Genomic DNA, 57671 nt, shown 5'->3' with positions numbered 1-57671 from the left:
GTGTTATTTTTGGGCAGTCCATCGAGGTCATCAAACCATTAGGTGATTTGTTTTTACGCCTCATTAAGTTCATTATCGCGCCACTTATTTTAGCTTCGTTAGTTGTGGGAGTTGCGAGTACAGGAGACCCGAAACAGTTAGGCCGGATTGGCGTTAAGACAATTTCTTATTACTTGGTGACGAGTGCGATTGCGGTTATGATCGGTTTAGCCTTTGCATATGTGATCTCGCCAGGTAAAGGCGTGAATGTGAGTGTGCCCGAGGTTGCGGCTGAGGTGAATGAAACGGGAGGGGTAATTGCTACTCTACTGAACATCATCCCAGATAACCCGTTTACAGCGTTAGCCTCAGGAAATATCTTGCAGATTATCTTCTTCGCGATATTCATCGGCCTAGCGATCACGTTGGTAGGCGAAAAAGCACAACCAGTTTACAAATTCTTTGAGGGCTTTGCAGAAATCATGTACAAAATAACAGGAATCGTTATGTGGGTTGCACCGATCGGAATTTTAGGTCTTGTTGCACCAGTCGTTGGGGAATATGGGATAGCCGTATTAATGCCACTTTTAAAAGTGATTTTAGCGGTCGCGATAGCCTGCATCGTCCATGTGATTTTCGTGTACTCGATGGCAGTTAAAAAGTTTGCGAAGATGAGTCCGATGAAGTTCTTTAAAGGAATGGCTCCAGCGGCTGTCGTCGCTTTCAGTACGTGCAGCAGCGCGGGAACATTGCCCGTCACGTTGAAAAACACGCAAGAGAATTTAGGTGTCTCGAAGAAGATAAGCAGCTTCGTGCTCCCACTTGGCGCGACTATAAATATGGATGGTACGGCGATCTATCAAGGGGTAGCTGTTGTATTCATTGCACAATTTTACGGGTTGGAGTTAACGTTTCTACAATTATTGACCGTAGTACTTACAGCCGTGTTAGCATCGATAGGTGCAGCTGGAGTTCCAGGCGCAGGTGTAATTATGCTGGCGATGGTGTTAACTTCCGTGAACATGCCGTTGGAAGGAATTGCATTGATTGCTGGAATCGATCGGATTCTAGACATGTTCCGCACAACTGTAAACATCCTAGGTGATGCTTCAGCTGCTGTTGTAGTTGCATCAACGGAAGATGAACTATGGGTAGATGAATCGAAAGAAGTACAGCAAAGCTGACCGGATGATTTCCATCAAGTTTTGTAAATAAATATTTTTTCAAATGCCCGCAAAGAGGAATTGTCAATTCCCCTTTGCGGGTGAATTGATCTCTGATATGGTAATGATGAAGTACACGACGAGTGAAGGGAAGATTGTATGAGAAAGACGAATGAAAGTTCTGAAGCAGATAACGCCAATCCAATTCGTAGTTTAGTTGTACGAGTCTTACCAGGGATAATGTTCTGTCTAATTGTTACCCTTGTAGGGATTTACGCAGCGGGTCTGATTGGCAAGTTGATTGTTGCACTGAATTTATTGCCAGAAGGAAGCGCAAGTCCGGTGTCTGGAATATTTGTCGCCATTATAATCGGGATCATTATCCGGAATACAGTAGGATTACATACGATTTTCATGGAGGGAGTAGCGTATTCCGTCAAATACGCATTGCGGGCTGGGATCATTTTACTCGGACTACGTTTAAGTCTGACGGAAGCGTTGAAGCTTGGTGCATGGGGGCTTCCACTAATTATTGCATGTATCACTTCGGGGTTGTTCGTCACCCTTTATTTCACGAAAAAAATGAATCAATCGAATCGTCTAGGGACGTTAATTGCTTGCGGGACAGGGATTTGCGGGGTCACTGCAATCATGGCTGTTTCTCCAGTGGTCAAAGCAAAAGATGATGAAATCTCCTACGCTGTCGCAAACATCACAATTTTTGGGTTGGTCGGCATGCTGTTGTATCCCTACTTGGCCAATCTCTTTTTTGCAGGAGACCCCATCAAAATAGGGTTATTTCTAGGGACAGCAATTCACGATACTGCACAGGTAACCGGTTCAGCACTTATTTATAGCCAAATGTTTGATATGCAAAAAGTAGTAGACGTCGCTACAGTTACGAAGCTTACACGGAATTTATTTATCATAGCTGTCATTCCACTCATCTCATACTTCTTCTTTAAGGGAGCGGGAAAAAATGAGGACGGTACGGAATACAGTATTCCAAAGTGGTATAAGTTAATCCCTGTATTCGTAATTGGGTTTTTGGCACTGGCATTGGTCAGAACGATTGGGGATTGGACGGCAGCGAATAGTGGATCAGCATTTGGCTTCCTGACTCTATCGATATGGGAAGGATTCTACAATTCCTGGAGTTCATTCGGATCGAAGTACATGCTAGGATTGGCGATGGCTGGCGTCGGATTATCTACGAATTTCAAAGTCTTTAAAGGATTGGGGATCAAACCGTTCTATATCGGATTAATTGCTGCTGTGTCAGTAGGTGCAGTTAGCTTGCTTCTGATTTCGTTCTTCGGTCATTTAATTGTTATCTGATAAATAGTAAATCAGGCATTTAGTTGATTGGTAGATAAGTACTTGGCATAAGAAAGAGCTGTCAGAGGACATTGAAGTAACAGATAAAGCCTAGGAATGTTGTAAACAATTCATTCTTGATCCCTAAAAATCCCCCTTCTATTAGGCAGAAGGGGGATTGATTTTATTCCAACGTCAATACTAACTTTCCGCGTGCATGGCGGGTTTGAGTTTTCTGAAGAGCTACGATTCCTTGTTCGAATGGGTAAGTTTGTTCAATGACGAGCTTGTATGTACCCGCAGCAATTTCTTGAATGAGCTGTTTGACTTCATTCTGAACATCTGCCTTATGAGGGACGAATGCAGCGGTGATGCCGCGTTCTGGCTCGATGCGATCGCCAGAAATTGTGATGACGGTGCCACCGTCTCTTACGACGTGCATACTCTCCGTTCCCGTTCCGGGCTGGATCGCTATGGCCGCATCGACGCCGTTAGGCATCCACTCGCGGATTTGATTTGCCCAATTCGGATCATTATAGTCTACGGTTTTATCAGCACCGAGCGATTTCATGTAGTCGTGGTTTTGAGGGGAAGCGGATCCTGCCACTTTCCTGCCACGCGTCTTGGCAAACTGGATTGCGAATGTACCGATTGCACCTGAAGCGCCGGCGATGAATACGGAATCGCCTTCTTTCAAATGGAGTGCAGTAAGCGCACGCAAAACGGTGTTGCCTGCGACTGGTACTGCAGCGGCTTCTGCAAAATCCATATTTGCAGGGATGGGTAAGATGAGAGAGTCTTGCTGAACCACTGCGTATTCAGCCCACGTGCCCCCTTTAGGTTGCATCATACTAACGAAAGCGATGCGATCACCTTTTTGATAGTCCGTTACTAGACTCCCGGTTTCTTCAACAACACCAGCGGCTTCGATTCCAATTGGATAGGGATAGTCAATTTCCTGAGGGAGAAAATAGGAGTCATTGATTCCGACGCCGACAGCTTTTACACGGACGAGCAATTCATCATCACTGAGGGTTGGAATCTCCACTTCTTCTAACGCGATATCATCTGGTGCGGCACTCCTTTTAACAAGTGCCTTCATAATAGGATGCAACTCCTTTTGAGATTTTAGTAAATTCAGTATATCATAACGTTATTGCTGAAGTAGTAATAGGGGATTGCAAGGTTATTTCCAATGAATCACTAAATCTCCCTGTTCTAAAAAAGGAGGAGTCGCAATGTACACGTATAAAGTCGTGACAATCAAGAGTAGCTGGAAGGGAACGCCTAAAGAGAACGAGGAGCAAGTTATGAATGAGAATGCTGCGAAAGGATGGCGGTTGCATTCAATCATACCGTTCTCCACAACTACAGGTGGTACAACGGATTTAAAACTTGTATTTGAAAGAGATTCCAAAATGTAATAGACATATGAATTTTGAGGAGCTTATCTGCTGGTTGGTAGATAAGCTTTTTATGTCTTTTTGAATAACATTTTTTGTTAACGCTTTACTAGGCTAAAATATCTCTTCCCTTTAACTGAATTATCTTGTATACTGCATAACATAGATTTTTGTAGATGTTCACAGAGAATTTATGGAGTGCGTTATGAGAGGTAAATTGATGGCGTTTTTGAAATCAGTTTAATCTGAAATTATAGGTGGATAATGAATCAGCGAGGTAGTGATTCAACTTCCAATAGGTGAAGGGGGAAGAACTAACATGCAGGATGGGAATGCGGCAATGGGATTATGGAAAGATTGGCGTTTACACGCAATTGTTTTAGCGATAGTAATCGTTACGGAATTGATCGGAACGTTTAGAATTAAAGTCGGCCCTGGGGTCGTGTTATTGCTTCCGATGTTGTACGCGCTCGGAATAGGAATTATTTTGTACTTTACACCGGCTGTGAAAGAACGTCAGTCGGTCAATGCGGAGCCAATTATTGTGCTAGGAGTTTCGTTGTTACTAGCGAAAATCGGAGTCATTATCGGTCCGTCGTTGCCAGAAGTAATTGCAGCAGGACCTGCACTTTTGCTTCAAGAACTCGGTCACCTTGTTACAATTTTAATTGCACTGCCTGTTGCGATTTGGCTTGGGATGAAACGCGAAGCAATCGGGATGACACACTCGATTGGACGTGAGCCGAACGTGGGCTTGATAATGGATAAATACGGAATGGGTTCGCCGGAAGGTCGCGGAGTCATGGCAATGTATATTTTCGGGACAGTTTTCGGTGCAGTGTTCTTAGGTTTGTTGTCAGGACTACTCGCGACAATTACACCACTCAGCCCACTATCGTTTGCTTTGGCTTCAGGAGTAGGAAGCGGAAGTATGATGGCTGCGGCAAGTGGGTCGCTAATCGCAGCTTTTCCGGATCTAGAGACACAAATCGTTGCGCTTTCAGGAGCGAGTAACTTACTCTCCTTATCAAGCGGTCTTTGGGTCAGTATCTTTATCGCACTGCCACTCACTGAAAAATTATATGGCTGGATGACTCGGAAGAAGGAGGGGTATTGATGCTGAAAAATATTCAAGAATGGGTATTGTTATTAGTTATAGTAGGCGTCAGTGGATTAATCGGAAACTGGATCGGTTACGATATCTTCCCACTTTCTGCACTTCCGGGTATGGCAATTCTAATTGGTATCTGCTTGGCAGGGTTCATCTTAAAAGAGATTATCCCTTTGAATTTCCCGAGTATCGCCTACATTTCCATCATTGGAGTGGTCGTGTCGATGCCATGGTTCCCAGGTTCTGATAAAGTTGTAGAATGGACAACCCAAGTTCAGTTGTTGGCGTTGACGACACCAATTCTAGCGTATGCTGGGATTGCCATCGGACGTTCATGGTCTGATTTCGTCAAGCTCGGCTGGCGTACGCTGATCGTCGCAAGCTTGGTCATGATCGGAACGTTCCTCGGTTCGGCAGTCATTGCGGAGATTATATTACGATTCCAAGGCATTATTTAAATGGAGGATAGAGATGACCCAGTCGCATTTGAGCGGCTGGGTCTTTTTTTTGCGTGCGGATGACGTTTTGATCACTTATAAGGTTTTCTCCATCACAACTCTAGGTTTCTCCGACACATAGTGAAGTTTCTCGATAACGAGAAACAATTCAATTGGTTATAAGGGATTAATTGATAGCGCTTTGATTGTTCAAGGATGGGCAATTCAACTACGCATAGTCAATTTCGTGTTCTCCTACACATGACGTTGAATGTCCGAAGTGGTAAGTGATTTCTCCATCAGGCGGGAGTGTTTCTCCATCACAACTCCAGGTTTCTCCGACACATAGTGAAGTTTCTCGATAACGAGAAACAATTCAATTGGTTATAAGGGATTAATTGGTGGCTCTTTGCTTTTTCAAGGATAGGCTATGCAGACTATCGTATGTATATGGGCTTTGGGGATTGGAGTATTAAAAATGGCCTTTCGTTTTATGATTAAAAAACGAATAAAAGTTGTTATTTTCTCTGGTAAATTAAAAATAAGTCAAATTCACATTTCGTTCAAAATGAAATACTTTTAGCCTATTGAAAAAACTTTTTAAACTATTTTTTCAGTAATTTAGATCTCTTGTAACCGTTATCATCACTAGGTTAAACGAATATTCCCTTTTATATCCATTGGTGGAAAACACAGAAATCGGTTTGTAATGAAAATTTAGGTGTGATACGGTTAATGATGTACTGGTAATTTGTTTTATGAAAATATCAAGGAGGAGAATAATGAAGAAATCGTTGGTTGGGTTTTTGGCAATCATGATGCTAGTCGTTTTAGCAGCATGTGGGAAAGAAGAAAGTGGAAGTAAGTTAGAAGATTTGAAGGAGAAAGGCGTTGTCAAAGTCGGCTTTGCCAATGAGAAACCGTATGCATATGAAGAAGATGGAGAATTGCAAGGAGCTGCGGTTGCTATTGCCAAAGCGGTCTTTGAAAACCTGGGGATAGACGAAGTCGACGGGAAGTTGTCGGAGTTCGGGAACTTGATTCCAGGATTGGGCGCAGGTAAGTTTGACGTCATTACAGCGGGAATGGCGATTACTCCGGACCGTTGTAAAAACGTAGCGTTTGGTGAACCGGAAATTAAATATGGTGAAGGATTGATCGTTGAAACGGGAAATCCGATGAACTTGAAAAGTTATAAAGATATTGCTGCGAACCCTGATGTAAAAGTTGCAGTGATGAGTGGTGCGACAGAGAAGGAATTCATGATTAAGGAAGGCGTCGCTGAAAGCCAAATCATGATGGTTCCGGACATTCCAGCATCATTTTCAGCTGTTGAATCAGGTCGTGCGGCTGTGACAACTGGAACAGAAATGACGATTAAAATGGCACTTGAATCTGCTAACATCGACAAGCTTGAGTTTGTAAATGAATTCGAACAGCCGGAAATCGAAGGTGTTCCTAGTTATGGAGCTGCAGCGTTCTTGAACGAAGACGATGAGCTACGTGAAGCATACAATGCGGAACTTAAAAAGATGAAGGAGAACGGCGAAATTGCAGCATTGATCGAACCGTTTGGCTTTACTGAAGAAATGAACACGGTCGATAACGACATTACGACTGAAAGTGTTTGTAGCGGTGAGAATTACTAAGAAAACGATCGGGTCACGCCGTGTTCGGCATGACCCTTTTCTTGGTTCTTCAACTTGTAAACTAGTAAAGATTATTAAATCGTACACAATGGAGTGGTGTTTGTGGGTTCTTTACCCGATATATTTTCTACCCTCGTGCAGGGCTTAAAAGTGACACTGCTGGTGCTCGTACTCTCGATTATCTGTAGTACGATCATTGCGCTTGTTGCAGGGCTGTCGCGCGTGTCAACGAATCGGTTAGTTACAGGGGTGACCGGTTTCTATGTTGAAATTTTTAGAGGAACGTCTTTGATAGTCCAATTGTTTTGGTTCTCCTATGCACTTCCGGGTCTATTTAATATCCATCTGGGAAGTGACATTTGGGTCGCGGTGCTCGCGATTTCATTAAACTACGGAGCATATATGTCTGAAATTGTCAGAGGGTCGATTCAAGCAGTTCCTGCGGGTCAGACGGAAGCTTCGATTGCACTGAACTTATCGAAGTTCCAACGCATGCGTCACATTATTATCCCTCAAGCAATTCGGATGATGCTCCCGGAATATGGCAACTACTTAATCCAAATATTAAAGGCGACCTCACTCGTTTCTTTGATTGGATTAACGGATTTGCTGTACTACGGAAATATTTACCGAAGCACACATTTATCGGATTCCCCAACAGTCTATTTGCTTCTCCTCGTGATGTACTTCGTGATTGCGTTGCCTCTCATTGCATTCACTAAAAAAATGGAGAGTATGTCGAAGAAAGGGGTGGCTCTCGGATGAATTGGAGTTGGACCGTATTTTTTGAGACCATTCCGCTTATTGCAAAAGGGCTTTGGATTACAGTGGGCTTAACGTTAGCGTGTTATTTGTTTGCAGCGGTATGTGGATTCTTTTGGGTGTTCATGAGCCGTATTCCATCGAAAATTGTGCGAAGTATTTTTGGATGGATTGCGGAGTTCATTCGCTCGACGCCGCCGCTTGTTCAATTGTTTTTCATATTTTACGCCTGGCCAGTAATTCCGGTAGTCGGCGTTTCGCTTAATCCGTTCGTTGCAGCGATTTTAGGTCTCGGAATTCATTTCAGCACGTACATGTCTGAAGTGTACCGATCCGGAATTGAATCTGTGGATAAAGGGCAATGGGAAGCTTCGACTGCGCTGAATTTATCCACAAGACAAAAGTGGACGAAAATTATTCTTCCTCAAGCAATTCCCCCAACGATTCCGATGCTTGGGAATTATTTAATTATCATGTTTAAAGAAGTTCCACTAGCGTCAACGATCGGTGTTGTAGCGATGCTTCATATTGCGAATGACTATGGCTCACAATACTACAAGTTCGTGGAGCCACTAACGGTTGTAGCGTTGTTCTTCCTGTTGTTGAGCTATCCATCAGCGATATTGATCAGCAAATTAGAGAAGAAATATAACCGTAAGTTTGATAAAAAGGCAGTGACTTCTTAAGCGATTGAGAGCCAATATGTTGTTGAAAAAGGAGATTTCGAATGGATGAACCAATAGTGAAATATACAGATGTCCATAAATCATTTGGGGATATCGAAGTGCTAAAAGGAATAGATTTGGACATTCAGCCTGCGGAAAAAGTGGCGTTGATTGGACCAAGTGGTTCCGGAAAAACGACGATTATCCGAATGCTTATGACGCTCGAAGAACCAACGATGGGCGTGATTGATGTAGGTGGAAGAAACCTTTGGCAAATGGAGAAAAAAGGTGAATGGGTGAGAGCGGATGATCCCCATTTGCATTCTATTCGTGGAGATATCGGAATGGTATTTCAACATTTCAACCTGTTCCCACACATGACCATACTGGAGAATTGTATGCTAGCACCAGTCCTTGTGAAAAATGAAAGTAAGAAAGAAGTGAAAGCGACGGCTGTCGAAATGCTGGAGAAGGTTGGTTTGGGAGATAAAATCGATCTGTATCCTGCTCAACTTTCAGGTGGCCAAAAGCAACGTGTTGCCATGGCACGGGCGCTCATGATGAGACCGAAAGTCATGCTGTTTGATGAAGTGACGTCGGCTCTTGACCCTGAGCTTGTCGGTGAAGTGCTTGAAGTCATCCGTGATCTCGCGAAAGAAGGCGAAATGGCGATGATTCTCGTTACGCACGAAATGGATTTCGCGCTCGATATCGCGGATCGCGTCGTCTTTTTGAACGACGGTGTGATTGAGGAAGAGGGTCATCCAGAAGACATTTTAGTGAACCCGAAAAGTGAGCGGCTGCAAGATTTCTTAAGTCGCTTTACGGTGAATCGATAATATTATATAGAAGAGACCTGTTTCGCATTGGCGAGATGGGTCTTTTTTGCGTTGTTAATCACTCATGATTATTTCTTCATCACATAAGGGGCTTTGTCCATCACTCGTAAGGTTTTCTCTATCACATTACTAGATTTCTCCGACACTCAGCAAAGTTTCTCGATAACGAGACACAATTCAACCAATGTAATGGGTTAATTGGTAGCGCTGCGCTTGATTTTAATGACATAATGCCTGCTGAAAAGAGAATCGGCAAAATGACAGCGGTTATCGGCAGTTTCGGGCGAAGAATCGGAAATATGACGAGTGGAATCGGCATTACTAAGCGAAGAATCGGCAACATGGGAAAAATAATCGGAAACAAGACACAATTTCGTGCGCCAAGAGAGAAAATCCATCTCCTTAATCATAAAAAAGCACCCGACCTCTACTTATACAGGTCGGGTTTACCAGTTCAAATCATCATCGCTCAAGACAAACGTCTAGTCACTGAAAAGTTCACGTTTAGCGAAAAGCATAGAACTGAACGAAATAATGAGTGAAATGAGGAAGCTCCACCAAATCGTCAAAAGAGGACCGCTCACTAAAGGTGATATATGAACGGCAATGGCAGCGATGGGGGCTGCGTAAGGGAGCAGTCGAGATATTTTTCGTTTAGATAGTACGATGATCAGCATGACTGGAACGAGTGCTGCGTACAGGGTTCCGAAGAAGAATAGGAACTGTAGGGCATCGAAGTTGTAGAAGTGTGCGAGTATGAGCAACACGAACAAAATCAGTGCAGAGAATTGATAGGAAGCTTTATGTAACTGTTTATCACTCATGTCAGGTCGAATCTTATGTTGGATATTGCGCACGAAGTGAACCGTTGTTGCGTGAAGTTCGGCGTTCATCGTGCTTGAGATGGTGCTGAAGCAGAAAAGGAAAAAGATGGCCGATAGGAATAATGGTTTAATCTTCTTAACGAGCTCGAATAATAGCGAGTACGTTTCTGCAAAGGATTGGTCGTAGATGACAATCATCAGCATTCCACCAAGAGCTAGTGGAATTGTACACCAGATTAGTGCTGTTAAATAAAAGCTCATTCGAACTTTTTTTATGTCGATCAGATAGAGGCGTTGCCAAGTTGCGCGGTCAGATATCATTTGGCCGAAACCGATGAGCATAGCGGTTGCTGCGAAGTAAAAGGCTTCCTGATTGTTTGTGAACAGGAGGTAAGGATGCAGAAGCCGTATACCTTGATAGATATTAGTCGCACCTTCACCTATAAAGAAAAACATCGGGATAAAAATAATTGCACTAAAGATAAAGATAAGTGCTGGACCTTCAAGTCTGTGAATCCATTTCATGCCGCCTATTCCTGCGAAAAGAAAGGTATATAAGAAAAAGAAGAGTAAGGAGATCCAGACGGGAACCCCAAGCAATAATTCGAAAAGTACGGAAGCCCCAATCGCCTGCATGAAGAGCGAGTCTAATCCGAGAAATAGAACGATAGCAGACAAAATGTAGTAGCCGTCCTTATGGAGCCGGACTTGAAACAAATCTCCGATAGTTCGTAAATTAGGATAGGACGTACGAATTCGAAGCGAGATCATTCCGAATAAAAGGAGAGCAACAGCCCCCATGAATGAATACCCAATACTCCCGACTAAACCGTATTTAATGAGTGCTTCAGGAGAAGACAAAATTGTATTTGCGGTAATCCAACGGGCGAGTAAAGAGATAATTGCAGTTGAAATGCCAAGAGTGATCGCACCTGTCATATAGTAATTATAGTTTTTCATACAGGACTAGCCTCTGAGTCATTCATAATTTGTAGTCTATAGGCAGTCGGCGTCATGCCGAAGTTTTTTCGAAACAATGAGCTGAAGTAATGTTGGCTATTGAAACCCGTATTGTCGGCAACCGTGGAAATGCTGGCTTCTGTGTCGTTGATTAACATCCGTTTTGCCATTTCTAGCCGATAGGAATTCAGATAATCTGCGAAGCCAACGTCCATTTCCTCGAGAAACTTTCGGCTCAAGTACGTAGGGCTAAGATGGATCTTTGCTGCTACTGCTGATAAAGGAAGCTTTTCAGCATAGCATTCGTGGATAACGTGTAATGCTTTTTGGATGGAGTCTGACTTTGCATTCCATTTTTCGTACTTTTGCAGTGTTTGGATAAGTTCCGATTCAATGACAGGCTTTGTAATGTAGTCGTTTACACCAATTCGAATCGATTGTTGTGCATAGTCGAACGATTGAAAAGCAGTGACCATGATAATGTCCAAGTCGTACAATTGTTTCAGTTCCATACCGAGAGTTAAACCGTCTTTTCCGGGCATTTGAATATCTAAAAATGCTACGGAGATTTTTTGAGTTTTCGCTAGTATTAGTGCTGTTGCAGCATCAGTTGCTTTTAAGAATGTCCAATAAGGGAAGTGAGGTTTCATTAAATACTCGAGTTGCTCGAGCTCTAGTGGTTCGTCGTCGACTAGTAAAATGTACATTAGCTCACTCCTTTCTAGACTATAGGTTTTTCTCGAAATGGGATTATTATTTTTGCACATGCTTCCTCGCCGATATACGACATTGTAAATGAGGTGGATTCATCAGGAAACAATAGAGTAAGCCTTTCTCGTATGTTGGCGACTCCTAGTCCATCTTCTCGGGTAAAGTCTTCCTTTTTCTTTGAGGAATGCTGGAGATGCGTATTCCACACTTCTATGTGGATCAAATTGTCTTGAAGAAAAATGATGATTTTAAGGGTTGCTGGACCCGGAAATTTTTCGAAAGCGTGCTTGAACGTATTTTCAACCATTGTTTGGAGAACGAATGGAGGAATGTACGCTAGCTTTGCTTCCTCTTCAATTGTTTGATGAGTTTGTACTCGTTTTCCAAAACGCAATCGCTGAATATCGAGATAACTATTGGTGTATGCCAATTCGTCCATGAGCGGGACGAGCATTTCGTTCGTTTGATAATTATATCTCATGAATTTCGACATCACTTCCAAGCTAGTAATCAGTTCTTGTTTTCGATCTAATCGTGCCAAGCTTAGCATGGTATTCAGCGTGTTGAAGAAGAAATGGGGTTTAATGCGCTGATTGAGCTGATAGTATTGGGCATATTGCAATTCCTTTTCCAGTTTGGATTTACTCGCAACGTTCTGAAGGAAGTCAAAGCGACTTTCGAAGATCATGATGAATGCAAGTGTAAAAGCCCCTGCTAGAGGGGCGAGTATACATAATAATACATATAACGAAAAGGAGTCGATGGACATCATGGGCATAACCTCCAGCGAGAAAAGGATTGTTCTAATTTTAGCAGATGTGTCAACTGCTGAGTAAATTTTCTGCGAAATGACAAGCTACTTGATGAGTTTCCGTCAGTGGACGTAGCAGAGGCTCGTCAGTTTTACATAAATCCGTTGCAAAGGGACACCGTGTATGGAAGCGACAACCAGTTGGTGGATTGATCGGAGAAGGAACGTCTCCTTTTAAAATGATTCTATTCCTTTTATGCTGCTCATCAATGGATGGAATGGCTGACAAGAGTGCTTTTGTATATGGATGGCTAGGTGAATCGAAAAGAGAGTCTTTATCTGCAATTTCCACGATTTTTCCTAAGTACATTACGATAACGCGGTCTGAAATATGTCGGACAACACTTAAATCATGAGAGATGAATAGGAACGTTAAATCGAGATCGCGCTGCATACTTTTGAGCAGATTAATGATTTGAGCTTGAATGGAAACGTCTAAAGCAGATACCGCTTCGTCGCAAATAATCACTTTAGGATTCACACAAAGCGCTCTCGCGATACCGATTCGTTGTCGCTGTCCTCCTGAAAACTCATGAGGATACCGTTCTAAGTATTCAGGTCGAAGCCCTACGAGTGACATCAGTTCAAGAAGTCGACCCTCCATTTGTTCTTTCGGCATCACTTTTTGAATCGTCATTGCTTCCTGCAGCATCTTTCGGATCGTTTGTCGTGGGTTCAAAGAAGCGTAAGGGTCTTGAAAGATGACTTGAATGTCGCCACGAATATCACGTAATGCTTTCTTATTGAGTGTGGTCATTGGAGTACCATTGAACATGACTTCGCCTTCAGTCGGTTCGTCGAGTCGTAATATGGAACGTCCGGTAGTTGACTTTCCGCACCCTGATTCTCCGACGATGCTCAATGTTTCTCCTGGATATAAGTTGAAAGAAATGTCATCGACTGCTTTCACAGTTTGTTTCGGTGAAAAGAGTGATTCTTTTTTGAGAGGGAAGTATTGCTTTAAATGATCAACCTGTAAAATTGGCGCTTTTTTCGTTACGGACATACCAGTTCCCCCTCCTGTCGAATTGAATTCCACTTTTCTGTATGCATGAAGCAGCGTACTTTTGTGTTTTCGTTTTCAGTCTCTAATAACTCTGGAGCTTCTTCCCGGCAGATTTCTTTTGCGTGTGGGCAACGATCTGCAAAACGGCAACCGATTGGATAATCATATGGTGAGGGAACGGATCCTTCTATGGTCTGCAGTACTTCCTGATTTTCGTGAATGTTCGGAAGTGATTTGAGTAATCCTTGCGTATACGGATGTAAAGGCGTTTTAAATAGATCTTTTGCATTGCGGTGTTCGACCACTTGGCCTGCATACATAACGGCTACTTGGTCACACACTTCAGCCACAACTCCTAAATCGTGCGTGATGAAGATGATACTCATCCCGATTTGTCGTTGTAAGTCTTTCATCAACTCCAAGATTTGAGCTTGAATCGTTACATCTAACGCAGTTGTTGGTTCGTCCGCTATGAGTACTTCTGGGGTACATGCGAGTGCCATTGCAATCATAACTCGTTGTCTCATACCACCACTTAACTGAAAAGGTTCTTGTTTTGCACGCTTTTCTGGAGAGGGAAGCCCGACTAGTTCCAACAAATCTACAGCTTTTTGCCAGGCTTTCTTCCGAGGGAGACGTTGATGTAAGCGTATCGTTTCTGCGATTTGCTCACCCACGGGAATAATTGGATTTAAGCTAGTCATCGGTTCTTGAAAAATCATGGACAACTGATTGCCCCGAACTTTGCGTAATTCTTCCTCCTTCATCTTTACGATGTCTTTGTTGTTGAGCAGGATTTCTCCTGCAACGATTTTTCCAGGAGGTGAAGGAATGAGCCGTAACAGGGAGAGGGATGTTATTGACTTCCCACATCCTGATTCTCCTACAATTCCTAGTGTTTCTCCTTTATGAAGTGTGAAATCCACTCCATCCACCGCTTTTGCGATACCTTTTGAAGTTGTAAAATGTGTTTTCAAATTCTTTACTTGTAAAACGACTTCTTTACTCATTGTCAATCCCTCCCTTTAGTTCAAATCGATTCGTTTGTTGACCGCGCGGTAGAGTACGTCCACAAGTAAGTTAACGAACACGAAGACGAGTGAAGCGACTAATACGCCGCCTTGTACCATTGGTAAATCACGTGTTCGAATTGCATCGACAATCATTCGCCCGAGACCGTTTATGGCAAATACAGACTCGACTAGGACAGTACCGCCAAGCAAACTACCGAATTGCAGTCCAACGACTGTGATAACGGGAATCAGTGCATTCCGTAGTGCATGCTTGTAAATTACGAAGTGCTCTTTCAATCCTTTTGCACGTGCTGTTCGAATATAATCCTGACCGATGACGTCCAGCATGCTAGACCGCGTCATTCGAGCAACAATCGCGGCCCCACCAACGCCGAGTGTGACGGCTGGTAAAATAATATTTGCAGGTCCATCCCATCCCGCAACAGGTAACCATTGGAGCTTCACCGAAAACAGATACATCAGCAGAAGTCCAAGCCAAAAGCTAGGAAGGGAAATCCCCAATAGGGCAACGACCATCACACTGACATCGCGGATGGAGTATGGCTTCACAGCTGAGATAATACCGGCAGCTAAACCAAGTACGACTGTAATGAGGATGCTATAAAAGGCGAGTTCCATTGTGATTGGAAGTCGGAGTAGGATTTCATCAAGTACAGGTTGTTTGTTTTTTAAGGAATTCCCGAAATCTCCTTGAAATACGTTCCCTACGTACGTTAGATATTGCTCAGCAATTGGACGGTTGAGACCTAAGTCTTCACGGTATTGCTCAATCGTATCTTGGGAAGCGCCTTCACCTGCTAAAATAGCAGCGGGATCACCGGGGACCATTTGCATGATAAGAAAGACAACTAGAGTCACACCTAATATGACAGGAATAATTTGTACCAATCGTTTTGCGATGAACAAAAACATATGTGAACCTCCTTATTTTTTTAGTTTAGGGTCGAGGGCATCCCTTAGACCATCCCCAAAGAGATTAAATCCAAGAACCAGAATGGAAATCATTAGTCCAGGGAAAATGGCCATATACGGAGCGCTGAATAGAAAATCTCGTCCGCTTGAAAGCATGGCACCCCATTCGGGTGATGGAGGTTGTGCGCCGAGTCCCAAGAAGGATAGGCCAGCCGCTGAAAGAATCGCTGTTGCAAGACGCATCGAGCCTTGAACGATAATCGGTGACATCACGTTAGGCAAAATGTGTCTGAAGATGATGATGAAATCGTTTGCACCGATTGTTCGAATTGCATCAATATACTCCAGCTTTTTTACTTCCATAGTAGAACCGCGTACAATCCTTGCGAACAGAGGAATTGAGAAAACACCTACTGCGATTGTGACGTTGATCAATCCAGGTCCAAGTGCACTGATGATGGCAAGTGCAAGTAGAATTCCTGGGAAAGCTAACATGATGTCCAGTACGCGGCTGATGATGGTATCCACCCATTTACCGTAATAACCAGCAATTAGTCCGAGTGTAATTCCGAAGAAAGCACCGAATAATACGGAAGCGAAGCCGACTCCTATGGAAAGTCGGGATCCATAGAGTATGCGGCTTAAAATATCCCTTCCTTTATCATCCGTCCCCATCCAGTGCTCCATAGAAGGAGGTGTCAGTTTATCCTCTAGTGAAATGTCATAGGGATCGAACGGTGCGAGGATAGGAGCAATGAGCATCATAAGTAGATACGCACCTATAATGACAGCGCCTACCATAGCGGCTTTGTTTTGAGTCATCACGGACCAAAAGGATTGCCACCTTTCTTTACGAGTGTTCTTTCGGGCTCTAGCCAAATCAATGGACTGGGTCGTCGTTACTTTTGAAGCCATCTGTCATTCCCTCCCTGCTCATGTCTTTTATGATTAGTTCAAATGTAAGACGCTTTCGGACTGGTGTAAATAGGAATCTTCTAAGTAGTCAAAATACTTAAAAAGAATCACAAGATATTGAAAGTGATTTCTGTTTTGTTTTTATATAATCGATTTAGAACGACAAAACGAATTGAAGTGGGGGAGCGCGATGAAGAGTTGGAAGAGATTTCTTACGGTAGTACTAACAGGGGTGTTGCTTCTAATCTTGCAGGCTTGTTCAACAAGTGGGTCGAGTTCAGAAGACAAGGGAAGCGCAGAAGGTAAGGAAGGGAAAACGGATGAAGGGGGAACGTTAACAGTCGTTCGTCTATCTGATGCTACGGGATTAGATCCGCATTTCATTACAGACATTCCTTCTGCAAACGTAGTTCATGGGAAAATCTATGAAACGCTCGTCCAGTTTGATAAGGAAATGAACATTAAGCCGATGCTTGCAACTGAATGGGAACAAACGGATGATCTCACATGGGAATTCACACTCGTAGAAAATGTGAAGTTCCACGATGGTACACCATTTGATGCAGAAGCTGTGAAAAAGACGCTAGATCGAATTCTTGATCCAGCAACTGGTTCTCCGCAGCAATCAAAGCTTGGGATGATTCAAGAAGTTGTCGTAAAAGATCCAACTCACGTTACTCTGAAATTATCTGAACCGTATGCACCGTTACTTTCAATCCTTGCAAGTAATGAAGGAAGTATCATTAGTCCGAAGGCATTGGGTGAGTCAGCTGAAAAGCTCGCGACGCATCCAGTAGGTACTGGACCTTTTGTATTTGAATCTTGGAAGTCAGGCCAGGATATCACTTTGGTGAAGAACAAAGACTATTGGGGTACTCCGGTAAAACTCGATAAAGTTGTGTTTAAAGTTGTTCCTGAAGATGCAACAAGACTTGCGATGGTTGAACAAGGGGAAGCCCAGATTTCAGACCAAGTTCCAGTAACGGAAATAGATCGAATCGAAAGCTCGGATACTCTCAATTTGTATCGTGCGGAAGGATTAGCTGTAGAGTATGTTGGTTTTAATACAACAGCGGCACCATTTGATGACGTGAAAGTAAGACAGGCAGTCAGCTATGCAATTGAGCGCGAAGCAATTTTGAGCGGTGTATATAATGATGTCGGAACACTTGCGAATGTCGCGATGAGTCCGAAAGTATTCGGTTACAGCAAAGATGTAGAAGCTTATCCATATGATATTAATGAAGCAAAGAAACTCATGAAGGAAGCTGGACTTGAAGATGGCGTGACAGTGAAATTACTAACAAGTGACCGAAAAGAACGCATTAATATGGCAGAAGTGATTCAGTCACAACTTAAAGGAATCGGTGTGAATGTGGAAATCCAAGTAATGGAATACGGTGCGTATATCGATGAAGTCGACAGTGGTAATCACCAAATGTTCATTGGCGGATGGGGGAACGCAACAGGCGATGGAGACTACAACCAATATAACCTGTTCCATTCAGATTCTATTGGATCTCCGGGTAACCACTTCTACTATCAAAATCCTGAAATCGATAAGTTAATTGAACAAGGTCGAGTAGAAATGGAACCAAGCAAGCGTGAAGAAATCTATAAAGAAGCGATGCAACAAGAGATGGACGATGCGGTTTATATTCCAATCCGAAACTATGAGCATCTTGCTGTGTACAATAACGATGTGAAGGATTTCTGGTTGAGTCCATCGAATTATCTAATAATCAATGAAACAACGGTTAAGTAATCGTTGAAGTTAAAGAGTAAGGGCGATAATCACGTCCTTACTCTATCCTTTTGAAGGAGTGATGGTATTGACGACTTTGTTATTGAAAAATGTAACGTTGGAAACGGGATTCCGGTACGAAGGGGAACGAGTAGTTGCAACCAATACGACCGTATGTGATGTTTTTGTAAAAGATGGCAAAGTAGAAAAAATTGGTGAATCACTGACAGATACAGCAGATACAGTTATTGATGCTGGAGAAAATTTACTCATGCCTTCGATGCGAGAAATGCATATCCATGTGGATAAAACCTACTTTGGCGGTCCTTGGAAAGCATGTATTCCAATCACAAATGGCATTGTTACTCGTATAGAAGAGGAAGAAAAACTCTTGCCACAACAGTTGCCAGTTGCGTTGCAACGTGCAGAGAAAATGATTGAATGGTTGTTGTCACAAGGTCATACCCATATTCGATCGCATTGTAATGTTGATCCGCAAATCGGAACAAAGCATATTGAAATTACGTTAGAAGCGTTTGCGAAATTCGAAGGCATGTTAACGTATGACATTGTAGCTTTCCCGCAACACGGCTTATTACGTTCAAATTCTCAAGCCTTAATGAGGGAAGCGATGCGTAAAGGAGCAACACTAGTGGGGGGAGTAGACCCAGCAACGATTGATAGAGATATTGAGCGTTCACTCGCAACGACAATGGACATTGCAACGGAATCTGGAAAAGGATTGGATATACATATCCATGACGGCGACTCTCTCGGGGCGTTCGAATTTAAAAAACTAGCGGAACTTGCGACACAAGCAGGGAAGGTAGGGCAAACTACAATTAGCCATGCAATTGCACTTGGCGATTTAGAGGGTGCTGAACTGGATAATATGACAGCGATTTTAAGGGAAGCTCAAATCGACGTCACGACGACAATCCCTACGAACCGTAAAACAATTCCTGTCCAGTATTTACAGAAGAACGGTGTCAATGTATCGCTAGGACATGATAGTTTAACAGACCACTGGTCCCCTTATGGAACCGGCGATACCATTGAAAAGTTATCCATTTTGGCAGAACGTTTCCGATTCATGGATGAATATTCGTTGAATCGTACTTGGCAATATGCGACAGGTGGAATCATGCCTCTCGACGATGATGGGAATGCAGTCTGGCCTAAGGTTGGAGACGATGCGAACTTCTTACTGATCGATGCAGTTTGTTCAGCTCAAGCGGTAGCGCGTCGTAAGCCAATCAAACGAGTTATTTTCCAAGGAAAAGTGGTTTCGGAAAATGGCAATGTGCAGAGAGGTGTTCAGATAGGGGGCGTTCGACATGACTGAAACAACGTGGCTTGTAAATGTTAAGTTGGAGACGGGTAACCGATTGATGGATAACGGGGCAGTTGAAACCGAGACGGCGTTGCATACATTGAAAGTTGTGGATGGATTGATTGAAGAAATCCATGATGCTAATAGTCTTGTCAGTATGGATGGCGAACAGATTGATATGAAGGGCAAACTTGCGGTGCCACCGTTAAAAGAAATGCATAATCATTTGGATAAGACCTATATGACTTTAGACTGGAAAGCAGTTACGCCAGTTTCTAATTTAAAAGAACGTCTGCAACATGAAGCGGCGGAGCTTAAAGAATTGGCGGGTTCAACTGAGATGCGGGCAAAGAAAATGATCGAAACACTTCTTGGACATGGAGTTACGCATATCCGCACGCATGTGAATGTTGATCCGTATATCGGGTTGAAAAACTTAGAAGGTGTGAAAGCAGCGCTCCAGGCGTATGAAGGCATCGTGACTCACGAAATCGTAGCATTTCCTCAACACGGATTGCTTCGAGATGAAGTCCCTGCGCTAGTTCGTGAAGCAATGAGAAGTGGAGCGACAATCGTAGGTGGACTCGATCCTGCTGGAATTGACCAGTCCATTGAACGCTCGCTTCACGAGGTGATGGACATTGCGACTGAATTTGACGCAGACGTCGACATCCATTTACATGATGGTGGTATGGTCGGCTATTACACGTCGGACAAGTGGATAGATATCGTGGAGGATGCAGGGTATCGAGGTCGAACCGCGTTGAGCCATTCGTTTTGTTTAGGAGATGTCGCTGTGGGGCAACAGTTGAAGATTGCAGAACGTCTCGCTTCACAGGATGTTTCCATTATGTCCACGGTGCCAATCAATCTAAATAGAACGTTGCCACCGATTGAATTGTTAGATGCAGCTGGTGTGCGAGTTCAATTCGGATGCGATGGATTCTACGATTCATGGAGCCCGTATGGAACAGGAGACGTGCTAGAAAAAGTGACACGTTTCGGAGAACTCTCACGTAAAATTGAAGAAAAATCATTGCGCCAATCGCTACGATTTGCAACGAATGGTGTGACTCCGTTAAATGCAGATGGTGAACGCGTGTGGCCGTTAGTGAAAGATAAAGCTGACTTTGTATTCTTTGATGCTGCCTCAACAGCTGAAGTGGTAGCAAGGAAACCGATCGACCGCTGCGTGATGGTAAAAGGTAAAATTGTAACTCCAGCAGTTTAATTAGTAAGGGATGGCTGAGTATAGCCATCCCTTTTTTAGATAGTAGGTGAAACTATTTGGAACGCAGTCAAATGAAGCTGTATCTGATCGGATTGTTTTGTGTCACTGCGTGGGGGAGTAATTTTGTTTTCGGATCAATTCTAGTGAAGCAGTTTAATCCGGGGATCATTGCCATTATCCGTTTAATGTTCATATTAATATTTCTTTATACAGTGACTCGTCGGCAAGTTCGTGGTACTCGTATTGACAAAAGAGGTTGGCTGTTACTCGCAGTGGGCGGACTAATCGGTGTTTCGTTTAATCAGTGGAGTTTTTATGCAAGTTTGCAGTACACGGATCCGGTGACAGCATCACTGATTTTAGCGCTCTCTCCGATCGTGACGGTGTCACTTTCCGTTTATTATTTCAAAGAGAAGAGACGACTAATATTTTGGGGCGGTGCACTGATAGGGCTTTGCGGAGTATGGCTTGTCATTACCCAGGGAACTTGGTTTGTCCCTTCCATTGGGCGCGGCGAGTTTCTAATTGCAGGAACGATGTTGTCGTTTTCTGTATTTCTACTTCTCGTGCAGTATATGTCAAAAACAATGAGCGTTGGTGTGATTACTTGGTACACGAATCTCATCGGCATGATCGGCTTGTTGCCTTTTGTTTCATGGAAGGCGATTCCGTCAACTATGCAAGTTGATTGGACTTACTGGGTATTGCTTATTGTCACGGCTATCGTGATGCATGGATTGTGTACATACTTGTGGAATGGGGTCATACGTGAAGCAGGTGCATCTAACATTTCCTTGTTACTAAACTTGGAACCATTCATCGCGATGATTTTTAGCTATGTGATCTTGCAAGATGTCATTAGCTTGCCACAGCTAGTTGGCGGATTCATCATCATAACAGGAATTACCGTGTCGCTGCGGACCCAACAAGTCCAGACGGTTCAGGAGGGGAGTTAGATTACGGAACTGCGGGGTACTGAGTTTTGATTTTTGTATGTTAGTTAGAGTTAGGATTAGATCTGTTTCGCAATGGCGAGATGGGTCTTTTTTGTGTTGTCGGTCACTTATGATGATTTCTTCATCACAAATGGGGATTTGCCAATCACGCGTGAGGTTTTCTCCATCACATCTCTAGATTTCTCCGACACTCAGCGAAGTTTCTCGATAACGGGACACAATTCAACTGGTATAAGGGATTAATTGGTAGCGCTACGCTTGATTCTAGTGGGAAAATGCATGGTAAAAGGGGAATCGGAAAGATGACAGCGCTTATCGGTAGTTTTGGGGGAAGAATCGGAACTATGAGGAGTGGAATCGGCAATATCAAGCAAAGAATCGGCAACATAGGGGAATTAATCGGCAACGAGACACAATTCACCTGCATTAAGGGATTAATTAGGTGCGCTGCGCTTGAATTTATAGGGCTATTGAAGGCTTCAGTGGGATCAGCTTTAAGATTGGGAGAATCACCTGCTTCGCGGACAATCTTCTACCAACCAAGCAATTTTCAAAAATTCCATTGATTAGTTATACATGAATGTGTATAATAATACATTATTATGTATAGACAGACGAATGGAGATGAATGCATGGAGCATATGGGGCTGGTTTCGTTAGTCCCGCCTTTAGTGGCGGTAGTGTTAGCGATTGTGAGTAAAAATGTAATCATCGCTTTATTTTCTGGAGTTTTTGCGGGGGTACTTTTGTTAGTGGGTGGGAATCCATTGACGGCGACAACAGGCGTGATCGGGGATTATCTATTTCCTCAACTGACGGACAGTTATAATGCGGCTGTCCTGATTCTGCTGTTTTTCATCGGTGGGTTTGTTGCGCTGATGGAAAAATCGGGCGGTGGTGCAGCGCTTGCCGCGGCTTCAGTAAAGTACATAAAGACACGTGCTCAAGCGCAAGTGTCAGCTTGGCTCGGAGGGATTTTGATCTTTTTCTCCGATTTAGGAACTCCGTTAATTGTGGGACCTGTTTTTGAGAAGATTTTTGATAAGCTTAAGATTTCTCGGGAAAAACTCGCATGGATTATCGATTCGACGGCATCTCCGGTCGCTGTCCTCATCCCGTTTATAGGTTGGGGGGTCTATATCATGGGGCTCATTCGTGCTGAGTTCGATAAGATTGGGATTTCTGATTCGGAATACAATACGCTCGTCCATGTAATCCCTTTTCAATTTTATGCGTTGTTGACGGTAATTCTCGTTCCACTTATTGCTTTTTCAAAGCTAGATTTTGGACCGATGGAAAATGCTGAAAACCGTGTTCGTCAAACAGGGAAGTTGTATTGGCCAGAGTCTAAACCGCTTAGGAAGGCTGAAGAACTCAAAGAGTATACGACTGGGAGTAAAACGATACTGATTTGGCTTCCACTCACTGTATTGTTTATTACCTTATTTGGACTATTAATCTCAAAAGGTTTCCCTATGAAACCGGTCCCGGGTGGAGATTTCCGGGTAGCGTTGAGTACTGCTTATTTGTTTGCCGCAGTGACGATTATTGTTCTAATGCTCATTTATAAGGTGAAGAAGTTTAATGAAATCTTCGATATTTATACTACAGGTATGCAGAAGATGGTCTACGTAGCAGCGACGCTTATTCTTGCATGGTCGCTTGGGAAAGTGATTGAAGAGATGGGGACAGCGGCATTTATTGTAGAAATCATGCAAGGCAATGTGCCTGCGTTTATCATCCCGGCAATCCTTTTTGTTGTAGGTGCCGTTATGGCGCTGGCATCCGGGACGTCGTGGGGGACATTCGCAATTATGTTGCCAATCGCAATTCCGATGGCAGTAGCGCTCGATGCACATATGCTCGTTTGTATTGGTGCCGTATTGTCAGGAGGAATTTTCGGGGATCATTGTTCTCCGATTTCCGATACGACGATTTTGTCTTCAACAGGTGCTGGGGCGGATCACATCGATCACGTAAAGACGCAGATTCCTTATGCGATGTTGAATGCAACGATTGCACTGATTTCTTTCATTATCGCTGGAATTACAGGTAGTGCATGGACGCTCATCTTTACTGGCGGTGTACTGGTGGTGGCGGTATGGATTTTATCGAAAAGGAATAAAATAAAGGAAGTCCGAGCGCAAACACAGATTTCCTGAATAGAAACAGCCTACTCAATCAACACAGCGAGTAGGCTGTTTTTTTAATATAAACGTCCTAGTTTAATTCATGGGTATATTTTTATAATTATGGTGACTTTAGAAGTCTTTAAGACTATAATTGTTGATTGGGATGAATTGTAAGTGCATGCGTCTATTGTACTGTTACAAATTGTGAAAAGGGGATTGACATAATTATGAAGAAGAGAATGGGATTTAAAAGCATTAGTTCACGCCTTTACTGGGCTTTTGGGATTGTTATGTTACTAGTGCTCGGATTAGGATTTTTCACGTTGAATTCGGTGCAACGAGTTAACGAGAAAACAAAGGACATTATTGAACACGACACTAAGTTAGTTGCTGCAGATTTAAAGCTCGCGAATGCGATGGCTGGTCGAATGTCTGCTGTACGAGCGTATATGTTATTCGGAGAAGAGGAATACAAAGAAGAATTCGAGTCATTAACGGAATATGCAACTAATCTTCAAGGGGAGACTGAGAAGTTAGGGGGGGATTTGGGAGATTTAGTAGATAAGACTACTACTTGGAATGAAAGATTATCAACAGATGTTATTGATATGTACGACCAAAACCGGAAAGAGCGGGCTATCAAGAACTTGGAGAGTTTATCTATAGAAGGTACTGAATTGATTGCTGAGTATCATAGAGTCGCGAATAAGCGAGAAAAACAAACGGTTAAACATGGTGATGAAATCATTCACAGTGGAAGAATGACGCTAAGATGGGTGCTAGCAGTCTCACTTCTGACATTGATAGTCAGTGGCTTATCTTCTGCTTTGACAACGCGCGTCATTACTAGGCCGCTAATTCAAGTAAGAGACCGCATGAAATTGATGGCAGAAGGGGATTTAAGCCAGGAACCACTAGAGATTTTGTCGGCAGATGAAGCTGGACAGCTTGCAGTTGCGATGAATGAAATGAGTGATAATACACGTAATATGCTGAATCGCATCAATGATGTGTCGTCATCCGTTTCTGCACATAGTGAAGAGTTGACGCAGTCATCCACTGAAGTGAATCAAGCATCTGCGCAAATTGCCGTGACAATGTCAGAATTGACTTCCGGAATTGAGAGTGAAGCGAATACGGCTACCGATCTGGCTATGGCGATGGAACGGTTTGTGGAACGGGTTGAAAGTGCGAACGAGCGAGGAGAAGCGATTCAAAAAGCTTCTGTAAACGTCATGGAAAAGACGGAAAACGGATCGGCTTTAATGGAATCGTCCAGTGAGCAAATGCAACGGATCGACGCGATTGTCCAAGATGCTGTTACGAAAATCAAAGGATTGGATGTTCAGTCGCAAGAAATTTCGAAGCTTGTCGTTGTGATTAAAGATATTGCTGATCAGACGAATCTGTTGGCATTGAATGCAGCGATTGAAGCAGCACGCGCTGGAGAACATGGTAAAGGTTTTGCCGTAGTTGCAGAAGAAGTTCGGAAATTGGCTGAGCAAGTCGCAGTTTCTGTGACAGATATTACTGGTATTGTCGGGACGATTCAACAAGAGTCCAGTAGTGTTGCAGGCTCACTTGAGGCGGGATATGAGGAAGTGGAAAAGGGAACTGTGCAACTAATGACGACACGAGAAACATTTGCTGAAATCAGTAATGCTGTGAATAAAATGTCAGTGGATATTGGTGTCATATCGGAGAACCTATCTGAGATTGCGGCAGGCAGTGAAGAGATGAGTGAGTCAGTAGAAGAAATCGCAGCAATTTCCGAGCAGTCTTCCGCCGGTGTTCAAGAAACAGCGGCTGCTTCAGAGCAGACTAGTAGCTCGATGGAAGAATTGGCGGGTAGTTCGGCGCAACTTGCCGTGTTGGGACAAGATTTAAATGAACTGGTAAATGAATTTAAGTTGTAAGAGAATCGATCTCGCTTACTTGAATACTATTAAAGAAAGAGCAGCCTCTCCATATGTATGGAGTAGGCTGCTTTTTTTGTTGATTTAAATTGGTCATGAGTTCATCGAACAATCGTAAGTCTTCTACTAGATGCATTTTTAAATGGCTTGCTGTTGCTTGCGTTTTAGGAATTGGATGATGAATTCAATTCCGTGAAGTAGTGAAATGATGGGGAAAAGTTGCGTGGTCGTTGAGTATATTCAGCGTCACGCTCCTTTGTGAATAAATTCTAGAGATAACAGTTATTTACTGAGGAGTTTAGCTAAGTAGAGGGAGTCCAAGCTGATCAGTTAAAAATCCTTGCAAAGGAACCGATAAATAAGGTGATATCAAACGGAACTGTTCGTATAGCTGGTTCAAATGGCGCTGATCAATTTTTGAAAAAGTGGGCAAACCCTTACTTGGATTGCGACTTATCAGGTATTGGAGGATCCGTGCCTCTTTTTAAAAGGTTGTCCATTTGAAGTTTAGAGCGGAATAACACAATACTCATGCCTTCGAGTGGGTCATTGTGTTTATTTCGGGGTTTGTGAATCGAGAATATAAAGTCATGTTTCATTTGTGATTTAATATTTTTGAACAAGGTATTTAGTATTGATTTATTGGGAGGTAAGCAAGATGGATGATATCCAAGGTTTGATTTAATGAGAAACATTAAAATTTCGTAAAAAAGAGTGACTTTAGACCTTGTTCGGACTATAATGACGGATGGTATTGATTCATAAGAAATAAGATTGAATGATTCTAAGGAATCATGAGAGGGAGAGCGTTATGAAGAAAAGAGCGGGCTTTAAAAGCGTGAAAAGTAGATTGTTGACAACGTTTGGTGTAGTAGTGGTGCTAGTCATGGCTTTAGGGATTTATACAATTATTTCGGTCAATAAAGTTAATCAAAAGACCCAGGAGATTGTAGAGTTTGATACACAATTAATGGCGATTGAACTAAAGCTGGCGAATACGATGGCGGGACGAATGTCTGCAGTACGGGCATACGTTCTTTTTGGTGATGAACAATATAAAGAAGAATTTTTCTCTTTAACGGACGAAGGCATTGAATTGCAAGGAGAAGCTGAAAAATTAGGTGCTTCAGGTGATTTCGGGGACTTGGTTGATAAAATGATTACTTGGCGTAAGAACTTAGCGTCAGATGTCATTGATGTGTATGACCAAAACCGTAAAGAGCGTGCTGCTAAAAATTTGGAGGGGTTGTCTGCAGAAGGCACAGAATTGATTGCTGAGTATCATAGAATTGCGAATGAACGGGAAAAATTGACACAAAAACATGGGGAAGAGATTATTGCGAGTGGAAAACAGACACTTGTTTGGATTTCAATCGTGCTACTGCTAGTCCTCGTGATCAGTATTGGAGCAGCCTTATTTACGGCACGTGTGATTACGGTTCCAATTAAGCGGGTAATGGAACGCATGCAACTGATTGCTGACGGCGATCTGAGCCATGAACCATTGGCTGTCACTTCTCGTGACGAAGTGGGCCAGCTTGCCGCTGCTACGAATGACATGAGTGGGCATACGCGTGAAATGCTGAATAGCATCAATGATGTTTCTTCATCAGTTTCAGCCCATAGTGAGGAGTTGACTCAGTCGTCGACGGAAGTGAATGCGGCGTCACAACAAATCGCAGTGACGATGCAAGAATTGACTTCAGGAATCGAAAGTGAAGCAAATACCGCAACTGATTTGGCGATGATGATGGAACGTTTTGTGGAACGGGTTGAGGATGCAAACCAAAAAGGTGAAGCTATCCAACAGACGTCTAAAAATGTTTTGGATCAGACAGAGAACGGTGCCCAATTGATGGAATCCTCTACTGAACAGATGCAGCGGATTGACGCGATCGTCCAAGAAGCTGTTACAAAAATCAAAGGGCTGGATGTTCAGTCACAAGAAATCTCGAAGCTTGTCGTTGTGATCAAGGATATAGCTGATCAGACGAATCTGTTGGCATTGAATGCAGCAATTGAAGCAGCGCGCGCCGGAGAACACGGTAAAGGATTTGCCGTTGTTGCAGAAGAAGTGCGGAAACTAGCTGAACAAGTTGCTGTATCTGTGACAGACATTACTGGAATTGTCGGTACGATTCAGCAAGAGTCGAGTAGCGTAGCAGGATCGCTTGAGTCAGGGTATGAAGAAGTGGAAAAAGGGACTGCACAACTTAAGACGACTCGTGAAACGTTTGCTGAAATTAGTGGCGCTGTCAACAAGATGACTACTGATATAAGTATCATTTCTCAAAACCTTGAAGAAATTGCAGCTGGAAGCGAAGAGATGAGCGAGTCGGTTGAAGAAATCGCAGCTATTTCCGAGCAATCGGCTGCTGGAGTTCAAGAAACAGCGGCTGCTTCGCAACAAACGAGCAGTTCGATGGAAGAAGTGGCGGGCAGTTCTGCACAACTTGCGCAACTTGCCGAAAACTTGAATGGATTGGTACGAGAATTTAAGTTGTAAGGGAATAAGTTTGGAGAAGAGCTCATCCGCTGGAAATGCGGATGGGTTTTTTTGTTTGCGGTGAATGTTCGCGATAATTAGGATTAGCCGGGGGAGAATCGGAAAGATAATTGCGGAAATCGGCATTATTATATGCAGAATCGGCAACATGTAGAGAAGAATCGGCACTTGGAGGCGAACAATCGGCAACATCAGCGAATTAATCGGAATCGGGACACAATTCAGCGCCCTTAAGGGATTAATTGGTAGATCTTCGCTTGTTTGGGGATGGGCTATTTCACTGCGAGTTGAGGAATCGGAAAGATAATTGCAGAAATCGGCATTATCATGTGCAAAATCGGCAACTTGTAGAGAAGAATCGGCAACTTGAGGGGAACAATCGGCAACAGCAGAGAATTAATCGGAATCGGGACACAATTCAGCGCTGTTGAGGGATTAATTGGTAGCGCTTCGCTTGTTTGGGGATGGGCTATTACACTGTGAAGTGAGGAATCAGCAAGATAATTGCGGAAATCGGCATTATCATGTGCAGAATCGGAAACATGTAGAGAAGAATCGGAAACTTGAGGGAAACAATCGGCAACATCAGAGAATTAATCGGAATCGGGGAACAATTCAACGCCGTTAAGGAATTAATTGGTGGAGCTTCGCTTGTTTGGGAATGGGCTATTTCACTGCGAAGTGAGGAATCGGCAAGATAATTGCGGAAATCGGCATTATCATGTGCAGAATCGGCAACATGTAGAGAAGAATCGGCAACTTGAGGGGAACAATCGGCAACAGTAGCGAATTAATCGGAATCGGGACACAATTCAGCACCGTTAAGGGATTAATTGGCAGCGCTTCGCTTGTTTGGGGATGGCTATTTCAATGCGAAGTGAGGAATCGGAAAGATAATTGAGGAAATCGGCATTATCATGTGCAGAATCGGCAACCTGTAGAGACGAATCGGCAACTTGAGGCGAACAATCGGCAACAGCAGCGAATTAATCGGAATCGGGACAAAATTCAACGCTGATAAGAGGGCTGATTTGCAACAATTCGTTTGCCTACACCTAACTCGAACTTAGCTGATCCATATGTGGCCACTATAGTGGCTGTTAGCCCAAACAAAAACGACAACTCCTATTTCAGGAGATGTCGTTTTTATTATGCTTCTTCTTCTAATCTAGGGACAAGGTCGAATATCTTTTGGTCTTCGAACGCATCGATGAGCCGATCTAGCCAGTCGTAATATTCACGGATGTACAGTAGTTTTTCAATATCTGTCTCGATAACTGCGAGGAGTTCATCAGTCATGTCGTCAGCTTTTTTAAGTTCTTTCAATTCAGCCAGTGATTTTCGGATTGCGGCCGTATGTAACGAGACGGCTCTTCTCCATTTGACGGTGAACATGTCGACGAAAATTTGATACCAGTCGTCTTTCACTTCATATAAGTCTTTTCGGACACCACGTTCCCATACCCGATCGACCAGTTTGGCTTCTGAAAGCGAGCGGATGGATGTACTCATACTCGTTTTACTCATTCCGAGTTCTGCGGACATGTCATCTAAGGTAAGTGGACGATTTTCAAAAAACATCATACCGAATTGTCTCCCAGCTGAAGGCGGAAGTCCGTAGAGATGGATATTTTGAGCAATCGATTCGGTGATTCGTTTACGGGATTTTTCTAATTTTTCGTACGCATCCATCGTGGATGATCCTCCTTGTGATGAACTATTTTCATCAGTCTTTGAACACTTCAGTATAGCTTAGAACAGATGAAAATGAAAAGCAATCAATACGTACAGAAAAAACTGTACGTACAATTTGTAAAGTAAATAATTTGTATTACAAACAGATTACAGCTATACTATGAAACATCGAAAGTATGAATCGGAGGGTTCGCATGGAAGAGGCAATGTTAAAGAAGAAAATTGAAGTGAAAAACGCGTCGAAAATCTTCGGAAAATCGAGCAAACGCGCGGCTCAACTTCTTAAAGAAGGTAAGACGAAGAAAGAGATATTGAAAGAAACCGGTGCAACGGTTGGTGTCAATAACGCCGCGTTCGATGTGCTAGATGGTGAAATATTTGTCATCATGGGTCTATCAGGAAGCGGGAAATCCACACTTGTGCGCCTACTGAATCGCTTGATTGACCCGACGGCAGGTCGGATTTTGTTGGATGGGGAAGATATTGTGAAGATGAACAAAGAACAACTTCGCAATGTCCGTCGGAAAAAGATTGGCATGGTGTTCCAGAACTTTGCACTATTTCCACACAAAACGATTTTAGAAAACACCGAGTATGGCCTTGAAATTCAAGGGGTGGCAAAGGAAGAACGCAAGAACAAAGCAATCGAATCCTTGCACCTCGTTGGTCTGTCAGGCTATGAATCTCAATATCCTGGGCAGCTGAGTGGTGGTATGCAGCAGCGTGTCGGGCTTGCTCGTGCGCTCGCAAATGATCCTGACATTTTACTGATGGATGAGGCGTTCAGTGCACTCGATCCATTGATTCGTAAAGATATGCAGGACGAATTGCTCCAGTTACATGAAGATATGGGCAAGACAATTATCTTCATCACCCATGATTTGGATGAAGCACTCCGTATTGGCGATCGAATCGCACTCATGAAAGATGGAGAAATCGTGCAAATCGGTACTCCGGAAGAGATTTTGATGAATCCTTCGAATGACTACGTCGAGCGTTTCGTTGAAGACGTTGACTTGTCCAAAGTACTGACGGCGAATCACATTATGAAGCATGCCGATACAGTCCAGATTGATAGAGGACCACGTGTTGCGCTTCGATTAATGGAAAGTCTGCGGATTTCTTCGATTTATGTGGTAGATAAAGGCGGCCGACTGATGGGTGCGCTGACTGCTCAAGACGCGGTTGCAGCTGCAGAGAAGAATCTTAAGATCGAGGATGTTTTGATTACAGACGTCATTACGACAACGGGTGAAAGCGTTCTCACGGATCTCTTTGATATCGTTTCGACGGCAACGATTCCTGTTGCGGTGGTCGACGAAAAGAATCGTTTGAAAGGCATTATCATTCGAGGTGCAATGATTGGTGCACTTGCTGGTGACAATCAGTTCATCAACGAAAATGGCGAGATTTCAGATTCCAATCAGGTTGTAGCGGAGGTGACGGAACATGAATGAGTTATTACCACGCTTACCGTTTGCGGATTGGATCGATACGGGTGTTGACTGGCTGGTAGACGTCTTCGGACCCGTGTTCGACGGCATTGCTACTGGTCTTGAAGCGACAGTTGAAACGTTTGTCGACATCATGGATTTCCCACCATCGATTTTACTAGCCGTGATTTTTGCATTGCTAGCATGGTGGTTCTCGACGAAGAAGATTGCTCTATTTACACTCATCGGCTTTCTTTTCATTGACTACTTAGGCTATTGGTATCCGATGCTTCAAATGCTCGCGCTCGTTCTGACTTCGGTCGCAATTGCCATAATTATTGGTGTGCCGATTGGTATTTGGATGTCGCAGCAGTTGATGGCGCGTAGAATTATTACACCGATTCTCGACTTGATGCAGACGATGCCGGCGTTCGTGTACTTGATCCCGGCAATCTTCTTCTTCAATATCGGTGTCGTACCAGGACTTGTCGCGTCGATTATCTTTGCGATGCCGCCGACAATCCGGTTGACGATGCTCGGCATTGAGCAAGTTCCGAAAGATTTGATTGAAGCAACAGAAGCATTTGGTTCAACGACATGGCAGCGCTTGTTGAAAGTGCAAATTCCACTCGCAAAGCCGAACATTATGGCGGGTGTGAACCAAAGCATCATGCTTTCACTATCCATGGTTGTTATCGCGTCAATGGTTGGTGCACCAGGACTGGGAACGAAAGTGTATCAAGCCGTGACGCAATTAAAAACCGGTGTAGGTGTTGAAACGGGTGTTGCAATTGTACTCGTTGCCATCATTCTGGACCGCATAACGCAACACGCAGGACGATCTAAACAAGGGGGAAAAGAATCATGAATTGGACGAAAAAATTGGCAGGAATTAGCGCGGTTTCACTTTTAGCATTGGGCCTTGCAGCATGCGGGGATGATGATAAGGACAATGCTTCAGGAGGTTCGGATAAAACCGCTGGCGAGATGGTGGATTATAAGATTACGGGGATTGACCCAGGTGCTGGCATCATGGAAGCGACAGATCGCGCTATTAGTGATTATGGGCTCGATAAGTGGGAATTGACGACGGGTTCAGGAGCTGCAATGACAGCTGCTTTGAAGAAAGCGTATGACAAAGAGGAACCGATCATCATCACAGGTTGGTCACCACACTGGATGTTCACAAAGTATGATTTGAAATATTTGGATGACCCAGAAGGTTCATACGGTGGCGCAGAAGAAATTCACACGATCGGTAGCATGGATCTTGCTAAAGATAAGCCGGAAGCACACCAAATTCTTCAAAACTTCAAATGGGATGAAGAAGATATGGGTGAAGTGATGGTTGCGATTATCGATGGAGAAGATCCAGCAGATGCAGCACAAGCTTGGATCGACGAGAACCAAGACAAAGTAGACTCATGGACAGAGGGCGTCGATAAAGTCGATGGCGATGAATTCACGTTCGTTTATGTAGCGTGGGATAGTACGGTTGCAAGCACAAATGTAATGGCGAAAGTACTAGAAGACCAGGGCTACAAAGTGAAAATGTCACAAGTTGAAGCAGGTCCAATGTGGACAGCAGTTGCAGACGGCAGTGCAGACGCATTGCTAGCTGGCTGGTTGCCAGTGACTCACAAAACATATGCTGAGAAATATGAAGGCAAGTTCGAAGATGTGGGCACAAGCATGACAGGAGTGAAGATTGGATTGACGGTTCCAGAATATATGGACATCGATTCGATTGAAGACTTGAAAAAGTAAGATGGAATAGGATAGGAGACCCCGCTGGCTGATGTGATTGGCTGGCGGGGTTTTTGTGTTGTGCAGGTGTAGTTGCTGGAGGAATCGGCAACATGACGGCAGCAATCGGCAATTCCAAGCTATGAATCGGAACGATGACCGACGAAATCGGCAAGTTCACGCAAAGAATCGGAACTAAGGGGGAATTAATCGGCAACGAGACACAATTCAACGTGATTAAGGGATTAATTGGAAGCGCTGCGCTTGTTTTATGAGAGCTACTACAGGTCCATGGGGAATCGGCAATATGACGGAAACAATCGGCAATTCCGAGCCATGAATCGGAACGATGATCGACGAAATCGGCAAGTTCAGGCAAAGAATCGGAACTAAGGGGGAATTAATCGGCAACGAGACACAATTCAACGTGATTAAGGGATTAATTGGTACCGCTGCGCTTGTTTTATGAGGGATATCTTATTCACAAGGTCTACTCCGTCAAAATGGAGTTATCTTCACATGAAAAAAGCACACAAGTTACGTGTGCTTCATACTTTGCTTGCGCAATTGTAAGGTATATGTGCGCCCGCGATTATTGCCAATAGGAGTTAATCCCATGCTAGTTATAAGATTTAAGGTAGTACGCGGATTTTTTATTCCTAAGAAAGATCGACAACTGGTATTAGTAAGAGGTTCGTCAAATAGCATAAACCAATCTCTGATTGCTTGGATGTGTGCATCATTTGAGCGAGTTTTACATGCAGTACAGTACCATCCTCTCCCGTGTTTCCTCATTCCCAGTCGCTCACATGTTGGGCAAGCAACCCCGCTATAAACAGTGTCTGGGCTAATGGTGAACATGGAACAAATAGAGTCAGGCACATATTCTTTGTGTCCATCCATTAAACTCTTTGTAAGTTGGAATAGATCCTCATTTGACAATATCGATTTGCCAGTGAGTAAGCTTCTTACATAGTTTGGAACGAGACGAGGAAACAATATCGGAATCTGCGTCGTTGGTGCTGTGATACGCTGCTTAGCATAAGCAAGAACAACGCATCCATAAACCGGGATATCTATTTCTCTGCAGAGTAACCAATCTTTAAAAAGTGAACAAGTATTTTCAACTTGCGCAAGTGGGCTAATAAAGCCACTAATTTTTCCATCATCAGCTATACGCAACAATTGTGGAGGGTTTTCCTTTACGGTTAATTCTCCAGCAATATTTTTCACTTCGCAAATTACTGCGAATTCAGGTGTTAGTAGTAAGGAGTCGATTTGGAAAAAAGTACGTGAGGAAAGAGAGAGGTCGTTTAAAATCAATGTATTCGCAGGAAACTGGTAATCGCGAAGTACACGGTCTAATTCTTCTTCACCGCCGAATCCAGCTTTTATTGATGCGAGTTTAGCTTGGATTTTGGGGATGGCGGAGTGATGGTGTGGAATTCTTCGTATTGCAGCCTCCAATCCCTCGATGAGAATTGGTGGAGTTCGTTCTTTAAGAATGATTGCATTCACTTCCTTTCTACATTCTAATCCATAATATCATACTTTTCAGGTATTTATAAATTGAGCTTGAATGTAGAAAACTAGCTTCGTTTTACTATGTGCAAATCTCATTTTCGGTAAGAGTGTGGTCGTTATCGGCAATAAGGCAGCGGGAATCGGTAATATCTAGCGATGAATCGGAACTATGGCATGTGGAATCGGCAACTTCATGCAAAGAATTGGCAACAAGGATGAATTAATCGGAAACGAGACACAATTCAGCATGATTAACGGATTTATTGGTAGCGCTTCGCTTGTCTAGAAATGGGTTAAATTAAACTACCTGATTAATCATGCTAAGCACAAAATCCGCACTACAGAATTTTCTGTTAAATCATCTTGCGCTCCACAACTTTGAGTGGTACAATCATCTTCTGTTTCAAATTTCCCCAGTATCATATCACCATCCGGAAACGACAGGACAAATTCTAGGAAAGCGGAGGATCTGTACATGCAGAGACACCCTGATTTTGAGTTTGAGGCTGAGCGTCTGGACTACACGGTACATTACATGCGACGGCTTTTGGAAGAGTCGCAGCGTGATGTCGACGCCTCTCAAGAACAAATTCGTCACGCGATGGCGGATTTGGATTATTTGGATTCCAGTATGAGTTACATTAACATCCTCACGAACACACGGTTTTTCGAAATGGCGCGGTCCCAGAAAGAGACGTTTGAAGCCATCCAGAAGAAGCCGTATTTTGCGCGTATTCATTTCCAACCTGACGATGAAAAGGACCAATTTCTGTACATTGGTAAGACGTCGGTGTTTCATCAGGAGACGCAAGAACCAATCATTGTCGACTGGCGATCACCTGTCGCGAATGTGTATTATGACGGACGTTTAGGTGAATTGACGTATGATGTCCGGGGTGAAGAAGTCAGCGGTCATCTGCATTCAAAGCGACAATATCAGATTGAAGAGGGCGAATTGCTCGATGTCCGCGACATTGATTTGACGACGAATGATGAGTTGCTGCAGGAAGCGCTCGCGGGCAAAGCGGATGTGCGATTGACGGAAATCATCTCGACGATTCAGTCGGAACAGAATGATATCATCCGAGCGAGTTTGCGCAAGCCAATCATTGTGCAAGGTGCAGCTGGTAGTGGGAAAACCACGATTGCATTGCACCGAATTTCCTACTTCCTTTATACAAAAGGAACGGATTTCCCCGCTGAAAAACTAATGATTCTCGCGCCAAGCAAGTTGTTCATGGACTATATCGGAGACGTGCTTCCTGAGCTCGGTGTGGGCAGTATTTGCCAGACTACGTTTGAAGAATATGTTTTGAATGCGACAGGTTTGAAGTTAAAACTGACTGATACGAATGCGAAACTTGAGAGATTGGCATCATCGGATTCGTTGGATGAGGCCACGATAGCTATTGCTAGGATGAAAGGATCCGAGGAGTATCGGTCGATTGTGGCAAAGTACGTGCAAAAACTCGAACAGCAAACAGTGGCGCTATTCGAAGATGTTTTCATCGACAATTATCGCATTATGGGTGCGAAGCGATTGCGGAAATTATTCTTGGAAGACTTCGGATATTTGCCGATTGAAAAGCGACTTGAGCGTATAAAGCTGATCATGAAATCGGAAGTGACCCGAAAGCGCAAACAGCTCTACCAACTATTGTCGGATAAATATGAGGCTGCGCTTGATAAAGCGTTATATGGCATTCGTGATGATGTAAAGCGTCGGGCTCGGATCACGCGAGTAATGGACGAGCGTGACGAACGACTTCCTAAGATAGAGAAAGAAGGGAAGCAGAAGGTTGCTTCTTATATGAAGCGATTTAAAAAGTTCAACGTCAAGCAATTGTATCGAAGTCTGTTGACGGATTCCGACTTACAGGCAGAACTAGCGCCGGAATGGTCGGAAGCGTTTAAGGTTTCATTCCAAGAATCACATTTGAAAAACACGTGGGAAACAGAGGACTTGGCGGCGCTTTACGATTTACATGTTCAGCTGAAGGGACTCGAAAGTGAATGGAAGATGCGTGTCGTTTTCATTGATGAAGCGCAGGATTACAGCGAGTATCAGCTGGCGGCGTTACACGTCGGACTTGAGACTGAATTGTTCACGCTGGTTGGCGATTTGGCGCAAGGAATTCATAGTTATCGTGCGCTGACGTCGTGGGATCCGGTGCGAAAAATGTTGCCGACCGCTACGTATACGACGCTTCAGAAGAGTTATCGGACAACGATTGAAATCATGAATCTAGCAAACAAGGTGCTTGCGCAAATGGAGGAGGATTTGCCACTTGTTGAGCCGGTCGTTCGTCATGGAATCGACCCTGTGTTTTACGAAATGAATGAGCTGGATGTTGGACGAGTGCGCCAGATTTATGAAGAGATAGCAGAGCGTGGCCATCGCTCTGTTGCGATGATTTGTAAGACGAATGCTGAAGCGAAGCGACTTTTCGATGTGTTGTCGGATGGCGGAATAGCGGTCCAGTTACTGGACGATCAAAGCGATATTGATGATTCCTGTATGCTTATCGTGCCAAGTGTTTTATCGAAAGGATTGGAATTCGATGCGGTCATAGTGGCGGCATTTGAAGATCCATTTCGAGACTCGCCAATTGACCGCAAGTTGCTGTATGTAGCAATGACGCGTCCGATGCACGAGTTGCATGTGCTGGGCGGTGCGGCGAAGGAAGTATTAGACGAATGAATTCTAGAATCCCGCTCGCGCTTCGTGCGCAGCGGGGTTTTTGTATGGAGAAAGATTAATCGGCAAAATGTCAGGGAATATCGGAATTTCCAAGCCATGAATCAGAACTATGGAGAGAGGAATCGGAACTTTCGAGCGAAGAATCGGCAATAGGAAGGAATTAATCGGAAACGAGACACAATTCAACATCGTTAAGAGATTAATTGGTAGCGCTGCGCTTTTTTTTAGATGGGCTATGCCATGTGCAAAGGGAATCGGCAATATGTCAGGGAATATCGGAAGTTCCAAGCCATGAATCAGAACTATGGAGAGAGGAATCGGAACTTTCGAGCGAAGAATCGGCAATAGCAAGGAATTAATCGGAAACGAGACACAATTCAACACCGTTAAGGGATTAATTGGTAGCGCTGAGCTTGTTTCCAGATGGGCTAAGACACGCGCGGAGGGAATCGGCAATATGTCAGGGGATATCGGAAGTTTCAAGCGGTGAATCAGAACAATGGAGACAGGAATCGGAACTTTCGAGCGAAGAATCGGCAATAGGAAGGAATTAATCGGAAACGAGACACAATTCAACACCGCTAAGGGATTAATTGGTAGCGCTTCGCTTGATTTAAAAGAGCTATCATCTTCTCCAAAAGATGCGGTTACATGTAGAGAATTAAGCAGATTCAATCCAAAATATAACAAATTCCTCAAACTACCATCGATTCCTTTGAAACCTCTGTCGAAATTTGGTGTAATAGGGAAAAGGACTAAGATAGGGGGACCTGTATTGAAGGATGATATTCAAGCACCGACGCACTGTTTAGCTGTTGAATCGGTGCCTGCACTAAGGTGGGGATCGACCATCAGCCATGTGATTATGCTAGCAATTTGGGGGATTTTATACGCAACCAGCTTGTACTTTTCTTGGTGGCAATGGACTCATTGGATGATTTATGGAGTCACAGCACTAACCTTGGTTTCAGCGATCTGGTCTATTGGATTGAGGCCAGTCTATTTCCATAAGCATTTTCGTTATGGAGTTAACGATGAATTTCTGCAGATAAAATCAGGTGCGTTTTATGAAAGTTATGAGCTCGTTCCGATGGCGAAGATCCAGGCAGTTTCGATGAATCAGGGACCGGTTTTGAGGCGCTTCGGCTTATATTCATTGGAAATCGAAACGATGGGATCGAGTCATGGAATACCTGCGTTGCCGAAAGAAGTAGCGATTGAAGTGAGAAATCAGATTGCCCGCTACGCAAAAATCAGGGAAGTGGATGAATGATGAAAGTGAGGCGATATCATCCGCTATCCATCTTGTTCGAATTCGCCGCATTTTTGAAAAGCTATGCAATTCTTGCGTTTGTCGTGGTAGTCAACTTCGGTTCAGACTCATGGATAGCCCGATTGGGTCGTATACTCCTGTTAGTATCAGTAGCCCTTACAATCATCGCCAGCATTCTGAAATGGTTCACTCGAAAGTATGCGGTTGACGAGCTTGCGTTTCACCTGAAATCGGGGATTTTCGAGAAAACGGAGCGGACGGTCTATTTTGATAAAATCCAAAATGTGCAGCGCCATACATCGTTTTTACATAAGCTGTTCGGGATGACTTCCATAACTTTTGAAACTGGTACGTCTGGGATGAACTCGAATGTGAAGTTCGACGCTTTGACACGCTCGGAAGCGGATCGATTGGAATCTCTAGTAAAAGAGTTCATGCAATTAGGGAACCCGACAACAGACTCTGAAACTGAAAAAGTTGCTGTGACTTCAGAGCGCGTCGTCCATTTCACTCCGACTCGGAAAGATACCATTAAAGCTTCGTTCACATCGTTCAGCTTTTTGATCATCCTAGTGCTAGGGGCATCTCTCTTTTCTAAGGTTGATCAACTGTTCGAGGTAGAGGACTATGTGGAAGGTTGGATTGCGTCTGTCCTGACATCGGGCTGGATTATCGCTGGAATAGTTGTGGGGCTAATTGTACTTGCCGTGACAATTGGAGTCATATGGACGTTTGTGAAATATGGAAACTATGAAATTGCTTCAGACGAAGAAAGGATCTATATTTCAAAAGGTGTTTTGGATGAAACCGCATTTTCAATCGGGAAGAAACGTGTGCAGGCAGTAGAAATTACGCAGTCCTTCATGAAAAGAATTCTTGGTCTCGCAGAAGTGAAGCTGATAAGTGCTGGGAATCTTGGAGATGATGAGGATGAAGTCAGTTCGCTGTATCCGTTTTTGCCGGTGAAGCGGGCGTATGCAATGATTGCAGAGTTGCTACCTGACTATCAAGTAGTGCCAGATACGGAACGGTTGCCACGGAAATCATTGTTGGCTCGTCTCATCAAGCCCTATTGGTTCTGGCTGATTGTAACGATCCCGCTCACCTTTTTTAGACCAGAAGTATTCAAGTTGCCTATTGGGTGGGCAATTGTTTCAATCACACTTCTTGTCCTACTCATACTAAGCCGAGTACTCGGCTATTGGAACACTTCCTATGCGGTGAAAGGGCGATTCATTCAACTAAGTCAGGGGACATTTGAAAAAACGACGTTTCTGACGCGACGCGACAAAATCATCGAAGTATCAGTGAAACGGACGAAACTTCAGCAATGGTTTGGTCTTGCGACGATAGGTCTTATTAATCGTGCTAAACCGGTGCGCCATGAGACACTTCCAGATATGCCGATAGAAGAAGCCCGGCAATTTGTAAAGTGGTATGCGGAACGGACAAAAAATGTGCAGCTGAAGTGAAATAGGTTTAATCGGGACGACTTCAGGAATAGACTAATTGGAGACGTCTGTCTAAAAAGGGGTGTAGGAATGGGAAGACGAAAAAAGTTCGGGAAGATGAGCCTAGTGGTGCTCGTGACATATCTATTAATGATTGTGATGAACTACTTGGCGAATGCGCTTCCGCTGAACGGGATGACGACAGGGGAAGTGTCAGATTCCTATAGCAATCTGTTTGCACCAGCGGGTTATACGTTTGCAATTTGGGGACTTATTTACGTGCTACTTGCGTTTCATGTCATTTACCAACTCGGATTTTTCAGATCAGGTGAACGTTCAGAAGTGACGCAACTCATGAAGAAAATAGCGGTCTATTTCTCGATTTCATCAGTCGCGAACGCATTGTGGATAGTAGCGTGGCATTATGGAAAGCTTGGGACTTCCATCGTTTTAATGCTCATCATTTTGGTGAGCCTAATCATTATCAACGGCATGACGGTGAAAGCCGATCTGTCGTTTAAAGAGAAATTTTTCATTCGACTGCCATTCAGTGTGTATTTTGGATGGATTACAGTTGCCACAATCGCGAATATCACGGCGTATTTCGTTTCCATAGATTGGAACGGGTTCGGATTGTCAGATCAGACATGGACAGTCATCATTCTACTCGTTGGAACAATAATAGGAATTGCGACGCTGCTCAAAAATTGGGTTGCTTCTTACGGATTTGTCCTCGTTTGGGCATATGTCGGAATTTATAACAAACACGTTTCGAATGAAGGATGGAACGAAGCCTATCCTGGAATTATATTGACCGTTTCTATTTGTATTATCTTGCTGACTCTACTAAGTTTGTGGGTACTTGTGAAACGACGTAAACGAACGAATCACAGTGGACGCATTCATACGTTTAGGTGATTGAACTTCCTGTTAAGTGAGGAAGTTGTGTGATGTATTATTCAGATTATTCATTGACCACACTGGTCGAAGTATGGTATTCTTACTTCGACCGATGTGGTCTAATTTTTTTATCATAAAATCGACCGGAGTGGTCTATAGAGGTGGACTCATGGTAAAGGCATTTGAAACGCTTGATGAATCTAAGAAAAAAAGAATTATAGATGCGGCAATACATGAGTTTGCGGAGCATCTGTATGAACAGGCATCGACGAATCGAATTGTGAAAGAAGCTCGCATTGGGAAAGGAATGCTGTTTCACTACTTTGAAACGAAACAAGCACTTTATGAGTACTTGGTCGACCGTGCGCTTAATGTGATGGAAGAGTTGTATGTTCAATATATTGATGTGTCAGAACCAGATTTCATAGAGCGGATGAAAGGTTCTGCCAAGCTGAAGATGGATGTATATCGATTGCATCCGGATTTGTTTCATTTCATCGGTCAAGTGGTTTTAGAGAAAGAGTCGAGAATTCCGAAGGCGCTTGGCGAACGATTGGAAAAGATGCAACAGGACGGGCTGACGAGTTTGTTCAGCGGAATTGACTTGTCTAAGTTTCGAGATGATATACCTGCAGATGATGTGATGAAACTCATTAGTTGGTCGATTGAAGGATATGGTAAGGAGCTACTTGCAAAGTTGGATGGGCAGACATTTGTGGAATTAGAAGTGGATTCGTATTGGCATGAGTTTTACGCATTTTTAGATGTGCTGAAGAGAATCTATTATAAATAGGGGTGTGGGGATGCCAATTTTAGATGTTAAAGGGTTGACGAAGACGTTTGGAAAGTTTAAGGCGCTTGATGGTGTGGATTTTGAAGTGAAAAAGGGCGAAGTGTTTGGATTCATCGGACCGAATGGAGCCGGGAAGTCTACGACGATTCGGGTATTGCTGGGTCTGTTGAAACGGGATGCAGGGACAGCGACGATTTTCGGGCAGGATGTTTGGTCAGATGCAGTAGAGATTCATCGGAAAATTGCTTATGTCCCGGGGGATGTGAATTTGTGGCCGAATTTGACGGGCGGCGAAGTCATTGACTTGTTTGCTAGTCTACAAGGCGAAGTGAATGGAAAACGCCGTGAAGAGCTGATTGTGAAATTTGACTTGGACACATCTAAAAAGTGTCGGACGTATTCGAAGGGGAATCGGCAGAAGGTTGCGCTTGTTGCTGCATTTGCATCGGATGCGGAGCTGTTCATCCTCGATGAGCCGACGTCGGGATTGGATCCTTTGATGGAACGCGTTTTTCAACAGTGTGTGGAAGAAGTGAAGGAAGCTGGCAAAAGTGTTCTGCTTTCAAGTCACATTCTTTCTGAAGTGGAGAGATTGTGTGATCGAGTCGGAATTATTCGTTCAGGGGTGATGGTGGAAACAGGAACGCTAGCAGAATTGCGTCATTTGACGCGTTTGAACCTTTATGTGGAGTTGAATTCACCTGCTACCGATATTGGTCAGATACCAGGAGTCCATGAGTTGGTGAAAGCTGGAGATGGTTGGAAGTTTCAAGTGGATGGGGATAAACTCGATGCTGTTATGACGTATTTGAGTAAGCACGGAATCCGGAGATTGGAGAGTGCACCACCTACACTCGAGGATTTGTTCATGCAGCATTACGGAGACGTTACTGGAAGAGCCGAAGCAGGTGACTCTTAATGGGACGTTCGATGGCAGGTAACGGTCGACTGACCAGGTTCATCATCCGACGTGATTTCGTCCGATTATTTCTTTGGGTTGTGAGCATTTCCGTTGTGACGCTTGCTGTTCCGCTTTCATTTCAAGAGTTGTATCCGACGCAGGAGCAGCGGAATGTGATGGCTGAAACGATGCGAAATCCTGCGATGACGGCGATGGTCGGACCAGGGAATCTGGAGCATTATACACTCGGTGCTATGACGACGCATCAGATGCTGTTGTTGACGGCTGTTGCCGTTGCATTGATGAATATTCTGCTTGCCGTCCGGTTTACGAGGGCTGAAGAGGAAGCCGGGATGACGGAAATGATTCGATCCCTTTCCATAGGAAGAAGCTCTCCACTTAGTGCCGCAATGACTGTGTTGTTGGGCGTAAATGCAGTCCTCGCAATTGTTCTTTGGATAGGTCTAACGAGTTTGGGAATAGAGGGTATGGGGAGTTCCGGAGCGTTATTATATGGGTTGACTCTTGGTGGAACTGGGCTCTTTTTTGCTGGAGTTGCTGTAGTTTGTGCGCAGTTGGCTGAAAGTGCACGAGGGGCGACGAGTCTTGCGATGATCGTTCTTGTAGGTTCGTATGTGATCCAATCATCAGGGAATGTTACAGAATCAGTAATGATTTGGTTGTCTCCATTCGGTTGGGTAACTTCTGTTCAACCATTTAGTGAGAACAATGGATGGCCGATCGTGTTTCTGGTTGTTAGTGGTGTGGTGTTAGGGAGTATAGCTGGTATTTTGCAAGGTAAACGAGACCTGGGCTCAGGATTCATCCACCAGAAGCCTGGTAGGGCACATGCTTCTGCTTTCCTCAAAACTCCACTTGCGCTCGTGTTGCGGCTGCAACGGACGGGAATTAGCATTTGGGCAATCGGAATGCTCATCCTTGGACTCTCATACGGTTCCGTCCTCGGTGATTTGGAATCGTTTTTCGATGGAAACGAATTACTAGCGAATATGCTTACTGGTAACTCAGATAGACCTGTCGCTGAACAGTTTTTACCCATGCTGATGCTCGTCATGGCATTCATTGCCACCATTCCTGGAATTCTAGCGCTGCACAAATTAGTCGGTGAAGAGAAGAAAGGCCGAGTCGATAGTGTGCTAGGTCGTCGCGTATCGAGGACACAACTAATGGGGGGATATGTATTCGTAGCAGTCATGAATGGAGTTGTGATGAATTCTCTTGCAGCGACTGGGTTGTGGCTAGCGGGCAGGAGTGTTATGGCTGAACCGCTAACGATTGCAACGGTATTCGGGGCGAGCGCTGTCCAACTGCCCGCGATCGCAGTGATGATCGGGGTGAGTTCCTTACTAATCGGTATCGCACCTCGATGGAGCTCACTTGTCTGGCTATATATCGTCTATTCGTTTGTCACGTTGTATCTCGGGAGCTTGTTTCAAGTGCCGGATTGGGCAGCAAGACTCTCCCCATTCGGTTGGGTGTCAGAGTGGCCGAGTGAATCAGTGAATTGGATGGCGGAAGGTGGTTTGTTAGCTATAGCTGCAGTGTTAGTTGTCATTGGATTGTTTGGTTATCGAAGAAGGGATATCTTATAGAGGCGCGTTCTAATGAGACTTAAAGAAAGGCGAGTAGAATTTAAGGATGGAATCATAGAGAAATTATAATTTTAATAAAACCCATTGTGTCATTGATGGTCACGTTTCACTAAATCCTGTATACTGACAGTAGGAAATTAATGGGGTGTGATTAGACATGAAACCATTTGACAAATTCATTCACTATATAACGGATCATACAGATGAACTAGCGGCGACAATCGTTGAGCGGGTTTGCGAAAAGCTGCCAGTTGAGGTTCCACAAGTTGAACAGCAACAGGCATTGCTTATGTACAAGGAACTTTGGCAGTCACTCGGAGAATCGCTACGAAGTGAGCATCTTGAAATTCCCGAAGCACTTATGACATGGAGTCGTAGCAATGCTGCCATGCAGACAAAAAACGGTGGTAAAATATCTGTCATTGTCGATCGATATCCTCCTACACGAATCGTATTCGGAGACGTACTTGTTGAAATGAGTGAAAAGCTGGAGCTCTCTTTAAAAGAGTTTGCCCTTGTTAATAAACAAGTAAATACAATGTTGGATATCAGTCTTAATGAAACCTATTATGCATTTGAGAGGCTTTCTGAACTCTATCGAACAAGTACTCAAAAGGAACTTGCTAGATTATCAGCGCCCATAGTCCCAGTGCAGGATGGCATTGTCATTATACCGTTTATCGGAGAGATCACTGATGATCGAGCGTTTGCTATTATGAATAATGTCTTGCCTAAAGTTGCACAAATGGATGTAGAGCGTACGATTGCCGATTTCTCGGGTCTGGTTACAGTGGATGATCAGGTCGTTCGATCACTTCAGCAAATTGAAGATGCCTTGAGCTTGATGGGTATTGATGTCATTACGACGGGACTTCGACCTGAACTTGCACAGAAGATTGTCAATTCAGGTATGAGTTTTGCAGGAACGAAGTATTATGCGACGGTTAAACAGGCATTGGAAAGCTTGCTGTGACTTTATAGATTTATGAAAATGCGGACTCTATCGTTTTTAGAGTTCGTTAGACTTTAGACAAAAGGGATGGGAATCAATTTGATTTCCATCCCTTTTGTCTTTTGGCATCGTTGACTCTGAAAATGAAGGATAACAGGCCGTTGATCTCCGTTCCGGACGGGCGCTTTCCGGGGGCTTGCCCTCAGCCTCCTCGTCGCTTCGCTACTGCGGGGTCTTCGCGCTGCGCTGATCCCCAGGAGTCGCCGTCCTGCACTTCAATCAACTGAATGTCCTAGGACACATTCACATCATTCAGGCAAAGAATGCAATTGGGGGCTCCATGTCCAGTGGCAAGACTAATTAAATGAAACAGAATACTTGAGACACCGATATGAAATCAAAGAAGTCTATGGAAATGTAAAGAGGCAGTTGAACGTGTCTTTGTCGATGCCAAGGAGAAGAATGGTATGCGAAGGAAAACCCTAAGAGGGATTAGGGTATTAAATGATTGACATTTTATTTAGTACAACAGGATCTATGATAGATCTCCTGAATAGGGAATATAGATCTGCAACCAATGGGTAAATGAAGGAGAAATCAATTGTTGCCTCTAATTTGCAGACCAGATCTGGTCTTGCGGAACTAATTGTTCGATCGTAAGTATTTCCATCTGTTCCCGTTCATAACTTGATTCTTCGTCATCATTTCCATCACCTGATTTGATAATTGAGAGACATTGTTGATTGTAGCGGAGAGCGGCGACTCCTGAGGGATCAGCGAAGCTTGAAGACCCTGGACTGAGCAAAGCGAGGGAAGCGGCTGAGAGCAAGCCCCTCGGAAAGCGTCCGCTCGCAGCGAAAATCGACTTTTCATAGTGAATCCTGTTGTAAAAGAGAAAAGACTATAGGATAACCCCGTGATTTCTGAATTTTGTCTACAGCCTGGAGGACTCTATCGTTTTAGAGTCCGTTTTTTATATGTGAAATTGCGTCACTCTCTTAGGGGGTCAAAAGATATAGAAAAACCAGCCGGATAATAACGGCTGGTTTGCTTTATAGAAATCCGATTCAGGATTGTATGTAGGTGTTTTGTTTGCTGCAAGATAGAAGTCTGTTTTGAACAGTGAGCTCTTCTTCAGTAAGTAGACCAGATTCCCGTAAGTCCTTGAGCCGCTTCAGTTCGCTAGCTAAAAACTCTTGGCGAGAGGGCTGTTGGATACTGTTCGGTTGTGTAAATTGTTTCGTATGTTTTTTTATGAAGACAAGACCTGAATAAAGGGCGAAACAGGTAAGAAGCAAAACGATTCCAATACTTATTGACTTTGTAAATCCCCAAGTGACTAGCAGGACAAAAATACCGATAACAGACCAGCTCATCTAGTTCAACCTCCACTGTATGATAAGACTATCTTATCTAGAAAACGAAAAAAAGTATACAGTACTAAAGAATCATATCTGTTTGTTCTGAAGGTTTTATTCGTCTTTAAAAGGCATCATAGTATTAGGGAATATGCGATGTAATAAGCAGAGGCAATTAAAGGTTGCATTCTAGCAGGAAAGTCCGATTGTCTAGGACTACCAGGATTGTCGAAGTTAATTACTAATAATATACTTATTCGCCAAGTCGCTAAATAAGCTATCGAATGAGAGTGAACCTCCCACCTTTTTGACTACCTTCACTCTCATCTACGCCCATGATGACGAAAATTACACGTCTATTGTTGAATATACCAGTTGATGTAAAATGAGATCCTGCATATTGGGTAAAGCCTGTTTTTAATTCATCGATGTCAGGCAGTATATGAATGATGAGTTAGTGGAATTCTAAAAATGTTATTAAGATAATCATGTCAAATAATTATTCAAATTGTTTTATTTTAGTCGATATAAATAATAACATTTGCAAAGCTGATTACTACAGGGGGAAACGAATTGAAGAGAGAAAAGAAAATCTATCAGAAGTGGGCGTTACTGATCGTTCTGATAATCACTATATCATCCATATCGCCAGTGATGGCGGTGGCGGACGGCTTTCGCGATGTCTCGCCTGCTTACGAAGAATCCGTGAATTACTTAACGAGTAAGAATTATACAAATGGAATTTCGCCGACACTTTTTGGTACGGGGGAACCGATTACTCGAGGAAGCGCAGCCGTTATATTGGCAAACGCATTAGGGTTGCCGATGAAACCATCTGCAATTCGGGAATTTTTTGACGTTCCTGCACGTGCTAATCAGGCAGTGAGTGCTTTGAAACATGCAGGGATTATCCGAGGGAAGAGCGATAATTATTTTGGATTCACCGAGCCTATTAAGCGTGGCGAGATGGCGCTTATGCTAAGTCATGCGCAGGCTTATGCATTGCAAGGAGATGCTTCAAGCGTTTCGTTTCGTGATGTCAACAGTCGTTATATAAATGCGGTTGCGGGATTGGTTTCCAACGGGATAACTAGAGGGAAGTCAGAAACGCAGTTTGGCACAGACGATTTGCTGAAGCGTGGCGAGTTTGCGGTATTCGTGTATCGTGCTGAGATGGACAAAATTACAAAGTCCATGCCTGAGTCTTACAGTCAACTTGCGAGTAAGTTGAAAAGCGGAAACGTGAAGTCCATCAAATTGATCGGCGATAGTATTACCGCTGGTGCTGGAGGAGATGGGTATATGATTCCTTCAGATGGACGCGTGATTTTACAAGATGGGGAATTGACGTATCGGGAATCGTCGCATAAAGCGGATACGTGGGCAAATGGGTTCCGGACTTATGCTACAAAGCAGGAATTTGGATCGGTGGATTTCTTCAATGCAGGAATTAGTGGGAAAACGGCGAAATGGTCGTTGGAGCGGATTGACAAGCTTGTTTCATCCAAAGAAGATGTTGTGTTCGTCATGCTTGGTACGAACGACCGTCTTATTGGAGACCTCAATCAGTATGAGCAAACGATCCGTAAGTTGCTAAGCGAGGTGGACAAGAGATCGGAGCTCATGGTTGTCATGGCGCCACCACCTTCAACAAACGAAATCGCAAATTATCAGTTCTCACCCGACAGTATCAATAACTTGTTGAAACGGCTTAGTAGTGAAAATGGGTATCTGTTTGTGTCGCATTACGATGCTTTGAATGCATATCTAGCTCAGCATCCTGACAAAACATATGAAGATTTGATGGAAACCGATAGTCCACATCCGACGAGCGCCGGGTATGCTGTGATGTGGGAAGCAATACAAGAAAAATTACAATTGAAATGAAGAAAAGGAACCCCCTTCTAGATTTCTTGAAGGGGGTTCCTTGTGCTTAATTCAACAGTGACTTTTTAACAAATCAAGAATTTGTACGAGCGTTTTGCAATTCATTGACAAACGTACGGGTGATGTCACGGGGGCGTGTAATCGCACCGCCGACAACCGCAGCGTATACACCGAGTTCAAACACACGTTTCAGCATGTCGGGTGTCGCGATATTGCCTTCTGCAATCACTGGTGCAGTCACCGCGTTCAACACTTCTTTCAAAAACGCGAAGTCATTGTTATACACTTTCTGCCCAGTAGTATTGGCGGTATAACCATGTAACGTCGTCCCGATATAGTCGAAGCCGAGCTGATCCGCATTAACCGCTTCTTCCACGGTTGCAATGTCTGCCATGAGTTCGACATTTGGTGCAGTCGCGCGTACATAGTCAACTAATTCCTGAAGAGACTCTGCGGGACGCGTTGCGAGAGTGGCGTCCATCGCAATCACTTCGCAACCACTCGCTAGCAATTCATCCACCTCAACACGTGTTGCTGTAATGTAGACGTCCGATTTTGGATAGTTCCGTTTCACAATGCCGATTACAGGCAGTGAAACTTCTTCCTTGATCGCTAAAATATCTTCTTTTGAATTAGCTCGAATCCCTTTTGCCCCACCTTGGAACGCGGCGAGTGCAAGTTTACTCATGATGAAAGACGAGTGTAACGGCTCATCTTCAAGTGCCTGGCAGGAAACGATCAAGTCCGATGGTAAATGCATGAGATTTCCTCCTTATTGCTCTAAAATTTCTTCCACTTCGTTCTTCACGACAGAAACTTGAGGACCATATACGACTTGGACGCCAGTACCGTTCATGATAATGCCTTTGCTGCCTGTCGCTGGGAAAACCTCTTTCTTCACGAGATCAGGATCTTTCACCGTAACCCGTAGCCGCGTCGCGCAATTATCGAGGTCGAGAATGTTATCTTTTCCTCCGAGCGCATCGATGATTGTATGTGAGCGGCTTGCTTGAGGATCGATAGACGATTGGCCATCAGCTGGTTCAACAGCTTTTTCATCTTCACGACCAGGTGTTTTGAAGTTGAACTTGCGAATCATGAACTTGAATGTGAAGTAGTACAGGAAGAACCAAACGATTCCGATTGGAATGACATACATCCAATTTGTCTTGGCCTCACCCTGCAAGACTCCAAAGAGCATGAAGTCGATAAAGCCACCAGAGAATGTCTGGCCGATTGTAATATTGAAGATGTCTGCCAACATAAATGCCAGTCCGTCAAAAACGGCGTGGACCACGTATAGGGCAGGTGCAATGAATAGGAATGAGAACTCAAGTGGTTCTGTAATTCCTGTCAAGAACGACGTTAATGCTGCAGATAGCATGAGACCGCCGACAACCTTTTTGTGTTCTGGCTTAGCTGTGTGATAAATCGCAAGAGCTGCACCGAGAAGACCGAACATCATCGTAATGAAACGACCGGACATGAAGCGGGATGTACCTTCAAAGAATCGTTCCGTAGTCGGATCGCTTAGTTGTGCAAAGAAAATGTTTTGCGTTCCTTGAACAAGTTGACCTCCGATTTCTAGTGAACCGCCCAGGCCTGTTTGCCAAAATGGTAAGTAGAAAATGTGGTGCAATCCGAAAGGTCCGAGCATACGTAGGATGAATCCATACAAGAACGTTCCGATGACGCCTGTCGCATTGACCAAATTACCAGCTTCTGCAATCAGGTTTTGGAACAGTGGCCATACGAGATACAGGATTGCTCCGAGTATGATAGCTGAAAATGCCGTTACAATAGGTATGAAGCGGGAGCCTCCAAAAAATCCTAAATACTGAGGCAACTCGATTTTGTTGAATCGATTATGCAACATGCCGGCCATGATTCCGACAACAATACCACCGAATACGCCCATCTCGAGCGTTTGAATGCCTAGCGCCGTTCCTTGTCCGACAGCAGATAGATTGTCGACAGCGAGTGAATCGGTAATGATCAAGATTGCGTTAATGGTCGCGTTCATGACTAAGTAACCGACAAGTGCTGCGAGTGCTGCTGTCCCTTTATCGGATCGGGCAAGACCAATTGCAATCCCGACCGCAAAGATGATAGGGAGATTGGCGAATACAATACTTCCCGCACTGCTCATTATAGTAAATAGTGCTTGTAAGAAGTTCTGATCTAAAATCGGATAAGAACTGATTGTATTTGGATTGGATAATGCGCCCCCGATTCCGAGCAGCAAACCAGCAGCAGGTAAGATCGCGATTGGCAACATGAAGGATTTACCGAACTGTTGCGCTTTACCGAAAAAGTTTTTCATTAAAACTATACCTCCTGGAAATATTTTTTAATAGAATAGCAAACGCTTTCACTATTGTCAATGTCTGATTCTGTATTTTCAAAGTGGTGTTGGCAATTTTAGGATATGCTATGATGATAGAAAGACCAAGATGTGAAAGGATTTGGACCATGGATTTTAAAAATCGACTGCAAAAGCACAATGCAGAGTTCACCGAGAACGATCGTAAAATCGCAGAACATTTGCTAGGTGAAAAAAATATCGCACAAAAATCGATTACTGATCTGGCTGAAGAAATCGATGTGTCGCCTTCTAGTATCACCCGTTTTTGCAAAAAAATTCGGTTTGCGAGCTTCCAACAAATGAAGTACGCGTTGCTTGCAACACGCACCGAAAAACATGCCAAGGACGAAGAAGTGGAACGCGTAGCAAATTATTATATGTCCATTATTGCGTCTACTCAACAATTCATGGACACAGAACAAACGGAGCGTATTGCGAATGATCTAATCAGTGCAAAGCGGGTCCTGTTTTGTGGTATTGGGAACTCAGGGTTAATTGCCCAAGAATTCAATAGCCGAATTGAGCGGATGGGGATTGACTCGACAGCAATCACCGATGCACATGGGATGGTTATGAAAAGTACGTTATTACATGAAGAGGACGTTTTTATGTGTTTTTCCTATACGGGTAAAACGAAAAGCGTGTTGGACGCTACGCGGCAGGCAAAAAGTAGTGGAGCACGGGTCATTGTCATTACAACAAATCATGCCGAAGAGTTGACAGCGCTTGCTGATGAAGTTGTGCTCGTTTCGAATCATGTATATGTTGATGATGAAAAGTTCATCAATACACAAATCTCCAGTTTGTTTTACTTGGATGTCCTGACCTATCGGCTGCTCGGAGACGCACAGTTAATGGAGCAACGTAATAAGACGCTGGAAGCGCTAAAACGTTTTGGATAAATGAACCGATAATGCTGTCAAACCCAAGTCCTTATAATTAGGAACTTGGGTTTTTACTTGGGGGAATAATCTGCATAATACCTTTTCTAGTGTGCAGGGGTTTGAAATTATTCATAAGGGGTAAAAACGTTAAGCATATAAAATTGAGCAATACAGTGAGGATGGTATTTTTGAAACAAGTAACATCAGTTTTCTGGTATGCACTTGCGGGGTGCTTGGCACTCGTAGCGTGGGGTGTGATTTCACCGGAAACATTAGAAAACAGTACGACTACTATAACTTCAGGCATTTCCACCCTCTTCGGATGGTATTATTTATGGCTTGTCGCAGCAATCGTATTATTTTGTCTCTACTTAATATTTTCCAAGTTGGGGCATATCAAACTTGGAAGTCCGGATTCAAAGCCTGAATTCAGTCTGCTTTCTTGGTTTGCGATGCTGTTCAGTGCAGGAATGGGGATCGGCGTCGTCTTTTGGTCGGCTGCTGAACCGGTAACATACGCTTTCAAATCTGCTCCTGTCGCAGAGATTGGAACAGATGTGGCGATTAAAGATTCGTTAAAATACACATTTTTACATTGGGGAGTCAGTGCGTGGGGGATATACGCGATCGTCGGACTCACCCTCGCTTACTTTAAATTCCACAAGAACTATCCAGGATTGATCAGTTCCACTTTGATTCCACTATTTGGAGAAAAAATAATGACTGGCGTCTTTGGAAAGATTATTGACGTTTTGGCCGTACTAGCAACGGTCATCGGTGTAGCGGCTTCACTCGGATTTGGATCCGCTCAAATCAATGGAGGATTCCACTATCTTTTCAATACACCAGACGAGTTTTGGATGCAGCTATTAATCCTCGCTGTGACGACAGTGCTGTTCATGATTTCCGCATGGTCGGGGATCGGAAGAGGAATCAAATACTTGAGTAACATTAATATGGGACTTGCTCTTACCCTCTTTTTACTACTCTTCGTCACAGGTCCAACCCTCTATATTCTCAACATGTTTACAAATGCGTTTGGCGGTTACGTGACAGATATCGTGGAAATGAGCTTCCGATCTGCACCTCAAAACGCCAGTAGCCGTGAATGGATCAACAACTGGACATTATTCTATTGGGCTTTCTGGATTTCGTGGTCCCCATTTGTCGGAGCATTCATTGCACGAATTTCAAAAGGCCGTACTGTGAAAGAGTTCTTGCTGGGTGTCCTTCTAGTTCCATCTTTCGTCTGTTTCATCTTCTTCTCCATTTTCGGGGCGTCTGCCCTCAATGTAGAAAACTTAGGATTGGCGACGTTATCTGATATGCCGATTGAAACGATGACATTTGGCATGCTCGAGCAGTATCCGCTCGGGTTCATCATGTCCTTACTGATGATTGTTGTCATTGCCATTTTCTTCATTACATCAGCAGATTCTGCGACATTTGTGCTCGGCATGTTTACGACAAATGGGCTGTCCAACCCTGCTCAGTCTGTCAAAATGTCTTGGGGGCTTATCCAAGCAGCGGTGGCAGCGATCGTCGTGTACTTTGGCGGCACCCAAGGACTGCAAAATACAGTCATTATTTCAGCATTGCCATTTTCGTTCATCATCATTTTAATGGCAGTGTCGTTTTATAAGTCTGCAAGTGAAGAAGTCAGGAAGAAAGAATCGACTGTAAAGTAGGAAAGAGGAAGTATCCATTCCCCATTTGCCGAGAGTTGGCAAGTGGGGTTTTTTCGTTGTAACGGAGTGCGTTCTCAAGGAGAGCACGAGAGGCCATTTAAACTCCTATAGTGAAGCGAAACTCGATATAATGAATTTTCATTCAAGAACAAGTATTGTTAGATTCGTTTAAATAGATAAAAATTACGGATTGACTGGCTTTAGATACTGTAGTAACGTAAATAAAATCAATTGCTAGCTTGATTGAAAAGTATATTCCGATAACTATTTATGCATACGTATACATATGTTAGGAGAATGGTCATATGCGTGTTGTTACACAAGTGCCTGCTTAGCAATTAAATAGAATGCGTCGGGGGGAAGAATGGATGTCCGAGAAGTCAGTGAGTACGAAGAAGAAGTGGAAAATGGAAGCACCACATCCATTCGTTATTTTATTTACAGTTATCATCATCATGGCAATCGCGACGTATCTCATCCCTGCGGGGGAATATGATCGTGCGGAAAGTGATGATGGCACCTCGTATGTAGTGGATGGGTCCTATCATCGAATTGACGCAGAGCCAGCAGGGATTTTGCCTGTGTTTGAAGCAGTACATAAGGGGATGGTGCAAAGTGCGCCAATCATTTTTTTCATTTTCATAGTAGGTGGCGCGTTTAACGTCTTCCGGGAATCGAATGCAATTGAAGGGGCATTTGGAAGCATATCGTCTAAACTGGAAGGGAAAGAGATGTATCTGATCCCAATTGTGATGCTATTCTTCGGACTAGCTGGAGCGACAATAGGGATGTTTGAAGAGTCGTTGCCGTTCATCCTCATTATGATTCCACTTGCGATTATGATGGGATTTGACTCAATCGTGGGAACGGGTATGGTATTAGTAGGGGTTGCGTCAGGTTTTACGGCTGCCTTTATGAATCCTTTTACGGTTGGTGTGGCTCAAGGGATTGCTGAAGTTCCAATTTTCTCAGGAATGGGACTGCGCGTTGTTTTTTGGCTGATTTATATGCTGGTTGCGATTCTCTATGTCGTTCGTTATGCACGTAAAGTACGTAAAAATCCTGAAGCGAGCCTCGTGTATGAAGAGGATAAAAAGCGTAACATCCGAATTGACTTGGTCAAAGAACATACGTTGACAGGGAAGCAGATTACGACACTTATTATATTGGTCGCAACGCTGATTGGTCTTGGATTCGGGGTTATCAAGTTCGAGTGGTACATTACCGAAATTTCTGCACTGTTTCTAATTCTGGCGATTATCATCGGCCTCGTGAATGGCAAGGGCATCAATGGCACGGCGGTTTCGTTTGTCAAAGGATGCGAGGAATTGGTGGTCGGAGCATTGGTCGTTGGATTTGCCTACGGAGCATTGGTCATTTTGCAAGATAGCAACACGATTGATACGATTCTATATGGTATCACGACGCTAGTTTCACATTTGCCATCAAGTTTAGGTGCGATTGGCATGTACGTTATGCAATGCTTACTCAATATTGTTGTGACATCAGGTAGCGGTCAAGCTGCACTCAGTATGCCAATCATGACGCCACTATCCGACCTATTAGGTGTGAGTCGACAAACGGCTGTACTCGCTTTCCAAATGGGTGACGGTTTGACGAACATTATTACTCCGACAAGTGGTTTACTGCTTGCGGCGCTTGCGATGGCCAAGATTTCATTTGCTAAATGGTTTAAGTGGGTTTGGCCATTGATTTTAATCCAATTGGTACTTGGAGCTATATTTGTAACGATTGCGCACGTGTTTGTCTGGACTGCGTAACAACTAAGGAGGAATTATTTTGTTAACTCAATTATTCGAACGTTTAGATGAATTATATCCTGAACAAGTCTCGATTCGCCGCGAGTTACATCAACATCCGGAACTCTCGAACGAAGAGGTGGAAACACCGAAAATGATCGCAGAATACCTTCGGAAACTCGGTATCGATGTGCGCGAAGGAGTCGGCGGTCGTGGTGTGGTTGGAACGTTAGTTGGCGGAAAACCAGGTAGAACGATAGCGTTACGTGCTGATTTTGATGCATTGCCAATCCAAGATGAAAAAGAAGTGGCGTACAAATCGAAGGTTCCTGGCGTGATGCATGCGTGTGGACATGATTTACATACGGCTTCGTTACTCGGTGTTGCGAAGGTGCTGTCTGAAGTACGGGAACAAATCCCGGGTACAGTGATTTTTGTTCATCAGTTCGCAGAAGAAACGACACCAGGTGGAGCGGATTTAATGGTCAAAGATGGCTGTTTGGATGGCGTTGACGTCATTTACGGCGCACATGTCATGTCGACTGAACCTGTTGGAACGGTGCAAGTGATGGAAGGTTATTCGTCTTCAGCGCAAGATGATTTTACAATTGAAGTGATCGGAAAAGGCGGTCACGGTGCGTCTCCCCATGAAACAGTTGACGCACTTGTTACAGCGAGTCAGCTAGTTGTTAATTTGCAGCAAATTGTAAGTCGTCGAGTTAGTCCGCAACAAGCAGCTGCCGTGACAGTCGGTTCGTTGCATAGTGGCGAAGGACATAATGTCATTCCGAACCAAGCAATCATTAAAGGAACCGTCCGAACGTATAACGAAGAAGTCCGTGAAATGATTGAAGGCGCGTTGAAGCAAATCGTGAAATCGACGTGTGAAGCTGCTGGAGCAGAGTATAAGTTAGAATATATTAGTGATTGCCCATCAATTTGGAATGATCCTGAAGAGACCGCGCGAGTGAAAGACGTCGCAACGAAGATTTTCAGCGATGAAAAAGTGAGTTACGGTGAACCGATGATGGGAAGTGAAGACTTTGCCTACTATCAGAAAGCAGTGAAGGGTTCGTTCTTCATTGCGGGCGGAAGAAATCCTGAAATTCAAGCTGTCTATCCACATCATCACCCTATGTTCGATGTAGATGAACGTTCAATGGAATATATCGGCAAGACGTTCATTGGTCTAGTATTTGAAGACGTGTTGAATGAACAATCATAAGTGAACGCCACAAAAGCTCGTACCCTTGTCAATGAAAGGGGTACGAGCTTTTTGTCTGCGGGGTGCAGCGTTAAAATAGGATTTCGACTAAACCAATCGCGATGAGCAATCCACCTGCAATTCCAGCTGGATACTTGCCAATCCACGTACGCGCAAGAAGTGATCCGAATCGATGGCTTGCGCCAATTGTGATGAATGAAAAGAAACCAACCGAGGAAATCGTCCCAAGCATGGAGCTGCCACTAACGCCCATTCCGAATCCCGCCGCCAAACAATTTGCCGACAACAAAAAGCCAAGTGGGAGCGCTTCGCGAATGGAAATAATCCGGTCACCGTCGATATCCGCGACAGTGGGATTTTCAAATGGATTCGGTTGTACAGGTTTTGGCTGGAGCAACATCCAAATACCGATACTACTTAGCAACAACCCACCTATGAGATCAGCAGTCCAGACTGAAATATAGGTCGACAACCTGTCACCCGTGACCATTGCAAAATACGTAATAATCATCGACACGAGCGCAATGGTGACATTCGATCGAAGGGGGATCTTCGTTTTTTGAACTCCATAAGCCAATCCAATCCCTAAATTATCTAAGTTGGCAGCGATGCCAAGGAAAAGTATCATAATCCACTGCATAGTCCTTGCCTCCTCGGTGTACCCTGCAGTATATGCAGCTTGGCTTGCGAGGAAGGGGCGTCTGCATTAGATGGCGGGGCAATTCATATGGTTGAATTGTGTCTCGTTGCCGATAAATTCACTCATGTTGCCGATTGTTCGCATGATAATGCCGATTCCAGTGTCCATATAGCCGATTCTTCCCGTCAAAGTTCCGATAAGTGGCAGCATCTTTCCGATTCAACTTCATAGCGAGATAGCCCATCCCTCAACAAGCGAAGCGCTACCAATTAATCCCTAAAAGCAGTTGAATTGTGTCTCGTTGCCGATAAATTCACTCATGTTGCCGATTGTTCGCATGATAATGCCGATTCCAGTGTCCATATTGCTGATTCTTCCCGTCAAAGTACCGATAAGTGGCAGCATCTTTCCGATTCAACTTCACAGCGGGGGAGCCCATCCTTCAACAAGCGAAGCGCTACCAATTAGTCCCTTAATGCACTTGAATTGTGTGCGTTTATCGAGAAATTCTGCTAAGTGTCGGAGAAATGTTCGTGTGTGATTGAGAAACTCAGTTGAGTGAAGGA

At 43.9% G+C, this 57671-nt stretch carries 50 protein-coding genes and 2 pseudogenes (1 of these 52 only partly in view); 35 read left to right on the top strand and 17 right to left on the bottom strand.

Features of this window, described 5'->3' with window-relative positions:
• Positions 1-1163, top strand: partial view of a dicarboxylate/amino acid:cation symporter gene (locus RL70_RS05905; RefSeq protein WP_156137926.1) — the 3' portion only. It extends 64 nt beyond the left edge of the window; the window shows 1163 of its 1227 coding nt (coding positions 65-1227); its start codon lies beyond the left edge, outside the window; its stop codon occupies positions 1161-1163.
• A 138-nt stretch (positions 1164-1301) separates the two neighbouring features.
• Positions 1302-2480 carry a YeiH family protein gene (locus tag RL70_RS05900; protein WP_052245802.1) on the top strand — a complete coding sequence of 393 codons (1179 nt, stop codon included), beginning with the start codon at positions 1302-1304 and terminating at the stop codon, positions 2478-2480.
• Positions 2481-2643: 163 nt separating this feature from the next.
• Here the strand turns inward: RL70_RS05900 and RL70_RS05895 are convergent, their stop codons facing one another.
• Positions 2644-3561: an NADP-dependent oxidoreductase gene (locus RL70_RS05895; protein ID WP_039042490.1), complete on the bottom strand. Its 918-nt coding sequence runs from the start codon at positions 3559-3561 to the stop codon at positions 2644-2646.
• A gap of 136 nt (positions 3562-3697) precedes the next feature.
• Between RL70_RS05895 and RL70_RS05890 the strand changes: the two genes are divergently transcribed.
• The 8 genes from RL70_RS05890 (at position 3698) to RL70_RS17810 (ending at position 9867) form a co-directional block, all read left to right on the top strand.
• The gene (locus tag RL70_RS05890; RefSeq protein WP_039042489.1) at positions 3698-3883 is read left to right on the top strand and encodes a DUF4177 domain-containing protein; all 186 of its coding nucleotides are present in this window, start codon (positions 3698-3700) and stop codon (positions 3881-3883) included.
• A gap of 298 nt (positions 3884-4181) precedes the next feature.
• Positions 4182-4979: a DUF3100 domain-containing protein gene (locus tag RL70_RS05885; protein ID WP_082003332.1), complete on the top strand. Its 798-nt coding sequence runs from the start codon at positions 4182-4184 to the stop codon at positions 4977-4979.
• Positions 4979-5431: a hypothetical protein gene (locus RL70_RS05880; protein WP_039042488.1), complete on the top strand. Its 453-nt coding sequence runs from the start codon at positions 4979-4981 to the stop codon at positions 5429-5431. Before RL70_RS05885 ends, RL70_RS05880 begins: the two co-directional genes overlap by 1 nt.
• Positions 5432-6192: 761 nt before the next feature.
• Positions 6193-7059, top strand: a complete 867-nt coding sequence (ehuB, locus tag RL70_RS05875) for an ectoine/hydroxyectoine ABC transporter substrate-binding protein EhuB (RefSeq protein ID WP_039042487.1) — start codon at positions 6193-6195, stop codon at positions 7057-7059.
• Between the two features lie 102 nt (positions 7060-7161).
• The gene (locus RL70_RS05870; protein WP_039042486.1) at positions 7162-7824 is read left to right on the top strand and encodes an amino acid ABC transporter permease; all 663 of its coding nucleotides are present in this window, start codon (positions 7162-7164) and stop codon (positions 7822-7824) included.
• The gene (gene ehuD, locus RL70_RS05865; protein ID WP_039042485.1) at positions 7821-8507 is read left to right on the top strand and encodes an ectoine/hydroxyectoine ABC transporter permease subunit EhuD; all 687 of its coding nucleotides are present in this window, start codon (positions 7821-7823) and stop codon (positions 8505-8507) included. Before RL70_RS05870 ends, ehuD begins: the two co-directional genes overlap by 4 nt.
• Positions 8508-8548: 41 nt before the next feature.
• Positions 8549-9325 carry an ectoine/hydroxyectoine ABC transporter ATP-binding protein EhuA gene (gene ehuA / locus RL70_RS05860; protein ID WP_039042484.1) on the top strand — a complete coding sequence of 259 codons (777 nt, stop codon included), beginning with the start codon at positions 8549-8551 and terminating at the stop codon, positions 9323-9325.
• Positions 9326-9582: 257 nt separating this feature from the next.
• Positions 9583-9867: a hypothetical protein gene (locus RL70_RS17810; protein WP_156137917.1), complete on the top strand. Its 285-nt coding sequence runs from the start codon at positions 9583-9585 to the stop codon at positions 9865-9867.
• On the opposite strand, the gene RL70_RS05855 is transcribed toward RL70_RS17810, so the two are convergent.
• The 7 genes from RL70_RS05855 to RL70_RS05825 are packed head-to-tail and all read right to left on the bottom strand — an operon-like array spanning position 9808 to position 16498.
• Positions 9808-11109, bottom strand: a complete 1302-nt coding sequence (locus RL70_RS05855; protein ID WP_052245801.1) for a hypothetical protein — start codon at positions 11107-11109, stop codon at positions 9808-9810. The two genes, RL70_RS17810 and RL70_RS05855, sit on opposite strands and share 60 nt — an antisense overlap.
• On the bottom strand, positions 11106-11816 hold the full coding sequence (locus tag RL70_RS05850) for a helix-turn-helix domain-containing protein (RefSeq protein WP_039042483.1): 711 nt from the start codon (positions 11814-11816) through the stop codon (positions 11106-11108). Before RL70_RS05850 ends, RL70_RS05855 begins: the two co-directional genes overlap by 4 nt.
• Positions 11817-11830: 14 nt before the next feature.
• Positions 11831-12592 (bottom strand): sensor histidine kinase, encoded by a 762-nt coding sequence (locus tag RL70_RS05845; RefSeq protein ID WP_052245800.1) that lies wholly within the window; start codon positions 12590-12592, stop codon positions 11831-11833.
• A 49-nt stretch (positions 12593-12641) separates the two neighbouring features.
• Complete coding sequence (locus RL70_RS05840) at positions 12642-13637, bottom strand: ABC transporter ATP-binding protein (protein WP_039042482.1); 996 nt, start codon at positions 13635-13637, stop codon at positions 12642-12644.
• Complete coding sequence (locus RL70_RS05835; protein WP_039042481.1) at positions 13628-14647, bottom strand: ABC transporter ATP-binding protein; 1020 nt, start codon at positions 14645-14647, stop codon at positions 13628-13630. The genes RL70_RS05840 and RL70_RS05835 overlap by 10 nt, the downstream gene beginning before the upstream one ends.
• Positions 14648-14662: 15 nt before the next feature.
• Entirely contained in the window at positions 14663-15583 is a 921-nt protein-coding gene (gene nikB / locus RL70_RS05830) for a nickel ABC transporter permease (protein ID WP_039042480.1), read from the bottom strand.
• 12 nt (positions 15584-15595) lie between these two features.
• Positions 15596-16498, bottom strand: a complete 903-nt coding sequence (locus RL70_RS05825; protein ID WP_039042479.1) for an ABC transporter permease — start codon at positions 16496-16498, stop codon at positions 15596-15598.
• A 190-nt stretch (positions 16499-16688) separates the two neighbouring features.
• On the opposite strand from RL70_RS05825, the gene RL70_RS05820 reads away from it, so the two are divergent.
• The 8 genes from RL70_RS05820 (at position 16689) to RL70_RS17805 (ending at position 29017) form a co-directional block, all read left to right on the top strand.
• Positions 16689-18263 (top strand): glutathione ABC transporter substrate-binding protein, encoded by a 1575-nt coding sequence (locus RL70_RS05820; RefSeq protein ID WP_039042478.1) that lies wholly within the window; start codon positions 16689-16691, stop codon positions 18261-18263.
• A gap of 67 nt (positions 18264-18330) precedes the next feature.
• Positions 18331-19587, top strand: a complete 1257-nt coding sequence (locus RL70_RS05815) for an amidohydrolase (RefSeq protein WP_052245799.1) — start codon at positions 18331-18333, stop codon at positions 19585-19587.
• Positions 19580-20806, top strand: a complete 1227-nt coding sequence (locus RL70_RS05810) for an amidohydrolase (RefSeq protein ID WP_039042476.1) — start codon at positions 19580-19582, stop codon at positions 20804-20806. The genes RL70_RS05815 and RL70_RS05810 overlap by 8 nt, the downstream gene beginning before the upstream one ends.
• 56 nt (positions 20807-20862) lie before the next feature.
• Positions 20863-21762, top strand: coding sequence for a DMT family transporter (locus RL70_RS05805; RefSeq protein WP_052245798.1), 900 nt, complete (start codon positions 20863-20865; stop codon positions 21760-21762).
• Positions 21763-22394: 632 nt separating this feature from the next.
• Positions 22395-23924: a Na+/H+ antiporter NhaC family protein gene (locus tag RL70_RS05795; RefSeq protein ID WP_039042474.1), complete on the top strand. Its 1530-nt coding sequence runs from the start codon at positions 22395-22397 to the stop codon at positions 23922-23924.
• Between the two features lie 197 nt (positions 23925-24121).
• Positions 24122-25810, top strand: coding sequence for a methyl-accepting chemotaxis protein (locus tag RL70_RS05790; RefSeq protein ID WP_039042473.1), 1689 nt, complete (start codon positions 24122-24124; stop codon positions 25808-25810).
• An 811-nt stretch (positions 25811-26621) separates the two neighbouring features.
• The gene (locus tag RL70_RS05785; RefSeq protein WP_039042472.1) at positions 26622-28316 is read left to right on the top strand and encodes a methyl-accepting chemotaxis protein; all 1695 of its coding nucleotides are present in this window, start codon (positions 26622-26624) and stop codon (positions 28314-28316) included.
• Positions 28317-28879: 563 nt separating this feature from the next.
• Positions 28880-29017, top strand: coding sequence for a hypothetical protein (locus tag RL70_RS17805; RefSeq protein WP_156137916.1), 138 nt, complete (start codon positions 28880-28882; stop codon positions 29015-29017).
• A 448-nt stretch (positions 29018-29465) separates the two neighbouring features.
• On the opposite strand, the gene RL70_RS05780 is transcribed toward RL70_RS17805, so the two are convergent.
• A complete protein-coding gene (locus RL70_RS05780; RefSeq protein ID WP_039042471.1) occupies positions 29466-30008 on the bottom strand; it encodes a GbsR/MarR family transcriptional regulator in 543 nt (180 codons plus the stop codon).
• Positions 30009-30205: 197 nt separating this feature from the next.
• Here RL70_RS05780 and RL70_RS05775 point away from each other — a divergent pair, with 197 nt between their 5' ends.
• The 3 genes from RL70_RS05775 to RL70_RS05765 are packed head-to-tail and all read left to right on the top strand — an operon-like array spanning position 30206 to position 33211.
• Complete coding sequence (locus RL70_RS05775; RefSeq protein WP_039042470.1) at positions 30206-31468, top strand: glycine betaine/L-proline ABC transporter ATP-binding protein; 1263 nt, start codon at positions 30206-30208, stop codon at positions 31466-31468.
• Entirely contained in the window at positions 31461-32312 is an 852-nt protein-coding gene (locus RL70_RS05770) for a proline/glycine betaine ABC transporter permease (protein WP_039042469.1), read from the top strand. The genes RL70_RS05775 and RL70_RS05770 overlap by 8 nt, the downstream gene beginning before the upstream one ends.
• Positions 32309-33211: a glycine betaine ABC transporter substrate-binding protein gene (locus tag RL70_RS05765; protein ID WP_039042468.1), complete on the top strand. Its 903-nt coding sequence runs from the start codon at positions 32309-32311 to the stop codon at positions 33209-33211. Before RL70_RS05770 ends, RL70_RS05765 begins: the two co-directional genes overlap by 4 nt.
• Positions 33212-33727: 516 nt before the next feature.
• Here the strand turns inward: RL70_RS05765 and RL70_RS05760 are convergent.
• Complete coding sequence (locus RL70_RS05760; RefSeq protein ID WP_052245797.1) at positions 33728-34708, bottom strand: nuclease-related domain-containing protein; 981 nt, start codon at positions 34706-34708, stop codon at positions 33728-33730.
• Positions 34709-35189: 481 nt separating this feature from the next.
• On the opposite strand from RL70_RS05760, the gene helD reads away from it, so the two are divergent.
• From helD to RL70_RS05715, 9 genes are all read left to right on the top strand, one after another.
• Positions 35190-37415 carry an RNA polymerase recycling motor HelD gene (gene helD, locus RL70_RS05755; RefSeq protein WP_039042467.1) on the top strand — a complete coding sequence of 742 codons (2226 nt, stop codon included), beginning with the start codon at positions 35190-35192 and terminating at the stop codon, positions 37413-37415.
• A 304-nt stretch (positions 37416-37719) separates the two neighbouring features.
• The gene (locus tag RL70_RS17800; RefSeq protein ID WP_156137915.1) at positions 37720-37905 is read left to right on the top strand and encodes a hypothetical protein; all 186 of its coding nucleotides are present in this window, start codon (positions 37720-37722) and stop codon (positions 37903-37905) included.
• A gap of 9 nt (positions 37906-37914) precedes the next feature.
• A complete protein-coding gene (locus RL70_RS18165; protein ID WP_231567240.1) occupies positions 37915-38688 on the top strand; it encodes a PH domain-containing protein in 774 nt (257 codons plus the stop codon).
• Complete coding sequence (locus RL70_RS05740) at positions 38685-40160, top strand: PH domain-containing protein (protein ID WP_052245796.1); 1476 nt, start codon at positions 38685-38687, stop codon at positions 40158-40160. Before RL70_RS18165 ends, RL70_RS05740 begins: the two co-directional genes overlap by 4 nt.
• A gap of 69 nt (positions 40161-40229) precedes the next feature.
• Entirely contained in the window at positions 40230-41057 is an 828-nt protein-coding gene (locus RL70_RS05735) for a hypothetical protein (protein ID WP_039042464.1), read from the top strand.
• 151 nt (positions 41058-41208) lie between these two features.
• Positions 41209-41832: a TetR/AcrR family transcriptional regulator gene (locus tag RL70_RS05730; RefSeq protein ID WP_039042463.1), complete on the top strand. Its 624-nt coding sequence runs from the start codon at positions 41209-41211 to the stop codon at positions 41830-41832.
• 10 nt (positions 41833-41842) lie between these two features.
• Positions 41843-42751 (top strand): ABC transporter ATP-binding protein, encoded by a 909-nt coding sequence (locus RL70_RS05725; RefSeq protein ID WP_039042462.1) that lies wholly within the window; start codon positions 41843-41845, stop codon positions 42749-42751.
• Complete coding sequence (locus tag RL70_RS05720) at positions 42751-44346, top strand: ABC transporter permease (RefSeq protein WP_039042461.1); 1596 nt, start codon at positions 42751-42753, stop codon at positions 44344-44346. Before RL70_RS05725 ends, RL70_RS05720 begins: the two co-directional genes overlap by 1 nt.
• Positions 44347-44503: 157 nt before the next feature.
• Positions 44504-45319 carry an STAS domain-containing protein gene (locus RL70_RS05715; RefSeq protein WP_039042460.1) on the top strand — a complete coding sequence of 272 codons (816 nt, stop codon included), beginning with the start codon at positions 44504-44506 and terminating at the stop codon, positions 45317-45319.
• A 482-nt stretch (positions 45320-45801) separates the two neighbouring features.
• Here the strand turns inward: RL70_RS05715 and RL70_RS17475 are convergent.
• The 3 genes and pseudogenes from RL70_RS17475 to RL70_RS18360 all read right to left on the bottom strand — a co-directional run.
• A pseudogene (locus RL70_RS17475) lies at positions 45802-46003 on the bottom strand (IS5/IS1182 family transposase); the annotation flags it as partial.
• Between the two features lie 362 nt (positions 46004-46365).
• The gene (locus tag RL70_RS05710) at positions 46366-46674 is read right to left on the bottom strand and encodes an SHOCT domain-containing protein (protein WP_039042459.1); all 309 of its coding nucleotides are present in this window, start codon (positions 46672-46674) and stop codon (positions 46366-46368) included.
• 259 nt (positions 46675-46933) lie between these two features.
• Positions 46934-47086: a hypothetical protein gene (locus tag RL70_RS18360; RefSeq protein ID WP_369795200.1), complete on the bottom strand. Its 153-nt coding sequence runs from the start codon at positions 47084-47086 to the stop codon at positions 46934-46936.
• A 143-nt stretch (positions 47087-47229) separates the two neighbouring features.
• Between RL70_RS18360 and RL70_RS05705 the strand changes: the two genes are divergently transcribed.
• Positions 47230-48543, top strand: coding sequence for an S-layer homology domain-containing protein (locus RL70_RS05705; protein ID WP_039042458.1), 1314 nt, complete (start codon positions 47230-47232; stop codon positions 48541-48543).
• A gap of 73 nt (positions 48544-48616) precedes the next feature.
• Here the strand turns inward: RL70_RS05705 and RL70_RS05700 are convergent, their stop codons facing one another.
• Positions 48617-49303 (bottom strand): N-acetylmannosamine-6-phosphate 2-epimerase, encoded by a 687-nt coding sequence (locus RL70_RS05700; RefSeq protein ID WP_039042457.1) that lies wholly within the window; start codon positions 49301-49303, stop codon positions 48617-48619.
• 12 nt (positions 49304-49315) lie between these two features.
• Positions 49316-50866, bottom strand: coding sequence for a maltose/glucose-specific PTS transporter subunit IIC (locus RL70_RS05695; RefSeq protein ID WP_039042456.1), 1551 nt, complete (start codon positions 50864-50866; stop codon positions 49316-49318).
• A gap of 149 nt (positions 50867-51015) precedes the next feature.
• Between RL70_RS05695 and RL70_RS05690 the strand changes: the two genes are divergently transcribed.
• The 4 genes from RL70_RS05690 (at position 51016) to RL70_RS05675 (ending at position 56465) form a co-directional block, all read left to right on the top strand.
• Positions 51016-51810 (top strand): MurR/RpiR family transcriptional regulator, encoded by a 795-nt coding sequence (locus RL70_RS05690; RefSeq protein ID WP_039042455.1) that lies wholly within the window; start codon positions 51016-51018, stop codon positions 51808-51810.
• 170 nt (positions 51811-51980) lie between these two features.
• Entirely contained in the window at positions 51981-53480 is a 1500-nt protein-coding gene (locus RL70_RS05685) for a BCCT family transporter (RefSeq protein ID WP_039042454.1), read from the top strand.
• A gap of 368 nt (positions 53481-53848) precedes the next feature.
• Complete coding sequence (locus tag RL70_RS05680) at positions 53849-55261, top strand: YfcC family protein (RefSeq protein WP_039042453.1); 1413 nt, start codon at positions 53849-53851, stop codon at positions 55259-55261.
• Between the two features lie 19 nt (positions 55262-55280).
• Positions 55281-56465: an amidohydrolase gene (locus tag RL70_RS05675; RefSeq protein ID WP_039042452.1), complete on the top strand. Its 1185-nt coding sequence runs from the start codon at positions 55281-55283 to the stop codon at positions 56463-56465.
• A gap of 70 nt (positions 56466-56535) precedes the next feature.
• On the opposite strand, the pseudogene RL70_RS05670 reads toward RL70_RS05675, so the two are convergent.
• A pseudogene (locus RL70_RS05670) lies at positions 56536-57111 on the bottom strand (manganese efflux pump); the annotation flags it as partial.
• A 60-nt stretch (positions 57112-57171) separates the two neighbouring features.
• Positions 57172-57315, bottom strand: coding sequence for a hypothetical protein (locus RL70_RS17790; RefSeq protein ID WP_156137913.1), 144 nt, complete (start codon positions 57313-57315; stop codon positions 57172-57174).
• Between the last annotated feature and the right edge of the window lie 356 nt (positions 57316-57671).

Source organism: Sporosarcina sp. ZBG7A (assembly GCF_000813425.1).
Lineage (GTDB): Bacteria > Bacillota > Bacilli > Bacillales_A > Planococcaceae > Sporosarcina.
The sequence above is the reverse complement of the archived record's forward strand: the minus strand, read 5'-3'. Positions and strand labels throughout refer to the sequence as shown.

What these genes read in the sequence shown, in the direction of transcription:
- RL70_RS05735 (WP_039042464.1), top strand. Translation starts at nt 40,230, where the DNA reads ATGGGAAGACGAAAAAAGTTCGGGAAGATGAGCCTAGTGGTGCTCGTG.
- RL70_RS05820 (WP_039042478.1), top strand. Translation starts at nt 16,689, where the DNA reads ATGAAGAGTTGGAAGAGATTTCTTACGGTAGTACTAACAGGGGTGTTG.
- RL70_RS05790 (WP_039042473.1), top strand. Translation starts at nt 24,122, where the DNA reads ATGAAGAAGAGAATGGGATTTAAAAGCATTAGTTCACGCCTTTACTGG.
- RL70_RS05690 (WP_039042455.1), top strand. Translation starts at nt 51,016, where the DNA reads ATGGATTTTAAAAATCGACTGCAAAAGCACAATGCAGAGTTCACCGAG.
- RL70_RS05680 (WP_039042453.1), top strand. Translation starts at nt 53,849, where the DNA reads ATGTCCGAGAAGTCAGTGAGTACGAAGAAGAAGTGGAAAATGGAAGCA.
- RL70_RS05895 (WP_039042490.1), bottom strand. Translation starts at nt 3,561, where the DNA reads ATGAAGGCACTTGTTAAAAGGAGTGCCGCACCAGATGATATCGCGTTA.
- RL70_RS05715 (WP_039042460.1), top strand. Translation starts at nt 44,504, where the DNA reads ATGAAACCATTTGACAAATTCATTCACTATATAACGGATCATACAGAT.
- RL70_RS05710 (WP_039042459.1), bottom strand. Translation starts at nt 46,674, where the DNA reads ATGAGCTGGTCTGTTATCGGTATTTTTGTCCTGCTAGTCACTTGGGGA.
- RL70_RS05810 (WP_039042476.1), top strand. Translation starts at nt 19,580, where the DNA reads ATGACTGAAACAACGTGGCTTGTAAATGTTAAGTTGGAGACGGGTAAC.
- RL70_RS05770 (WP_039042469.1), top strand. Translation starts at nt 31,461, where the DNA reads ATGAATGAGTTATTACCACGCTTACCGTTTGCGGATTGGATCGATACG.
- RL70_RS05885 (WP_082003332.1), top strand. Translation starts at nt 4,182, where the DNA reads ATGCAGGATGGGAATGCGGCAATGGGATTATGGAAAGATTGGCGTTTA.
- RL70_RS05720 (WP_039042461.1), top strand. Translation starts at nt 42,751, where the DNA reads ATGGGACGTTCGATGGCAGGTAACGGTCGACTGACCAGGTTCATCATC.
- RL70_RS05730 (WP_039042463.1), top strand. Translation starts at nt 41,209, where the DNA reads ATGGTAAAGGCATTTGAAACGCTTGATGAATCTAAGAAAAAAAGAATT.
- RL70_RS05775 (WP_039042470.1), top strand. Translation starts at nt 30,206, where the DNA reads ATGGAAGAGGCAATGTTAAAGAAGAAAATTGAAGTGAAAAACGCGTCG.
- RL70_RS05740 (WP_052245796.1), top strand. Translation starts at nt 38,685, where the DNA reads ATGATGAAAGTGAGGCGATATCATCCGCTATCCATCTTGTTCGAATTC.
- RL70_RS05835 (WP_039042481.1), bottom strand. Translation starts at nt 14,647, where the DNA reads ATGAGTAAAGAAGTCGTTTTACAAGTAAAGAATTTGAAAACACATTTT.
- RL70_RS05880 (WP_039042488.1), top strand. Translation starts at nt 4,979, where the DNA reads ATGCTGAAAAATATTCAAGAATGGGTATTGTTATTAGTTATAGTAGGC.
- RL70_RS05780 (WP_039042471.1), bottom strand. Translation starts at nt 30,008, where the DNA reads ATGGATGCGTACGAAAAATTAGAAAAATCCCGTAAACGAATCACCGAA.
- RL70_RS05825 (WP_039042479.1), bottom strand. Translation starts at nt 16,498, where the DNA reads ATGGCTTCAAAAGTAACGACGACCCAGTCCATTGATTTGGCTAGAGCC.
- RL70_RS17790 (WP_156137913.1), bottom strand. Translation starts at nt 57,315, where the DNA reads ATGCTGCCACTTATCGGAACTTTGACGGGAAGAATCGGCTATATGGAC.
- RL70_RS05855 (WP_052245801.1), bottom strand. Translation starts at nt 11,109, where the DNA reads ATGAAAAACTATAATTACTATATGACAGGTGCGATCACTCTTGGCATT.
- ehuB (WP_039042487.1), top strand. Translation starts at nt 6,193, where the DNA reads ATGAAGAAATCGTTGGTTGGGTTTTTGGCAATCATGATGCTAGTCGTT.
- helD (WP_039042467.1), top strand. Translation starts at nt 35,190, where the DNA reads ATGCAGAGACACCCTGATTTTGAGTTTGAGGCTGAGCGTCTGGACTAC.
- RL70_RS05890 (WP_039042489.1), top strand. Translation starts at nt 3,698, where the DNA reads ATGTACACGTATAAAGTCGTGACAATCAAGAGTAGCTGGAAGGGAACG.
- RL70_RS05765 (WP_039042468.1), top strand. Translation starts at nt 32,309, where the DNA reads ATGAATTGGACGAAAAAATTGGCAGGAATTAGCGCGGTTTCACTTTTA.
- nikB (WP_039042480.1), bottom strand. Translation starts at nt 15,583, where the DNA reads ATGTTTTTGTTCATCGCAAAACGATTGGTACAAATTATTCCTGTCATA.
- RL70_RS17800 (WP_156137915.1), top strand. Translation starts at nt 37,720, where the DNA reads ATGGAGAGAGGAATCGGAACTTTCGAGCGAAGAATCGGCAATAGCAAG.
- RL70_RS05785 (WP_039042472.1), top strand. Translation starts at nt 26,622, where the DNA reads ATGAAGAAAAGAGCGGGCTTTAAAAGCGTGAAAAGTAGATTGTTGACA.
- RL70_RS05845 (WP_052245800.1), bottom strand. Translation starts at nt 12,592, where the DNA reads ATGATGTCCATCGACTCCTTTTCGTTATATGTATTATTATGTATACTC.
- RL70_RS05695 (WP_039042456.1), bottom strand. Translation starts at nt 50,866, where the DNA reads ATGAAAAACTTTTTCGGTAAAGCGCAACAGTTCGGTAAATCCTTCATG.
- RL70_RS17810 (WP_156137917.1), top strand. Translation starts at nt 9,583, where the DNA reads ATGACAGCGGTTATCGGCAGTTTCGGGCGAAGAATCGGAAATATGACG.
- RL70_RS05795 (WP_039042474.1), top strand. Translation starts at nt 22,395, where the DNA reads ATGGAGCATATGGGGCTGGTTTCGTTAGTCCCGCCTTTAGTGGCGGTA.
- RL70_RS05725 (WP_039042462.1), top strand. Translation starts at nt 41,843, where the DNA reads ATGCCAATTTTAGATGTTAAAGGGTTGACGAAGACGTTTGGAAAGTTT.
- ehuD (WP_039042485.1), top strand. Translation starts at nt 7,821, where the DNA reads ATGAATTGGAGTTGGACCGTATTTTTTGAGACCATTCCGCTTATTGCA.
- RL70_RS05850 (WP_039042483.1), bottom strand. Translation starts at nt 11,816, where the DNA reads ATGTACATTTTACTAGTCGACGACGAACCACTAGAGCTCGAGCAACTC.
- RL70_RS05840 (WP_039042482.1), bottom strand. Translation starts at nt 13,637, where the DNA reads ATGTCCGTAACGAAAAAAGCGCCAATTTTACAGGTTGATCATTTAAAG.
- RL70_RS05700 (WP_039042457.1), bottom strand. Translation starts at nt 49,303, where the DNA reads ATGCATTTACCATCGGACTTGATCGTTTCCTGCCAGGCACTTGAAGAT.
- RL70_RS05900 (WP_052245802.1), top strand. Translation starts at nt 1,302, where the DNA reads ATGAGAAAGACGAATGAAAGTTCTGAAGCAGATAACGCCAATCCAATT.
- ehuA (WP_039042484.1), top strand. Translation starts at nt 8,549, where the DNA reads ATGGATGAACCAATAGTGAAATATACAGATGTCCATAAATCATTTGGG.
- RL70_RS18165 (WP_231567240.1), top strand. Translation starts at nt 37,915, where the DNA reads ATGGAGACAGGAATCGGAACTTTCGAGCGAAGAATCGGCAATAGGAAG.